Below are 57671 nucleotides of genomic sequence, written 5' to 3'. Positions count from 1 at the left end.
GCTAAGTGTAAACTTCATTGACATCCAATACCTCTGGTTCAATTTTTCAGAAACAAGTGCAGTCGAAATGTCAAAATTGGTTCATTCTGGCACTTATCTATTGATTATCAGTGTGATAATTTCTATCAGCGTTCTTGTTTTCTTCTTCAAAGGCCAACTTAATTTCCACAAAAGAAACAAGCTTTTGGTCTCGTTTGCCATTGCTTGGATAGCCCAAAACGCCATACTTATTGGCTCGGTATTTATCAGAAACTACAAATATGTAGAAATGTATGGGCTTACTCACAAAAGAATTGGTGTATGCGTATTTATTACCTTAACCCTAATAGGCTTATTTACAATTACTTGGAAAATTATCAAAAAACTAAATATCAATTTCCTGTTTATTTCAAATTCATGGGCTTTTATGCTGACGTTCTTGATTCTAAGTTTTGTCGATTTTGATAAAATCATTGCTGAAAACAACCTCAAAAGGCCCAATTGTGATATGGAATATGTAAAAAGCCTTTCAATTCATGCGATTCCTACCATTCAGAAATACCGCCCAGAGCTGAAAAAGGAAGATCTGAATTCTTACAAATGGTATAAAAAAGAGAGTAAGAATTACACCTGGCTTTCTTGGAACTTGATGGATTACAAACTTCAAAATATCAAATAAAATGACCCTGAACTCAAAATATTTAGTTTTAGCATTAGCACTTCTAGCCATCGAAATCGTCATTGCTGTTTTCGCACGCGACCAATTCATTCGGCCGTTTTTCGGAGATTTCTTGGCAGTCATATTCGTTTATTCTGGACTGAGAATCGTATTTGACAATACTTTCATAATAGCCTTAATTAGCTTATTTATAGCGTATTTTATCGAAACATTACAGTATTTTAAGTTCTTGGAAATTACTGGTTGGGCAAAATACAAAGTACTAGCAGTAGTGCTAGGTAGCTCATTTTCATGGCTCGACATTCTCGCTTACACTTTGGGTTTTGTTTTCATTTTGCTAGTAGAAAACTTCGAAATCATCAAACTATTTCTAAAACTTCAATTGGAAACTTCAAGAAAATAAACCTAATGGAAACTTTCGTAAAAACTGATTCTATAGTCCGGCAAATTTGGAGCGATGCTGATTGCATTCTATTTATTTTTGGTGCCAGTGCTGGCGAATTTGCCAAAAGCAAGTCCGTAGATTGGTTATTTTTTACCGGAAAGCTTCCAAACGATCCCATTGGTAGACTATTTTCTACAGTAGTTTATGCACAAAAAATCATTTTTGAAAAAAAAAGCAGTGCGGAAAAGACTTTGAAAAACATGAAAATTATCCACAAAAACGTAGAAAATGATAGGGGTTTTAGCATCCCAAACTGGGCGTATCAAGATGTACTTTTTATGCTGGTAGCCCACACGATATCTGCTTATGAATTGCTCCATCGAACGCTTTCGGATGACGAAAAAAACGAGATTTACGACGTTTTCAGCAGAGTAGGTTTACAAATGGGAATTGAAAACTTGCCTGAGAATTTTGTTGAGTGGCAAGTTCAAAGACAAGCACATCTTCACCAAAATTATGCCAATTCCAAGCTCACAATGGAGCTTTTTGATGCCTACAGAAAGCATTTGGGTAGTTTGAGGTTTTCAATTCTACTGGCTGTTCAAGATATGCTTTTGCCCAAAGAATTGAAAAAAGCAAATAATGAATATGAGATTCTTGATCTTTCCACACTCACCAAACTTTACAAACATACCAAAAACCTTTGGCCAGTTAGCCAACTGAAGTTTTATCTTCTTCCTATGCAATACCGAAAAATGCTTAGAGGTTTACACAGAAAATAAATACCCATTTACGCTGTACCTTAGCCCTGACTCCCTGCACAAGATTTCTGATGTTTTAAAATCTCAAAATAGCTTACATTTGAAAAGAAAAATATTGTGAGCTCAATGCTTCGGAGAAAATATATTTTCAAAAAAGTGTAAGTTTTAGTCCAAAAAATCTACTAATTGTAAAAAATGAATGGAATGGAAAAAGAATTTACTGGACTTATCGATCAACATAAAGGAATAATTTATAAAGTTTGCCACCTCTATTGTCATGAAAGCGAAGACAGAAAAGACCTTTTCCAAGAAATTGTGATACAACTTTGGAAAGCCTACCCCAATTTCAGAAATGAATCAAAGCTCTCTACTTGGATTTACAAAATAGCTCTGAACACCGCCCTCACGAGTTTAAGAAAAGAAGGCAAAAACAAACCGAACAAGTCGATTTCTGAGGCTGACTTTGAAATACCAGCTATGGAAAGCATTGAAAACGAACATGTAAATATTCTTTATCAAGCGATTCAGCAATTGACAGAAATCGAAAAAGCAATCATTATGTTGTATCTAGACGAAAAGAATTATGACGAAATAACGGACATCGTTGGCACTAGTAAAACCAATGTGGGGGTGAAACTCAATAGAATCAAACAGAAATTAGGTAAAATCATTAAAACCAATTGATAATCATGGAATTAGAAGAACTAAAAACAGCTTGGGGAATATATGACAAAAAAATAATGTCAGCTCAAACCATCACCCAAAAATTGATAGAAAGTATGATAAAGCAAAGGTCGGTTTCGAGAGTAGAGCGATTGAAAAAACAGTATTTTGGTTTCTTTGTATTGCTAATCATCGAGGCTGGAGTTATGTTGGGCATCCTTTTCGGCAATCCGTTTGATTTCAAATATCAGATTCAATTTCTTCCATTTCTACTGCTTTTGATGGGGATCATTGTGGCTTTCATTAATTTAACACAGTATTATAAAATAATAAATACCCCGCTCATTAATAAAAATATTGGCACATTTCTGAGAGGCCTTCTAGATTTTTATGACAAAAATAAAACCTACGAAAAATGGTTTGGTATCATTCTTTTTTCTATCGGCTTTTTGATTCCTCTATCTTTTTTACCTCCGAAAATAGAAAAACATGGCCTTCAAAAAGGTTTGCTAGACACCGCAATACCCATGGCAATTTCTTTGGCTTTGTACTTTTTAGCTTTCAAAATGGGAGCTTTCAAAAAACGCCACAAAGAAAATTTCAAGAGTGATTTGGAGGAATATAATGAACTAAAAGGGATGAGCAATGAGTTGAGCGAAAGTGGAACTTGAGACAACATTCATTAAAAAAAAAGACTATACTTCGCCAAATCATATAAAATCATACACAGCCTGGCGAATTATAGAAAATACAACTAACTTATATTGAATAGTTTAAATATTTTTAGCTCAAATTTAATAACCATAAAGCGAGCCTGATTTTTTCATAACCCATGTTGCCTTCAAAGTGTTCGAAGATAGTTTTTATGCCATCACCTTTTTTGAATCCAATTTCTTCAATGGCGTCTTTGATGGCGTTTAAATCCCAAGCATCAATCAATACCGATAAATCTATCTCATTACCATCTTCTTTCATTTTTATGAGATGAGAAATCACTGTAGATTGGGCAATGGCACGTTGCTGGGCGATTTCTTCTACCGAATAGCCATCTTGATACAATTGATAAGAAACTGCTTGGGTCAAGCCTTTGCCCATTCTTGCGGCTGATTCTTTGTTTTGGTTTACAAACTCAAATATTTCCTTGATAAATGCCTCACCGAAACGCTTGAATTTTTCTTGCCCCACTCCCGAAACTTCTAGAAATTGTGCTTTGGTAATCGGCTTTTTGGCCGCCATATCTACCAATGTGGCATCCGAAAAGACGATATATGCAGGCGAACCGATAGCATCTGCAATTTGCTTGCGGAGTGTTCTGAGTTTTTCAAATAACTCCCCCTTGATTTGTTCTGATTTACTTGCCGTACTTTTCAATTGTTCTGCCTCCGCGGCTTGCCTCTCAGACGGTGAAACGTATTCTGAAATCTCAACCTTTCTTTGACCTTTCAATATTTGACGGCTCACCTCATTCAACTTGAAAGTATGGCCTTCGTCGTAAGCAATATCAAAAGCACCATAGTTCAACAATTGCAAGATATAATCCACCCAAATTTCAGATTTGAGCTCTTTCCCCACGCCAAATGTAGGCAACTGATCATATCCTTTACCAATCACACTTTGATTTTTACTACCGCGAAGTATATCTACCAGCATCGTGAGAGCAATTTTCTCATTTGTTCTGAAAATGGCCGAAAGTGCTTTTTGAGCCAAAACCGTTGCATCAAATTTCTTCCGAGGATTTTTACAAACATCACAGTTTCCGCAGTCCTTTCCTATATCTTCGTTAAAATAACTAATCAAAATCCGCCTACGACAAATATTAGCTTCAGCATATTGTTTCATCCTATCCAATTTGGCCAACATCAGTTCTTTCTGGTTTTCAGGCAGTTCTGAACTTTTTATCATATCTGTCCGAGTGATAATATCTGCAAAACTGTAAAAAAGAGAAGTTTGAGCTGGCGTGCCATCACGGCCAGCTCGACCAATTTCTTGATAAAAACTCTCTACATTGCTGGGCATATTATAATGTATAACCCATCGTACATTTGATTTGTCGATACCCATACCAAAAGCTATAGTAGCCACAATGATGGGCGTTTCATCATTGATAAAATTCTCCTGAATCTTTGAGCGTTTGTCGGCGGCTATTCCGGCATGGTAAGCCTCTGCTTTAAATCCCAGTTTGTTTAAGCTTTCGGCAACAGTTTCGGTGGATCTACGACTCAGACAATAAATTATCCCAGACTGATTAGGTATTTTGTTTAGAAACGACTGAATTTGTTGCAAACGTTTTCTACCTGGTAATACTTCCAAACTTATATTTGGCCTATCAAAACTACTGATAAACGTGTGTTCTTCAGGAATTTGGAGCTGTTTACAAATATCTCTACGGGTAACTTTGTCGGCTGTGGCAGTCAGAGCTATGACAGGAATATCTGGAAACTGATCTTTTAAAATAGAAAGTTGGCGATACTCTGGACGGAAATCATGCCCCCAAGAAGATATACAATGTGATTCATCAATTGCAAAAAGAGAAATATTAAGATTCTTGAAATTCTCCACCATATTACCTGCAAAAAGCTTTTCCGGAGCAATATAAAGCAACTTTAATTCGCCCAATTTTGCTGCCCAAAAAACAGCATCTTGCTCATCATTCGAAATGCTCGAATTCAAGAATGAGGCCTTTATTCCATTACCCCTTAAAGCCTCCACTTGATCTTTCATCAGGGCAATTAATGGTGAAATAACCACAGTGAGGCCATCATTTATCAAAGCTGGAATCTGAAAACAAACAGACTTCCCTCCACCTGTTGGCATCAATACCAAGGCATCTTTTTTGTCTAACACATGGTCAATGATTTCGGCCTGAAGCGGCCTGAAGCTATCATATCCAAAATACTTTTTGAGGGCTGTGGTTTTAGTCATAATTAAAATCAGGTAAAAATTAAAGCTAGCAAATTAGGCTTATTTTTTTGTAAAATGAACCTGAGAAAGAAATTAGTACGTTTTGCTAAAAAAATTAGTGATTTAAGATAATTGACCACACTATGTATGTTTTTACTTCATTACAATTATGCTACAAATAGATTTCAACAACTAATCCTTCTGATAAATACAAAAAAAGAATGTGCCCAAAAAACAAATCAATCTATTAATTATCAATACCTTACAGAACTTCAATAATGCTAAATCCAAACTTAATATTGGCGTAACATTCTCTTAACATTGGGATTCTACTTTTGTGGCGTAATCATAATTACCAAGAAATTAGAAATTCAAAATACCAATGAGCAAATTTAAAATTACTACATTATTACTATTTGTTTCTGCCGCACTTTTTGCACAGTCAGGCATACTTAAAGGAAATGTAAAAGAGAAAACTACAAACGAAGGAGCCATAGGAGCTACAGTAAAAATCGCCAACACCACATTCGCAGCCATGACAGACATTGAAGGAAACTTTGTTTTCTCGAAATTAGCCGCAGGAAACTACAAAATCGTCATCACCAGTATCGGTTTTGCACCAAGAGAAATTGACAACGTAAGAATTGAATCAGACAAAACTACATTGATAAATGCGATTTTGGAAGACGACAGCAAAATGCTGGAAGGCGTTGTGATAAAAGCCCAAAGAATGACGGGCACTGAAGTTTCGGTGATTTCGGAAATCAAACAAATTCAAAATATTGCGGTTGGGGTTTCTTCTCAGCAAATCGTGAAAACACAAGACAGAGATGCCTCTCAAGTGGTTAGACGTGTACCTGGCGTATCTATTTTTGACGATAGATTCATCGTAATCAGAGGATTAAACGAGAGATACAACACAGTTCTTTTGAACGACATCATCACACCTTCTACTGAGGTTGACGTAAAATCTTTCTCTTTCGACTTGATTCCAAGTGCTGCTATCGACAGAATGATGGTTTATAAATCTCCTTCAGCTGAATTGCCAGGAGATATTGCGGGTGGAGCTATAAAAATTTATACCAAAACTGTTCCTGACGGAAACAACATCTCTGCTGGTTTCACCATTGGTTACCGTTCAAACGCCACAGGACAAACTACTACAGATTACACAGGAAGCAATCTTGATGCCCTTGGATTTGGTGCAGCTTACAGAAGTCTCCCTAGTGGATTCCCAAGCACCAAAAACGTTATAAACTTTGCGTCTAACGAGCAAATGATTCAAAACTTTAGAGACCTAAATCCATACTACAGTGCTTCAAGCAAAACCATCAATCCTGATTTCAGAGCAAATATCAATTTCAGTAGAAGATTTTTCTTTGGAAATAAAGAATTGACCAACATTTCGTACGTCAATTATTCGAACACAAACACCAACCAAAGCGTAGTTCAGAACAGATTTTTGTTTGACGGAAGCAAATCAAACGAGTTTTTTGACCAATCATACGCCAACAACGTAAGGTTAGGTGCGATGACCAACTGGGCCTTGATTTTGAGCCCAAAAAACAAAATAGAATTTAGAAATCTATTCAACCAAATGGCTTCTAAAGAGACGGTTACACGTACAGGTAATCTTTTGGAAAACAACTTGGAAATCTTCAACCAGTCGTTTAGATACGAACAAAAAAGTATTTTCTCAAGCCAATTGAATGGCACGCATGAACTTTCAGAAAAAGCAAAATTGAAGTGGATTGGAGCTTTGGGATACACCATTAGAAAAGAGCCTGATTTTAGAAGATTTACTTCGTCGAGAGAGATGGGATCTGCCAGCCCTTTCAAAATGAACTTACAGCAGTTTGAGTCTCCAACTTTACAACAAGCCGCTCGTTTTTACTCTAACATGGACGAGTATGTGATTACCGGTTCTGTAAACTATGACGTGGTTTTGGGTAAAAAGACTGACAACGAAGCCATGAACAAAGTTTTGAAAACAGGAGTTTATACCGAATACAAGGACAGATATTTCAAGGCACGTTGGTTTGGTGTGGTTAACCCTAACCGTGTAACGAATGAGTTGCTTTCACTTGAGCCAAATAGCTTCTTTGACAACGAAAACCTAAGATCTTCAAGAGTGTATTACTCAGAAGGAACTAACTTCGACGATAAATACACTGCTCAAAACTTCTTAACTGCTGGCTTCGCAAGTTTGTATTTACCTATCAATGAGAAATTTAACGCCACATTTGGTATCAGAGAGGAATACAACAAACAAATGCTACAAAGCCGCGAGCGTGGTGGTGGTGCTAAAGTTGACGTAGACAATCCGATCTTCAGTTTCTTGCCTTCGGTAAATGCTACTTATAATTTCAATGCCAAAAACGTATTGAGATTTGGATACGGAACAACAGTAAACCGTCCAGAATTTAGAGAGTTGGCACCATTTACTTACTATGACTTCGTGTTTGACGTAGCCCGTAGAGGAAACAAAGACATCAAAGTAGCTACTATCCAAAACTTCGACATCCGCTATGAATTTTACCCAAGTACAGGCGAGTTGATTACGATCGGAGCTTTTTATAAGAAATTCAAAAACCCAATAGAAGCAGCGGTATTTTATAACGGAAGTACAGTAGCCTTCACGGTGGCCAACTCTGAGTCGGCTTATTCTCAAGGTGTTGAGCTCGAAGTTCGTAAAAACATCACAAAAAATTTGATGGGAGTTTTCAATAGCTCTTTGATTTATTCAAATGTAACCGCGGGTGGACTTTCAGACTACAACAGATACTTACAAGGTCAGTCGCCTTACTTAATAAACGCTGGTTTATTCTACAGCGAGCCTAAAAGTGGTGTACAAGCAAACGTAATGTATAACGTAATAGGCCAAAGAATATATGTAATCGGCGACAACGTATTGAGCTCAAATGTATTTGAAATGCCTAGAAACGTAATAGACCTGAACGTTTCGAAATCATTCAAAAACATCGAGATCAAAGCTGGCGTGCAAGACCTTTTGAACCAATCGTTCAAACTAATTCAAGATACCAATAGAGATAATAAAATAACGAACGCAGACGGCATTTTCCAGCAGTACAAAAGAGGTTCTAACTACTTCTTGACACTAAATTATAAACTTTAATTATTTTATATTTTTTCAAAACCAAAGAAAATCATGAAGGTGAATTTTAAAACTTTATTACTCTCAGCAATGGTATTGGGCATATCAATAAGCTCATGCGAAAGAACTGACGACACTGACGACACAGAAGTGATTCCGGTTGGAGAAAACATTACCGTGAAAGGTTCACTTACCGCCAACACAATCTGGAATGCCAAAAACAAATACCTTATAGAAGGCTTTGTTTATGTAGAATCAGGTGCTACTTTGACTATCGAGCCAGGCACAATCATCAAAGGCGACAAAGCTACAAAAGCTACTTTGATAGTAAAACCAGGTGGCAAAATCATAGCAGAAGGAACTGCTGCTAAGCCGATTGTATTTACTTCAAACCAAGCCAAAGGTTCAAGAAACTATGGTGACTGGGGTGGAATTATCCTTCTTGGAAAAGACAAAGTGAACAAAACTCCAGCTACTATTGAAGGTGAAAATATCTCAACTTTCGGTGGAGATGCCTCTGCGGATAACTCTGGAATTTTGAAATATGTAAGAATAGAATTCGGAGGAATAGCCTTCGAAACAGATAAAGAAATCAACGGCCTTACAATGGGTGGCGTTGGTAGCGGAACTGTTATAGACTACGTACAAGTATCTATGAACGGAGACGACGGTTTTGAGTGGTTTGGTGGAAGCGTAAACGCAAAACACTTGATTTCATACAAAAACCTAGACGACGACTTTGATACAGACTGGGGATATTCAGGTAAAGTACAGTACGGTTTGAGCTTCAGAGACCCAAAAGTAGCTGACCAATGTTCATGCTCTGACTCAAACGGTTTCGAGTCTGACAACGACGCTTCAGGATCGGCAGCTACGCCACAAACCTCAGCTATGTTTGCCAACATGTCGATCATCATGGGCGAAGGTACGCCAGATGCAAAGTTCCGTTCGGGCTACAGAATCAGAAGAAACTCGGCCATTTCTATCTACAATTCATTGGTAGCGGGTGCGTTTCCAAAAGGTGGACTTGAGCTTGGCGATGCGGCTACTCAGAAAAACTTCGTAGATGGCAAAAACGAATTCAAAGGTTTGATTTTTGCCGGAATGGGCACAAAAGGATTGGTATTGGGCGATGCAACCAAATTGAACGACGCCGCAAGAAAGAATCAGTTTGGTTTGGAAACTTCCGCTTTGGGACTTCTAACTGGTTACAATTCATTGACAGGAAAACCAGCTTTGTTGCCAATTTCAGCTTCAATTTTATTGACCTCTGGCGTAACACTTCCAGCAGGATTTGAAGCCAACACCTACGTAGGAGCATTTGGAACAACAGACTGGACAGCAGGCTGGACCAACTTCGATCCTCAAAACGCAGATTATTGATTTATATTAGAATATCGGTTATTGGTTACTGGTTACTGACAATTGGTCACTGAGCACAATGAAATTCAGAATATAATCTGAACGAAATTGCGACCGAAGGTCTCGAAGTGCCGCTCAGTGTCCGCTATCAAAGAAGAAATAAAGACTTTGAATACAAGTTTCAAACTTGATTCATATTGGTAAATGCCGCAAAGACCCCAGTTCTGCTGGGGTTCTTTGTTTTTATAGACGAATACTTTTTATTTCTCTTAAATTTATCGAAATTTGCACTCCGAAAAACGAAAGAGGTATTTCTTTATTCCTTCATTGGTCCCATAGTTCAACGGATAGAAGCGACGGTCGCCCCCGAGAGTTTCCTAAACATTAGATGTGGGTTTTTAGATAGAATAATAGTTTGATAAAAATACTGGTCCCATAGTTCAACGGATAGAATAGATGTTTCCTAAACATTAGATATGGGTTCGATTCCCTTTGGGACCACAAGCCTTCAGATTTCTGGAGGCTTTTTTTGCAAAAAACAAAATATATAAACCGCCATCCAAAGAATATTCTCATCGAATGGACCAACTACAGCTTTCACCGACAGAAAAGCCATTCTAACTTCAATATTTGGGGGTGTTTTAAAACTTATTCAGCTTGAACACAAGGAGAGCCAAGGGACTAAATGAAGTATTCGCAGTACCATGAAGTTTTTTAGCAAACAAGAAATTAGTACTTTCTAAAAACAGCCTTCAAAAGAGTCCAAACTGGCATTCGTGGTTGTAATTGACAGCATTAATCACTAAAGAGATAGGGTCATCTAACACAATGACGCAAAGAACCTCTCTTTTGCCGCTTTTATGCCTTCTTTTTTTAGTAATTAAATGTTAGGTTTGTAATATAAACCATTTAAAACCAAAATTATGGCACTGATCAATCCTTACATTAATTTCAACGGTAATGCCGAAGAAGCATTCAATTTTTACAAATCGGCATTTGGAGGCGAATTCGCCAATGTTATGCGTTTCAAGGACATGGCAAGCCCTGATTTTCCTGTAGCCGAAACCGAAGCCAATAAAATTATGCACATTGCTTTACCTATTGGCCAAAACGTATTGATGGGTAATGATGTGCCTGAATTTATGGGAAAAACCAATGAAAACGAAAACAGGTCTAAAATATCAATAAGTGCAGAAAGCAAAGAGGAAGCAGACAAATTATTTAGTGGCCTATCAGAAGGTGGACAAATAGAAATGCCCATGGCAGACAGCCCATGGGGTTCATATTTTGGTATGTTTCGTGACAAGTATGGTATTGAATGGATGGTAGATTTTGACCCGAATTACAAAGGCAAAATTTAGCCAAAGAAAAATTCACCCATTCAAAAGACATACCCTTGAGTCCGTTCGGGGTGTCTTGTTAAATCCATTCAGAGTCTCCCGATAGGCTTAAGCTTACGGAGACTCTGCTAGAACAAAAAAAGAAAATTCACACCCACATAATCACAAAAGGCTTTGCAAAAAAACTAAGACTTTTGGATAAACTATTGCTGATACAAATAAGTTGGAAAAGAAGAATTTTAAGAATATATTTCGTGACTACAAAAATTACTAATCGAACCACAAAGATTCTCATGAAAATATTCACGAAACTACCCAACCCTCACAAACAATTCACTACAAGTATTTTATCTAAAAAATTAATTAAAATATAAAAAAGATATTTACGAAACTTCATGAATGAGTTTCGGTAATATACTTGTTGGCAGCAACTCTAAAAAACCACATCGAATTACCAAAATGGGAAAAACAAAACAAGATAGAATAAACACAGTTTATGGAGGAGGCGGACAGGTCGTAATTCTTGGTGCTGGTGCGAGTATTGCATCAACTCGAAGAAATTCAGAAATCGGTGGTAAACTACTTCCATCTATGGACAATTTTATTGAACTTCTCGGACTAAATGAAATAGTAGAATCTTTACCAAACCACATTCAAGCTAAAAATTTCGAAACATTATATAGCAACTTGCACAACGACAACCCAAATTCTGGTGAAATTTTAGAAATAGAGAAACGTGTATTTGACTATTTTAGTCAAATGGAATTACCAAATGAGCCAACAATTTATGACTATTTAGTTTTATCATTACGACCAAGAGATTTGATTGCCACTTTTAATTGGGATCCATTTTTATATCAAGCATATAATCGAAATTGCAAAATTGCAGATATGCCACATATATCTTTTCTTCATGGCAATGTGGCCATTGGATACAGTAGTGTAGATAAAAGATGTGGAGCGTCAGGAATGACTTCCAAAGAAACATTGAATTATTATCCACCTACTAAATTATTATACCCAGTTCACAAAAAAAATTACAACGATGATGAGTTCACTCAAACTGAATGGGAAAGGGTGAAATATTGGCTAAATCATGACAGTACAAAAATTGTAACAATATTTGGATATGGTGCTCCTGCAACGGATATTGAAGCAGTTAAGCTTCTTAATGAAGCTTGGGGTACCTCAAATCAGAGAGCAATGGAACAATTTGAAATAATTGATATTCGACCAGAACAAGAGGTACGAAAACAATGGGATAACTTTATACATTCGCATCATTACGATTATTCAACAGATTATTTCAATTCATCGTTAGCTCGTAATCCAAGAAGAACATTTGAAAGTTACCATCAACATATTTTACCAATGACACCTGACGAAATGTTTAGTGCCTCAAATCCCGTACCTTCAACTTTTAAGACAATGGATGAACTTTGGGACTGGCACAAAGACCTTGTCGATGCCGAAAATGAATGGAAACAGAAAAATCCAGACTTTGATGCAGATTTTAAATGAATATAAACTTGGCTGGCCTAAAAAAGAGCTGCTGCCAACATAGTATTTGCAATATGGCTGGCGGACGGAAGTAAATGAGCATTTGTAATACTATTGGTCATCAGTTAGGGCTGACAGTTTTTCAATGAAACATTTGAAATTTAACCTCAGCTTTTTGTAAATTTAATGAGCATTTGTTACAGGCTGACGAGTTCCAAAAACCAGCCACATCGCAAATACTTGTACGTCAAAATCAATCTAAAAAGAAACAAAAAGTGAGTAATAATACAATTGCCGAACTAACTTATACTGACCCTGAAATGTCAAACCGAACCAAAGATTTAATTCATAAAAATCTTAGCAGTATAGAATTAATAGAATTAGCGTTTTTACTTAGAGAATATATAGCTATTCCCATTTGTATTCCGTTTGCAATTAAGCAATTGCAAAAACAAGGCTTAAAATTGGCTTTGATGTTTAAAGATGATAATTCCGCCGCCCAAAGGGAATTAGTTCGGGAGCTTATTTTACTTAGCAGAGGATGTTGGGACGCCAATCCAATTTATTTTTATAGCTTTTACAATATTATAAAAGAACAAATAAGTTATTTGAATTTGCCAAAAGTTATAATTGAAGATTTTTTAGCTTATCAACCCTCCTCATTAGAATGGAATAGTGAAAAAATCAACAAATATTATTCTTATATGAACGATACTTATATTGGGGTAAAATGTGGTTACTCAATGATAGTTTCATTAAAACGAGCATTGCTGAACGGAAATGCAATAAGGTATAGTGATGGTAAAAATGAATTTGAAATTAACAATTTAGAAGATTTTAATACAATCATTTTAAATAATCTAAATTGTAGTGACGAACTTAAGGGCCTTTTAAATAAAGAAAAACCAATAATAGACTGATGTCAGCACGGTATTTACAAAATGGCTGACAGCCGGATGCAATTGAGCATTGGTCCATTCAGAGTCTCCCGATAGGGGACTCTGAAGTAAACTCAAATACCAAAGCCATTTCTATATGCCACCCAGTAGAGTCCCTTACGGAGACTCTGCCAGAACAAAAAAAAGATATAATCAACCCATAAAAAATACGTTTATTAGTGCAAAGTAGGTTCTCACAAACTTTACCTAACTAGATTTCAAACAACATTATTCATTATCATGAAAAAGACACTTTTTGCCACCTTATTAGGTTTAAACATAACAATAAGCTACGGACAAAATTTGCCTAAAGAGTATTTTATGCTTATCAAAAAAGCGGACTCCCTTTACAATGCCAGAGATTATAAAAATTCTGCATATAAATATTCAGAGGCATTTAGAACAAATAATTGGAAAGGATTGACAAATGATAGATATAAGGCCGCTTGTTCGTGGGCAATGATCTCTGTTGCCGATAGTGTATTTTTTCAACTGACCAAAATTGTAAGTGAGGAAAATTATGCCAATTATGGGCATATAATTACAGATCCAGACCTAAACTCATTACATAACGATAATCGATGGAAGCCTTTACTTGAAAAAATAAAGCAAAACAAAGACAAATCAGAAGCAAATTTGAATAGGCCCTTGGTTGCGATACTTGACAGTATTTATATTGAAGATCAAAAATCAAGGCAACAAATTGATGCAATCGGAAAAAAGTATGGTTGGGATTCAAAAGAAATGCAGGACCATTGGAAATTAATAAATGAAAAAGATTCTAAAAATTTAATAAAAGTCAAATCGATTCTTGATAAACATGGTTGGCTCGGACCCGATTCTGTAGGTAAACAAGGCAATTCAACGATTTTTCTGGTAATCCAACATGCTGACCTAGGCACCCAAGAAAAATATCTCCCAATGATGAGGGAAGCTGTAAAAAATGGAAAAGCACAAATAAGTAATTTGGCACTTCTTGAAGATAGAGTAGCACTAGGTCAGGGGAAACGTCAAATATATGGGAGTCAAATTGGGCAAAATCGCGAGACACAAACTTATTTTGTATTACCATTAGCAGACCCCGATAATGTTGACAAGAGAAGAGCCGAAGTCGGATTAGAGCCATTATCAGAATACCTAAATCGATGGCAAATGAAATGGAACCCCGTGCTATACAAAAAGGATCTTGAAAAAAATGAAGGAAAGATAAAGTGAAAATATATTTCGCTAATTAGCAACTTGTAAAGTCAAAATCTCCCTTTAAACTCAAGCATACAGTAACTCTACAATAAACAAGTCCTAATCCAACACTTACCTATCATTTACAATATTTTACATTTGATTTACTACATTCTCAAAGTCATACAATACTTTAGAGCAAGAAAATGCCTCCAGGACCTTGCAATGAAGTCCTTTGAGGCAATTCAAAAAAGAAAATTAAAAAAGAGAAATTCTTGGCATTGATTGGACATACAAAACCATGAAAAAAATAATTATTCTGTTATTGAGTCTATCTTCGTGTACAAGTGTGCCACGCTCATTACAAAAGGAGTTACAAATCTATACAATCGAAAAAGGAATTGGTGATAAGGTAAAAGCAACCGACCAAGTAGAAATTTTTGAAACTGTAACCTTAAAAAGCGGTAAGCCTGTCTATGAACATCAACCACCGAAGGCAGCTTTGAGGATAAATTTGGGCAAAAACCAGCTTATAAAAGGCCTTGAATATGGGCTCATAGGCAGAAAAGAAGGCGAAAAATTTAGTATGATAATACCTGTACACCTTAGCCAAAGGAAAGGTTATCCAGATGGAACACCAAGAGATTCTACTTTGTACTATACGGTTAAAGTTCATAAAATTATAAAATGAAGTAGCTAGTATTACTTATGAAAAGTTTGTGTGCATCTATTTAGGAAAAGACACTGTAAAAGAAGAAAAAAGATATCATTATTTAAACATTCAACAATTATGAAAAAGCTCATTTTCATCCCAATTTTAGCACTAGTAGTGGTAAGTGGACTGTTATTCGCAAATCGTAAGATTAAAAATGAAACTTCTAAAAAATCAATCTCAGAGCCTCCTGGCGTTTCACCCTCTGCAGCTGAAAGGAATGCATCCAGAAAAAAATGGGAAGCTACCCCAGACGGCATAATGTTCAAAAAATGGGAGGCCTCTCCTGCCGGCAAAAAAGTATATGCCAGCGAGGAAAAAATAAGAAAGTCTCTTCGCGAATTTACCAACATGGAGGCCGTTATTACTTCGCTTTCTCTTCCTGCGGGTTCTAGGGTAGGTTTCGGGGTAATGGTGAGAATCAGTAATGACGATTATATTCTTAGTTTTGGGATAGAAAACAAAGATGAATTTAAGCAATTGAAAAGCCTGAAAGTAGGCGATAAAATAATGATAAAAAGTCATAGCGTGTCGCACGCACCCAAGTATGAGTATCCCATAATAGCGGGTGACTATGTAGAACAAGACAGCAAAAAAATTTACAAACGTGCCCCTCGCAAAGGCGGTTGCTAAGGCATGAAATAAGGTTAACAGCCCTTATTCCTATTTTTATTGTAGATATATTTCTAAGAAATACTTCAAGCAAGATTTCAAACAACCGTAAGAAAATCAATCTCTTAGAATTTATTTCCGATGGCAGAGGTTTTTAGAAAGGACTATTTGATTTGGACAATGGATGCAAAAACCGAAGCTACAAGACAAAAAAGGATGGTGCAATCTTTGGAATGGATTGCCGAGGGAAAAGGCAGGTTTTGGCAGTACTCCAAAAAATAACAGGTCACATGCAGCTAAAAAAGGAAACTAAGTGGCACTTTATACTAGGAAAAAGATATTTACCTGCTAATTTTAGTATAAGCATTGTTTTTTAAGCTTTTCATTTTACATAGAATGAAAAGCAGGTTTGAAAGAATCATTCCTCCAATTAATAAAAACAGTAAAAACAAACCATTCGAATCATTATGACGAATGTTTATTTTTATAATGCCAGAATAAATGAGAATTAATAAGATAGAAAGGAAGCTCCAAAACATCTGAAGCAATATTAGTCTTTTACCTACTAGCCTTACCACCAAATTGTGCTTATTGAATGCGTAAAATAATAAGGCCACTAAAATATTAAGACCAGGTAAAAACATTCCTATTCCTACAGCAAGATAGAAAAGTTTAATTGACCTGACAGGTTTAACGCCTAATTTGGAATGGTTACTCTGATTTATAGCTGCCTGAATTTCTTGAAAGTCAATATCTAAGAACTTGGCCAAAATTTTAAGATCGGATTCGTCTGGAACCAACTCTTCAAATTCTATTTTCGAAATATCTTTAAGGGAAATACCAGTATTAAAAGCAAGAAATTCCTTTGAGTAATGCAACGATTCTCTCGAAATCTTAATTATTTTGCCAAAAGTCATCATGGTCATATTACAAAATGATCCTATCCAAATCTACAAAAAAAATGAAGACTTGTCAATAAGGCTGCAAAACTAAATGAACACAGCGTGCATTTTGAGAAGCAATGCAATTTTATTCTGCAAATGGCGAATAAGTAATAGATTTTCTTTAAATCATAATATTCTTTAAATAAACGAGTTACAACATTTCAATTTATTCAATTTATAATTTGAAATAGAAAATGGCTAATCTACCGTAAAATAAAAATCTTAATGGGAAGCCAAAAAGGTAATGTTATGTACACCTTTTTGTAAATGTATTGTGGATAAAAAAATCCAAACTATGTCCTTTTATGATTTCAACAGGGAATCAACCCAAGAATTTGCTTTTCTTAGAAAGAACAGGGCTGGAATAATTAAAAGTGCCGAACTCTATGTCTAATACGTTTCTTTTGATGGTCTTCACCGTCTTTATTCTTTTGGCCTTTTTGGGTGGCCTGTTTGAAAAACTCATGAAAGGTATTAGACTAAAAAAAATCAAAATTAAAAACCTTTGGTTTCTTGTTCTGAATAGGTTTTTGAAGATATAAATTACCTGTGCTTTAACTGCATCAAGTATAATTGAATTATTGATGGATAGTTGTTTGGCTCTGACTTCGTTACCTGACTTCATAATAATATTAAACAGATGTAAATTAAAAAAGTATAAATTGATTTAAATCAATTGCAAAGCTAAAACACAAAAGTTGATTTCTAAAATCTTACTATGACCTAAATTGATGTAAATCAATTAGTTACAAAATAGATAAGTATTTTCTTATCAATATATTAATTTAAAATTGATACCACAAAATAATTTTTATTTAAAGTTATATTTTTTTATTCAACGGTAACAAAATTAAAGTAGCAAATCCTTGTTTTTAGACAGACTTTATCGCTTTTATGTAAAAAGATACTTAATTGCCTGATTTTAAATATTCTGCAGATCGTTGAATAGGAGGAAATATTTAAAAATAGAAAATATAATTATTGGAAGATTAAGCATTTTGGGAAGGACGATTTTTCGGAAACTCTAAACCCATTTATCTTTTACGCTCATCAATATAACTATTTAGCATCGACTTACTGATGTAAAATCCTCCATGTATTTTGCTCAATTCTCGGTCTCAACCCAAATGTGGCCAACTCAATAACTCGAGCATTTATGCAAATTATAATCTTCTGTAGTAAATTCAGAAATTTATACTTCATAACCCAGCACTTATTAAGCCTGAGAACCCGATTAGGTGTTGTGGTAAAAGAGGCCCAAACATGTTTCGTCATGATTATGCCTTTTAAAGACTTACAAAATCCTGAATTTCCAATTCAGAAAAACAAGGCAAATAAAATAATGCATATTGCTCTGCCCATTGGTAAAACGTTTTAATGGGCTATGACATTCGCAAAATTCTAGAACCAACCAACGAAAATAGAAGTAAAATTTCAATTAGTACGGAAAGCAAAGAAGAAGCAGGCAAACTATTTAACAGCCTTTCAGTGGGCTGACAAGTTGAAATATCTATAACCGACAGGCCTTGGGCTTCCTATTTTGAAATGTTTAGAGACAAGTATAGGATTGATTGGATGGTGGATTTTGACCCAAAATATATAAGACAAATATAAATGGTGCCTGGTCTATTTCACCACAAGAATTCTTAACTGAGATTCCTCTGAAACGAAAATATAAAACTTGTCTCAATTTAGGCATCACCTGAATTTCTCTCCCAAAAAACTTAATATTGACTTAACAATAGTTTTTCATAATATTGCTTCTAAAATCGAAATTAAATTTACAAATATATGAAAGCAGAAAAACAAGCTCTCAAAAAACAAATTGAAGAAGCCATTAATGCAATAATTAAAGGAGACTCTAACAAAAAAATAGAGAAAGCTACTAAAAAATCAGCTGAAAAACTGGCTGAGATGATTATAGAGGACAGAAAAAAGACGAAAAAGAAAGCTGAAAAGGCAGCAAAAAAGGCGGAAAAAGAAGCCAAAAAAGCAGCAAAGAAACCTTCAAAAAAGGCAGTCAAAAAATCAAGCAAAAAAGTGGTAGCTTCAAAAAAAGAAGTAGTAGCTAAGGCTGAAACTGTTGCTCCGAAAGTAGAGATTCTGAAGAAAACTCCTGCCAAGGTTACACCAAAAGCAACGACTAAAACTGCTGCAAAACCAGCCGTAAAGCCAGTAGTTGTGAAAGCCGTTAAACCCGAAGTGATAAAAAAAGCACCGAAAATAGAGACTCCAGCTCAATAATATTGCATTAAACTTACTCAAAGCCGAGGACTAGCTCTTCGGCTTTTTTTGTTCCAAAATTTTTCCTGCATTTTGCATTACCTTTGTGGGTAAATATTTGCAAAAATGAGCATCACTACCGACGAAAGGATAACACACCTAGAAGACTTCAAAACCAAAGATTGGCTTATTCTTGACGAATGGGAAGACCGTGATTTAAAATGGCCAGGCGTCGATGTGGTGGAACAAATGAGGCTAGAAATTCAGGATTTTACCAATTTCTTGATTATTCACCTCAAAAAGCAAGGCATCGATTTACAAGCCGAAACACAGAAATACTATACAGATTGGGACACCGAATATTTTGAAAATGAAGAAGTTGAATTCATTGTAGAAATATCCCAAATAGCTATGAAAATAGCTGGAATTAATGTGGATGAAATAATCATTTAACTTTACAAAATATACATAAAATCACGCAACTGCTGCATGACATCATCAGACTTTAAAAGGTTTGTTTTGCCTGACTTTAATAGATAAATCTTATCTGAAACATCAATTACATGGCGGTATTGATGGTCTGAAATTATGATTCCCTTTTCGCTTTTATACACAGCTAAAGACTTTTTCAATTCCTCAATCTGTATCGGTGTTAAATACGTAAAAGGCTCATCCAGAATAACAAATGGACTAGGTGAGTTCAAAAAAACATATATTTCTGCTAATCTCCTTTGCCCACCTGACAACTCCCCAAACTTGGTTTCCATTCCAATACCCTGATTTTCTAAATAATGCATAGTTTTTTTTGCATCAGCTTCGTAGAATTTAATGGCCATCTTCAATTTCATATTTTCCGGAAAAATATAAGTTTGAGGAAGATATTTCAAAAGCTTGCTCTTGAACAAAGAAGGATAATATTTCTTATCTACTCTAACAGAAGCATATTGAGAACCAATAGAACCAATAATAATCTTAAAAAGGCAGGACTTTCCTGAGCCGTTTCTACCCAAAAAACTTGATAATTGCCCCACCTCAAAAGCAGCATAAACATCACTTAAAACCACATTTTCCCCAAAACGAAGATTTACGCTGTCAACTTCTAATTTCATCTTAAAATATTATAAATAACCACGGAAAAAGGAAAAATAAGCACATCAACTACAAATGTAAAAATCCACAAGGTCAGTTTATCTAAACCCAGATTGTTGTAAAAAAGAAAGAAGTTTTTACTTTTTTGAAAACTAAAAAGTAGAAAAATAAGGCCGTTAATGGCCAATTTTGAAAACAAAATAGCAGGGAAATAAAAGCGAAAAATAACATGAGAATCGAAGCTGATAAAACTCCAAAATAGCAATGAAACAAAGATGGTAAACATCCAAATGTTCCTACTGAAATGGAATAAAATTTGTAATTTAAGAAGGAGTGAATTCAAACTTAGGGTCTTTTAATCCCCCAAGTTGTTTAATTATGTTTTAAGAATAAAATTAAAAGCTGATATTTAACTTTATTTAACTGTTCAAAACCAGACACTTACGAATTTTACCAACCTGAATCATTTAACCCTCAAATACTTAGACTTACTTTTGAACTCCAACAAATCCACCGAAAGGTCAGCCATAACATCATCTACGGTCTTGCCCATGGATTGAAAATAACTCCATTGTGCCTCTACCAACTTTTTGATCATCTCTAAATATAATTCACGGTCAACTACCATCTCAAAGGCATCATTATTATTAAATGACACTTTGTATTTTATGACCGTTAGATCTGAGGCAAATTCAGAAGACTTAAACTCCAAAAAACCTGACTTGAATTGATAAGTGCCTTTATTATTCAAGTAGAAAGCATCCAAATCTACCATATCGATATCTGTACTTCTATCGTCAATTTTGATTTCATAGGTTCCGTCTTTCGCAAAACTCATCACCAAGTTTTTTGATGCCAACTCAGAGTTAGCCAATTCTGGTTCCTTTTCACGAATATGTAGCAAAGCCTCAGACGAAATCAATTTCCAGTCGCCCAATATTTGTTGGTCAGGGCTAAGTTCTGCTTGCTCACAAGCGGAAAAAACTAAGGCTGTAAAAAGTATAAGGAGTGGTTTAACAAATTTCATTTAGTATGGTTATTAGAACACCAAAAGTAACCATCCATTTATAGGCATAGCCCAACAAATGAATGCTTGAGGTATTGTAGTTTATTTTCCTGTTCAAATTTAAGTTTTCAAAACAACAAAAAAAATCTGATAATCTCCTCAAAAAAAGCCAACTATTTTCTGATTAAAGGGGATTTAATACAATTTTAAAGCCTGACTATTAGTTTATTACTGTTTTTTAAAGTTTGTCTTTTCAAAAATATATGAAAAGCTTTATTTGGCACTTTCAAAAAAAATACATAAATAGTGGTATTCAACCATAAAAATACCTCAAAATGTTAAGAAAGATTATCCTTGGCTTAGTTTCGGTTTTTGTTGCACTTAATCTAACTTTTGCTCAACCCACCGAAAAATTCATCAAAGTTATTGTAGCTGCCGACCATACTGACTGGACCTATAAAGTTGGTGAAAAAGCAAAGTTTACTGTTTCGGTTTTACAAAACGGCAATCCCATAAAAAATGCCAAAATTCGCTACGAAATCGGACCAGAAAAAATGGAACCCACTAAAAAAGAAACCATTACGCTGAGCACTGGAACACAAACTTTAGAAGCTGGCACCATGACTGCTGCCGGTTTTCTCCGTTGTGTAGCCATAGCCGAAATCGACGGAAAAGAATACAGAAATCTAGCCACAGCAGGTTTTAGTCCTTTAGAAATTCAGCCAACTGTAGCCAATCCAGCCGATTTTGATACGTTTTGGAGCGAGGCCAAAACGGAATTAGCCAAAATCCCTCTTGATTCCAAAATGACCTTATTGCCAGAGCGTTGCACCGAAAAAGTAAATGTGTATCAGGTTAATATTCAAAACTTTGCAGTAGGTACGAGATTGTACGGAATCCTTTGTGTACCCAAAAAAGAAGGAAAATACCCCGCACTGCTCCAAGTACCTGGAGCTGGGGTAAGGCCTTATGCAGGTGACATTGCCAATGCCGAAAAGGGTATCATCACGCTGCAAATCGGTATTCATGGCATACCCGTAAACCTAGACCCGCAAGTTTATGCAGATTTAGGCAGAGGGATTCTGAATGGCTATCCCAATTATAACCTCGACGACAAAAACCGTTTTTTCTATAAAAGAGTGTACATGGGTTGTGTAAGAGCCAATGATTTCTTGGTGAGTTTGCCTCAATTCGATGGCAAAAACCTGGCCGTAACGGGCGGCAGCCAAGGAGGTGCATTGTCTATTGTCACTGCAGCATTAGACAGTCGCGTGAAGTGGCTCGGAGCATTTTACCCAGCCATTTCTGATGTCACTGGCTATCTAAACGGCAGAGCAGGAGGTTGGCCGCACTATTTCGACAAAAATAGCCGAGCCATTAACGAAAAAAAGGAGAAAATAGAAACAGTTGCTTATTACGATGTTGTAAATTTTGCCCGAAGACTCACGCAACCCGGCATATACTCATGGGGCTATAACGACGAAACCTGCCCTCCTACCTCCATGTATGCCTCCTATAATGTCATCAAAGCCCCAAAAGAACTTTTTCTAGCCCTAGAAACTGGTCACTGGACTTATCCAGAGCAACAGGAAAAAGTAACTAATTGGTTAGTTGGGAAGCTGAAGGAGTAGACTTATATGGGCATGCCCCCAGCTGAGCCAAGCCACTAGCCAAAAGCATCCCAACAACAGCTGGGGTCGGGTCATCATTATTCGCTTTTTTGTGCACCGCCTATCGGCAGACCCACAAAAGGAGCTCAAACAGGCCGTTCTGTTCATAATGTCGGGTGGTGGTGAAATAAGATTTCAGGTCTGATTATTGTTATAAAAAAATTGAAAAGCAAATTTTAAAGCATTTTGCATAAATAATATTCACAAAAGAGATGGTTCATAAATCAGCAGCCTATTTGATAAATTTAATACTAATATCATTGCTTTTGTATACAACAAAAGTAAATGACAACGATAAATCACCAATAATATTCATGTTGGGCTATGGATTACTTTTTATTATTAATGCCTTAGTTTTTTTGTTTTTATTTCTCTTCAAATCTCAAAATAAAAAAATCTATTCTACAATTTTAATGGGCATGATTTTGTTATTAATTCCATTAATATTAATTCTCTCCGAATTATGAAAATTGCAATTGCAGAAATTTTGTTAAGCATATTTTTATTTACTTTTATTGGTATAGGTTATGATAGAGAATTTGGCGAACCTACATTTTTCATTAAATACAAGCCTAATTTCAAATTAATATATTCAAGTCAAATTGGAGAATCAGACTTAACACTTGATGATTTGTCAAAGGAGAATAGACAAAAGGAACAGACGTATGTTAACTTTTATGAAAATTCTCCAATTAGTGATGAATTTCAAAATGCTATCATTTTAATAATTCCACTCCTATTTTCCCTATTTTCTTCTGGTTTAATTTCATTGTTATTTCAGAAAAAGTCAACATTTAAATCAATAGGTATTTGCTTTTTTCTCAATTTAATTATTTTCTATATTTTGGGTATTTTCTATTGGAATTCTGGTTGGAATTTTTCTCATATGCTGCTTGTGCTGGGACTAATAAGTTATTTCATTTCCTATTTCATTTTGAAGAAACCTACCAAATTAGATAGAGTAAATTAAGATTCTAAAATATTTAATTAAACCCAGTTGAGCCAAACCGCCAACCAAAGGCATCCACACAGCAGCTTGGGTCGGGCATTCATGAAGAAATGACTATATTCGTTTAATTCTTATCCAGAAAACTGGACATGTATACTTTTCTGCAAATTCTTCCCCCAACTAAAAGAAGAAACCTCTCTCCCACCCATTTCCTCCCTAAAAAACCATAAATTTCAAGCTAAATATCATTACTGATTTAGAAAATAAAAAAGTCCACAAATGAAGTAAAATGAACTTATGCTTAAAAAGGCGTTAGAGGTGGAAAAGAATAAAAAAAGATAGTTTGATCATTAGGTATTCCAAATCAAAGTTGTTTCAGTACTAATAACTTCGCTTTCTTTATGAAGCTAAATCTTTTCATTTTAGAATTACTCTCCCTACTCAAAATCCTCATAAACTTTTGAAGAATCTACTGTGGCGGAGTTGATGATTTCTAGTTCTTTGGGCGTGAGATTCCTCCATTTTCCTATGGGCAAATCGAGGTGTATGTGCATGATTCTTACTCTTTTGAGCTTGGTTACAGAGTAACCCAAGTATTCGCACATCCGTCTGATTTGACGATTTAAGCCTTGGGTGAGGATAATTTTGAAGGTGTACAAATCCACTTTTTCTACTTTACATGGCTTCGTTACGGTGTCAAGAATCGGTACGCCTTTGCTCATCTTAAAGACAAAATCACGGCTGATGGGTTTGTTTACGGTTACCACATATTCTTTTTCGTGATTATTTCTGGCTCGGAGTATTTTGTTTACTATATCGCCGTCGCTGGTGAGCAAAATCAGCCCTTCAGAAGGTTTATCTAATCTACCTATTGGAAAAATACGCTTTGGATGGTTGATGAAATCTATGATATTGTCTTTTTCGGCTTTGATATCTGTGGTACAAACTATGCCTACCGGTTTATTAAAAGCCAAATAAACGTGCTCTTCTTTGGGTTCTGAAATTAGTTTTCCATCCACTCTTATCTCATCGCCTTCCTGGATTCTCGTACCCATTTCGGGCACTTTTCCATTGATGGTTACTCTTCTTTCCTCAATAAGTGTGTCGGCAGCTCTTCTCGAACAAAAACCTACTTCGCTCAAGTATTTGTTGATTCTTGTGCCTTTGGGTTCGTCTATGTTTTGATTCTGATTTGGCATATGTTTACTGCTGTATCACAAAGGGACACAAAGATTCCACAAAGTTCCACAAAGGTTTTGGAAAGGTAATGAACAATAAGAAAGTTTTTTATTTAAGCTCCCTCATCCCAAAGATTTTCAACTGTGTAATCTGAGCCAGGTAAGCACCAGAAATCGCCTTTTATATAACGATAATTCATGTTTACAGCAGCCATTTGAGTCAATTCAGCTTCTGAAAGTTCGATGTCCGCAGCTTCCAGATTTTCTTTTAGTCTATTGGCATTTACAGACTTCGGTATGGTGCATGTGCCTCTACGCACTGCCCATGCAAGCATGGTTTGAGCCACCGAACAACCTTTGCTTTCTGCAATATTCCTGATGATTTCGTTGTCAAAAAGTTTTGGTTCACCCGCAACAATTCTATTGGCAGGTCTATCCGAGGACCCAAGCGGAGCGTATCCCGTTAGTAAAATACCTTCAGCATCACAAAAGGTTTTTAGTGCATTTTGTTGTAGAAAAGGGTGCATTTCTACCTGATTATTTTCTGGTTTTACTCCTGTTGCTTCAGTAAGTTCTTTTATTTTTTTGATGCTAAAATTACTTGTGCCAATATGTATAGCCATGTCCATTTCCTGAACAGCTATCATTCCCTCCCAAGTTTCTGTTAATGGTGTAACTTTAAGACTTACCATTTCATCTGCCTTGGTTGGAAAAGTAACATCGTCTCTCAATGCGATTGGCCAATGAATCAAATATAAATCCAGATAATCGAGTTGGAGATTTTTTAAGGTTAATTCAAGAGCTGGTTGCACCTGTTCTTTTCGGTGGCGGTTGTTCCAAAGTTTTGAAGTTATCCAAAGTTCCTCTCGTTTTACTTCTCCAGCTGCCATGGCATCAGTAAAAGCTTGGCCTATTTCTGGTTCGTTGCCATACAAATGTGCACAATCAAAATGCCTGTAACCAATCACAATAGCCTCTCTAACAGCCTTATATACTTCCCCTGGGGCAGATTTCCAAGTTCCCAACCCTAAACTTGGCATTAGGTCGCCATTGCTATATTTTAAATATTTCATTGTTATATGTTTCACCCCAAAGCCACAAAGAAAAATCTATTCTTCGTGAAATAAAAACTCAGGTGCTTATTTCTTTTTTAAGTAAATCGTAACTGGGGCGGCATTCTCAATAAAAATGGTATCTGAAATATATCCATCTTTCGAAAATTCAAGATTAAATTCTGGACATTTTCCATTAGCCCTGCCAACTTCCATTTTACTAAATCCACCATCAGACTTTGTCTTTTCTCCATCCTCAAGACTTATGAGATTCCTAACCAACACACCCTCCAATGGTTTTTTTTGTAAATCATCCAAAACAACTCCATTAGCAGTAACCATACAATCACATGCCGTCATAATTGTTAAGGAAATCAAAAACAGAACTATTTTTTTCATGAATTAAACTTTATCTGGAACAATAAATGGAGCTCTGTATTTCCGAGTCAACATTTCATTGGCTTTTTTATCGCCTAGAAACTTCTCTGCAATTGGATCAAACTTCAAAGTCCGGCCCAATTTATATGAAATATTGCCCAAATGTGCCAGACTTGCCGCCAAATGTGCAGTTTCTACTGGCCCATTCAGCATCTTTTTGTCCTGAGCTCTTACCGCATCCACGAAGTTTTTGTAGTGATCCCCTCCCTCCTTCCGAGCTGGGCCTGGAGCACGTTCTTTACCCAAGAATGTCTTATAATCGTTGTAGCCGTTGATGACCATATAGCCTTTATCACCGTAAAAAATATTGCCAATTTCTACGCCATCTTCTTTGTTGGTCATCCATGGACGTACCTCAAACTGCAAGATTTTATTTTCTTTGGTGTATTGATAAGAGGAGGTCAAATATTCGGGCGTTTCTTTACAATCGTTCCAAAGGTACTTGCCACCTGATGAAGTGATAGTATCTGGCAAACCTACATCCAAGCCCCACATAGCCAAGTCGGTTTCGTGTATGCCTTGATTGCCGATGTCGCCATTGCCATAATCCCAAAACCAGTGCCAGTTATAATGCACATAGTTTTTGCTAAAAGCTTTTTCCTGAGCTGGCCCTTGCCACATATTCCAATCCAAACCTTCAGGAACAGCCGAATTTCCTAAATTTCCGATATCTGGTCGCCATTTGTAAACAATTCCCTTGGCCATGTAAACTTTGCCAATCAAACCATCTCTGAGGTGTTTAATGGCTTCTTGGATAGCCACAGAACTTCTCAACTGGACCCCGTGCTGCACAATTTTGTTATATTTGGTAGCAGCCTCCACCAATTTTCTTCCTTCAAAAACATTGTGACAAGCTGGTTTTTCAACATACACATCCTTTCCAGCCTGACAAGCCCAAATAGTGGCCAAAGCATGCCAGTGATTTGGTGTAGCTATGCTGACAGCATCAATATCTTTATCCTCATAAACCTTTCGGAGGTCTTTTACTTGCTTTACAGACTTGTTATATTTTTTCTCAAAATCACTTGCTCCGGCTCCCAAAACTACAGTATCCACGTCACAAAGTGTCGTGACTTGCACATTGTCTAAGTTCATAAGACCTTTGATATGGTCTTTCCCACGGCCATTTATCCCTATTACAGCAACCCGCAGTCGGTCGTTAGCACCGAATACAGTATTTGGAATAAAAGTAGGAATGGCATAAGCCGCCACACTCGCAGGCAAAGCAGTTTTAAGAAGGTCTCTTCTAGTAAATTTTTTCATTAATAGTTGAATATTTTGTAAGCTAAATTTACGCTTAATATTTTGTATATCAAACACGTAGAGCGATTTTTCAAATCTCAGATTAACAAACCGCACGATTTGAAAAATCGTGTTACGAACATTACAAACGAGCCACTGTCAAACCTCCATCTACCACAAAAACCTGTCCCGTAGAATACAAAAAATTACCTTGAGCTATGGCAGTAACAGTTTTACCCACATCTTCGGGTAATCCCCAACGTTTGGTGAGGCAAAGTCCATTTTCTATCAAATCATCATATTTCTGACTTACTTTTTCGGTCATATCTGTTTTGATAATGCCCGGACGAACCTCAAAAACAGGAATATCAAACTCTGCTAATCGAACTGCAAAAAGCTGTGTCGCCATACTTACGCCAGCTTTCGAAATGCAATATTCTCCTCTATTGACAGAAGCCACTGTAGCCGAAATAGAGGAAACATTGATGATAGTCCCTTCAAAATCCACATTTTCAGCTTTCAAACCCACCATCCAATTGGCCACCGACTGTGTAAGGAAATATGGGCCTTTAAGGTTTGTAGAAATAAGATAATCAAAACTCTCTTCTGTAGCTTCGAGTAAATCTTTTCGCTCTTTGGGTGCAACTCCAGCATTGTTTATCAGCACATTGAGTTTCCCGAAATGCTTTTTTATTTTTTCCAAAATACTGTCTCTGTCCTCTTTTTTTGAAATATCTCCTTGGCAATAAATGACATCGACACCTAACTTTTTGAGATTTTCAATTACTTCTAACACATCAGATTCGTTTCGCATGCCATTAATGGCCAAGTCAAATCCTGCTTCTGCCATTTTTTGGGCTATGCCAAGACCAATGCCTCGCGAACCTCCTGTTATTAGGACTACTTTTTTCATAATTTCTCCTTAATCTCTTTCAAAGTAACCGACTCTGGAAGCGTTTTATACAAAGGATCCAAAGGATAACAACCTGAAACTAGCCCATTTCTTGGTGCAGTGGTGCAGTCTGAAAATGTTCTACACAAAAGTTTTCTTTCGGTCGGACGATTGTTGATCATATCATCAGGCATCGTTGGGTATGAAAGTACCATCCTGCCGAATCCTACTGAATCCACCATTTTGTTTTGCAACGCAAAGTGAGCTACATTCGGCAGCCATTCTTGCAAATAAGAGTACCCTGAGCCTACTATCACCAAATTTGGAAAATCCTTTTTCAAATCTGCTACCACATTTAGCATTCTGGCAACCCCGATAAGTGGCTCTTCAGGTGCTTGATAGCCATCAGAAGGAGGAAAAAGAGCCGGACGGGTAACGTGTGGATTGTAATATGGACTCGAAACAGTAATACAAACCAACTGAATATCAAGCTCTTCTAGCAACTTTAAGAACTTACGAGGTTCTTCCAGGTCTATTTCTAAACCTGTTTCATCGCAACCAAAAGCATACTTATATTTTTCGTTTTCTTTCAAATCGGGTATCCCAATACCATCCAAACCTTTTTTGAAAGGGGCAAAATCTATAGCACTTAGTCTAACACCAATTTCTAGACCTGGGGCTTCTTTTCGGATTCCAGATACTATATTTTTCAGAAAATTAGTCCGATTCTCAAAACTTCCACCATATTTCCCGTTTCTGTCTACTGCACTCAAAAACTCATGACCCAAATAACCATGACAATGTTTGATATCCACAAAATGATAGCCAGCCTTTTGAGCCAAAACCGCCGCTTTCACGAAATCCTCCACCAAGGCATCCACTTCCTCGTCTGTCATGGGAAGGTTATCATCGGTCACATGGAATTTGGCGTCTAATTTTGGATGATTATAAGCTATTTTAGACTCAAACTTGGTATTGTCATTGGGTTTACAAAAACGGCCTGAATGCGTCAATTGCAAGCCTACCAAAAGGTCTTCTGCCGTACCGAATTTCTCGGAATGTCTATCCAAAACCATTTGAAACATTTCTTCCAAATCTCCAATATTTGCCTCATTGATAGTCAATTGTCTTGGATTTGCCCTACCCTCGTGTGTAACAGCCACAGCCTCACATCCCCAGAGCAATTTTGCTCCAGAAATGGCGAAATTCTCCCATCGTTTTTTTGTAAAATGCGTTGGTTTGCCATCTGCGGTGCCATCCCAGCCTTCCATGGGTAAAATTGAAAGGCTATTTCCGATGGTTCTTCCAGATTTCAGATGAATGGCTTTGTTAAAAGGCGAAGTCTCTTTTGGAAGCAGTTCTTCATCAAATTTTAAATCTACTTGATTGTCTTCGAGATATTTAGCAAAATCTGCAGCTGTTTTTAATTGTGCTACTCGACTGTATTTTGGTTTAAATTTTCCGGTCATTTTATGGGTTAAATATTACTTAGGCAAACAGTTAAAAAAGGTATAATAAGGCTCATTATTTATGTGTTTTTGCAAATAAAGAGCCACTTCTCTGAAATGATAATCGCCCCACATGCATGATTCTCCGTAAGGTATTTTGCTTCCTTCTGGCACAAAATCCCAGCCGTTGGGTTGGTGATAAATGGTGTGCAAAAGCAATCCTTGGTGGTTTTCATCGGTACTCAAATAGGGTTCTTCCAAAAGCGAATTCATGACCGTCAATCCTGTTTGCCAGTATTTTTCTCCGGTTTTTGCATCACCATTTTCTTTTAGATATTTACCAAATCGCAACAAACCTTGGGCCGCAATGGCTGCTGCTGAGCTATCCACAGGCTCATGGTCGTTAAAAGGATTGGCTTTTTCGTTGAGATAATCGCCCATTTTGTGCAAATTTGGAGCTCCAGTGTCCCAATATGGAATTCCACAAATTGGCGTATTTTCGATATAAAAGTCACAAGTAGCTTTGGCTGCTTTTAGCATAAAATTTTTGATGTAAGATCGCCCTCCGACAGACTCTAATTCCATTCCATCCAATATTTCGAGACATTCCAACTGCTCCGCAAATCCACACATAGCCCAAGCAAGTCCACGTGTCCAAGTACTGAAACCTGTGTAGCCTTGCTGTGAATTGGGACAACGATAATTTCCGTCTTTTACATTGAAAACACACTCGTGAGCAGTTCGACCCCATGCATCATAAATATCTCTACCTTCGCCATAAAAAACCGAAAAGTTTGCTGTGGCCTCTATATGCTTGATGGCTCGCTCCAAAAGGCTGATTTTGGCATCCCCTTCACCCTGAAAAACATGGCCCAATTGGTGGCTAATCATCAAAGCTCTGCATGAACGAATGGTGTCCACAAACAAGGAATGTGCCCCATTGAACGAATGTATAAATCCACCGTCGTCTTTGATGTCTGTCCATCTGCTGGCCTGCACAGCACCCGAAATCTTCAAGGCCAATTCGTAGAAATTTTGTTCCCAATCATTCTGGGCAATTTTGCCTTCTCGCATCAATCGGAGCAAATTGCCATAAGTACTCACATTGTTGAAGCCATGATCATGCACACCAACATGACTGATATGCGGAGCCATTTTCTCTAGCGTTTTCTTTCTTCCAATTTCTAGAAAATCGGCCTCGTCTGTAGCATCAAACTGCAAAATGGCCGAACCGTACTGAAATCCTTGCGTCCATTCTGTCCAACCCCTGGTGGTATATTTGCCATTTTTGGTAAAAACAGGAGAACCATCATTATCGTCATACTCGGTTTGGATGGAGCGGATTTTTTCACCAGAAAGTTTCCAAAATGTATTTAATTTGGATTGTAAATCTTGTGTTTTGAGAGAATAGTTTATGTTTATCATCACTAAAAAATATCGAAAACTCAGTATCCGACACGCATTTATTAAAGGTTGAAAATCAATTGTATTGTGATTGTCAACATTCTTAGCTGAATAATTCGGCGAATCACAATACAGAGAGTAAATTTAGAAATCTTGCGGGATTATTGAATTAAAATCATTTTAAATTTTGTTCTACTAATAACCAACATACCAAAAAAAGCAAAAATAGTATGAAAAACATCCTCATAGCGATTGTTGTTCTCGGCATAATAGCCTTTTTATATTTCAGAAGTAACCCAAAAGTTGACTTTAAACAAGATACCGCCGATGGAATTCACTTTCAAAAAGGCAACTGGCAGCAAGCCCTAGATTTGGCAAAAAAAGAAAACAAAGTCGTTTTCTTAGACATATATGCCACTTGGTGCGGCCCCTGCAAACAACTCAAAAAATACACTTTCACAGAAAAATCAGCAGGCGATTTTTTTAATGCCAACTTTGTGAATATGGCGTTAGACGGTGAGCAGCCAGAAGGAGCAACTTTAGCTCAGAAATTTGAAATTGAGGCTTATCCTACCCTAATGTTTGTTACACCCGAGGGCGAACTTATCACCAAATCGCCAGGATTTCGTACGGCTCCAGACTTGATTAATTTGGGTCAAAAGATATTGGATAGCAGGAAATAAGTTACTTTTTCTTCGCCTTCCGCTGACTGTCAATATACTCGTTGTCCTCTATTCTAATTTTGACGATTTCTTGAATAAGACTTTTGGGCAAAACGGCATCAAACTTAAATCTAATAGTGCCTGTAGTGTAATCCATGCCATGGAGCCGACTTTCGAAATGGCTCAATACAACATTGCTCATAACATAGAAAGCCACATGTAATTTGGTAGCCCCAACCGCCACAAGTCCACCAAGATATTTGTAGGTTGGAATACCATAACTTATTCCCTCTTCAGCTTGCGGAACGACTTCCTTTATAATAGCCATCAATTCCAAAAGTTTCGGTTTTGATTCATCAGGAATATTTTGAAGATATTCAGAAAAAGATTTTAAGGAGGTGTTCATTCTCATCGGTAAGAGAAGGTTTTTTATTGTTCTTTCTTAGAAATATGATACCAATTTATAAAAAAATGCGACTCAAAATATTGAATCGCTTTTATTTAGACGCCTATTTTTCAATTATTCTACTCTGCAACTCTCAAAACAAACGCATTAAGTGGTGTTCCTGAACTTGTAAGATAACTTATATTTGAGTTTTCGAACTGATAGGCTCCAAAATCTCACTTGGCTTGCAGCTAAATACTAAAATAGATACAAAAGATAAAATCAATAATTGTTTCATTTCAAAATCTTTATTTGTCAGTTGGAGATTTAACGTCTATTTTGGCTTGAATGAGCGACTTTAGTGTTTCCATATCTTTTTGCATGGCGTTCATTTCGGCTTTTAAGTTGTTGCTTTGGTTTGAGAGCTCTTTTACGGCATTTATCAAAGGAATGACCAATTCTGTGTAAGATAAATTCAAGGTTTTGGTGGTGTCATTGTCTTGTATCAATCCGCTAAATTCTACTCCTTGGTCTTTTAGTACTTCCTGTACATCTTGTGCTATCAGTCCATCACGGCGGCGTTTATTGCTATCAGCTTTGTAGGTGTACGAAGCCGTTCTTAGAGCATTGATAAAGCTAAGCCCAAGATTATTGTTATAAACTATATTTTCCTTTAATCTTCTGTCAGAATAATTCACCCAAGATGCATATCCACCAATTTGAGAAACCGAAGCATTTCCTATAACAACTTTATTGGAGGCATTTACTTTTGCTGTTGCACCAAGAGCCATTGAATTATTAACAAATTCTCCAGAAGGAATATCAATTACTCCAGACGAAATGCCTAAAAAAGTATTATTTTCTCCATTTATTAAGCTATTTCCAGAAGCAATTCCAGTAGCGGTATTATTTGAACCTAAAATAAGTTCGGATAGAGAATGATCTCCCGTAGCTGTGTTTCCGTTGTAATTCACTGCAGAGCCAACATTTAGCTTGTGTAGTGAATTATTCCCTATTGCAGTGTTTGAGTTTGTATTTGATGCGTAGTATAAAGTATTATGCCCCAAAGTAACATTACCTCTACCATAAGCTGCATTATAAAATGAGTAATTACCAATGATTATATTTCCAATATCAAAACCTGAGGCTCCGAGTTCAACTTGGAGATTTTGTGAGGAGTAACTACCAATTGAAATCATATTGGTTTGTCTTGTATAAGACAGATTTTCATGATTTATTGCATTCAAAGCGTTTGTCCCAATTGCAATGTTATCGGTAGTAGATTTAGCGTTAGCTAAAGTATTGGTTCCAATGGCAACATTTCTACTTCCGTTAATATTAGAACTTAATGAACCCCAACCTAAACCAGTGTTACTAATCCCAGATGTATTTTTAGTTAAAACCCCTTCTCCTATTGCAGTGTTACCATACCCCGTATTATTCATTAGAGTTGCTCCTCCAACCGCCACATTGGCATATCCAGTAGTAGCATTATACATTGATTTTTCACCAATAGCTACACTATAACCAACACTTTGCGATTTTGCCATTGCTTTGTTACCTATTGCCACAACGCCATCGCCACCAGTAGCGTTTGATTTAAAAGCACTGTCTCCAAGTGCGATAAATTTAAAGTTTTTTGAAGGGTCATAAGTTCGGTTATCTATAATTCCTTTTGGAAAAATAGTTAAACTTCCGTCAGTAGGTGAAACAACATTTACTTGTGCGGACAAATTGGTTTTGGCTAAAAAAATCGTGAGAATTACGAGTAGTTTTTTCATTGCTGTAATGGGAGAATTTTGTTTTTGATAATGGAATCTAAATCGCGGTAAATTTAGTAAATCAAAAATTCAAATCTCATGCAAAAACGAAAAAACTGATTTTAAGGCAACAAATCTTCCAAAGTGAACTAAATAAGATTTGAAGTAAATTAAAAAGTTTAGGAATTGAGACACAAAACCCAATCCAAAAAAAATCGCGACCCAAAAGATATGAGTCGCAATTCCTACACTAATCCCAGTTATTTAATTTTTTCAGGGTGAAAACTCCACACCATCCCAATTAAATTCCACTTATATAGACGCACTTTATTGGCTTTTCGATGCTTCATTTTTAAATATTTTTTTGGTAATAAACACTTATCTACCAAATACGCCACCTCATACCCAGAAAATCAGAATTTGTAAGCGTTTTTGTTTTTTTATTTCAAAAAATAAATACATTTACTATTCAAATTTTATCACCAAACGAAACCCTTATGATGGATAGAAGGAAATTTATGCAGCTTTCTGGGCTCGGTATGGGTGCCTTGGTAGGTGCTGGTATTCCGATTATTGGAAACGCCACCACGCCAGAGCATCTCCTCGAAACACCCGCTGACGCTGCCCAAAAGAAACTAATGTCGGATATTGCCCTCAATGCCGCCCGCAGCAAAGGTGCTACCTACACCGATGTGCGTATTGGTCGTTATTTGCAGCAGTTTTTGTTTACCCGCGAAACCAAGGTTCAAAATATCGTAAACGCAGAGTCTTACGGTGTGGGCATCAGAGTGATAGCCAATGGCACTTGGGGGTTTTCGGCCACCAGCGATGTGAGCAAAGAAGGCATAGCCAAATGTGCCGAAACAGCCGTGGCTATAGCCAAAGCTAATGCCAAAATACAGACGGAGCCTGTAATTCTAGCCCCACAAAAAGGTGTAGGCGAAGTAAGTTGGAAAACGCCCATCGTAAAAAATGCCTTCGAGATACCTATTCAAGAAAAAATAGATTTGTTGATGAAAGTAAACGGCGAGGCCATGAAAAATGGTGCTGGCTTCGTTACTTCCAACCTATTTTTTGTAAACGAACAAAAATACTTCGCCTCGTCTGATGGTTCATATATCGACCAAGATATTCACAGAATATGGCCTACATTTACAGTAACTGCAGTAGACAAAGCCGCAGGGAAATTCAAAACCCGCGATGCTATAAGTTCCCCAATGGGCATGGGTTACGAGTACCTCGATGGTTTGGCTTCTGAAAAAATACCTGGGCCAATTGGCTTGGTAGGCTACAGAAACTCTTACGACATGGTGGAAGACGCCATAATGGCTGCCAAGCAAGCCAAAGAAAAAATAACAGCGAAGTCGGTACCCGCCGGCAAATATGACTTGGTACTCGATCCAAACCACTTGGGTCTTACTATCCACGAATCTGTTGGTCATCCGCTAGAACTTGACCGAGTGTTGGGCTACGAAGCCAACTACGCTGGCACAAGTTTCGCTACGTTAGACAAATGGAAAACTGGAAACTTCAACTATGGAAGCAAAAACGTGACCATAGTTGCTGACAAAACACAGCCAAATGCTCTTGGAACGGTAGGATACGACGACGAAGGCGTACCATCTAAACAATGGAATTTGATAAAAGACGGTGTATTGGTAAACTACCAAGCTATCAGAGACCAAGTGAATATTTTGGGTGAAAAAGAATCGCACGGATGTTGCTATGCCGACAACTGGGATTCTGTTCAGTTCCAACGTATGCCAAATGTTTCTTTGCTTCCTGGAAAAGACAAATTGAGCGTTTTGGATATGATAAAAGGCGTAGAAAAAGGAATTTATATCGTCGGACGAGGCTCTTATTCTATTGACCAGCAACGCTATAACTTCCAGTTTGGCGGGCAGCTTTTCTACGAAATCAAAAACGGAGAAATTGCAGGAATGCTCGACGACGTGGCGTATCAATCTAACACCCAAGAGTTTTGGAACTCGTGTGTGCAGGTATGCGACAAAGACGATTATCGTACTTTCGGGTCGTTTTTTGACGGCAAAGGACAACCTTCGCAAGTATCGGCGGTGTCGCATGGTAGTTCGACTACTCGTTTCAATGGTATAAATGTAATTAACACGGGCAGAAAGATTTAATTTGATGTGCGGTCAGACGAAAGTCGGACCTGAAATCTCAATCTTTTTCAAAAAATAGATTTAAACAAAATGAAAATATTAACTAAAGAAGAAGCCAAGAAAATCATTGATAAGGTGTTGGCGTATTCCAAAGCCGACGAAATGAGTGTAAACCTTAGCGGCACTCGTACGGGCAATATTCGATATGCCAGAAACACGGTATCTACCAGCGGTGAATCCGAAAACCAATCCTTATCGGTAACCTCAGTTTATGGCAAAAAATCAGGTACTGCCACTATCAACGAATTTGACGACGCCTCTCTTGAAAAAACGGTGAGGAGAGCAGAGGAAATTGCCAGATTGGCACCCGAGAACTCCGAATATATGCCCATGCTCGGCCCTCAAACTTACTTAAATACAAATACTTTTTCGGAAAATACGGCCAAAATCGATCCAAATCTAAGAGCTAAAGCGGCTTTAGACAGCATTTTGCCCTGTAGGGAAAACAAACTTACGGCAGCTGGTTATATGGAGGACTCCGCCGGTTTCACGGCCATGGGTAACTCTAAAGGCCTTTTTGTCTATAACAAGGCTACTCAGGTGGACTTCACCATTACCGTTAGAACTGACGATGGTTTGGGTTCGGGCTATGGTATCCAAGACTTCAACGATGTGTCCTTGTTGAACACCAAAAAAGTAACCGAAATAGCTATGCAAAAAGCCAAAGCTTCGGCTTCGGCACAAGCTTTGGAACCCGGAAAATACACAGTAATATTAGAACCCGCAGCAGCTGTAGATTTGCTACAAAACATGATGCGAAGCATGGACGCCCGCAATGCAGATGAAGGCCGGAGTTTTTTGAGTAAAAAAGGAGGCGAAACCAAACTGGGTGAGAAACTTTTTGACGAAAGAGTAAACATCTACTCTGACCCAATGAATGCCGAAAATCCTGGTTCGCCTTTCTCGCAAGATGGCCGTCCGCAGGAAAAAATATATTGGATAGAAAACGGTATAGTTAAAAACATGACCTATTCGCGTTTTTGGGCAGATAAAAAAGGAGTAAAAGCCACTCCACCACCCAATTCGTTTATAATGGCTGGTGGAGATAAGTCGCTTGCCGACCTGATAAAAGGCACAGATAAAGGAATTTTGGTTACCCGACTGTGGTATATCAGAGCTGTTGACCCTCAAACATTGCTCTACACAGGCCTTACCAGAGACGGAACTTTCTATATCGAAAACGGAAAAATCAAGTTCCCAGTAAAAAACTTCCGTTTCAACGAAAGCCCGGTTATTATGCTCAATAACTTAGAGGAAATGGGAAAACCAGTTAGAATTGCGGGAAATTTGGTACCGCCACTCAAAATCAGAGACTTTACATTCTCAAGTTTGAGCGACGCGGTTTAAAAGCATATTTTCTTTATAAATGAGGTGTAATCACAAATTACATCTCATTTTTTATTTTAAGGTATCCATTAATTGGCACTTTTGAAGTAATCCTAATATATTTGTAGTTTGGTTTAAGAAATTCTTAAATGTCTGCGGAAACGAACATTTGAGGCTCTGGCCGCATTACCTTTAGATATTTTCCTCAGAAAATCACTATTTACAAAACAAAAGACTTCTTATATGACAAATAATATTTGGCGGTATCTCTCTATCATCCTCCCTATATTATTGTTCGGTGCTTTGGCTAGCTTATTCTTAGAAAGGCCTGGTTTACAAACAGATGAAATACTTTTCGCCAATCTCTCTTTAGGCGAAATCAACCACACCACCTACATAGCACGCAAAATTGGCGGCATCACTTTTTTCGTTATTTCTTACATTGGAGCCTTAAAATCTTGGATTTTCATTCCTATTTTTAAATTTTTTGGATTCAATTACTTCAGCGTCAGAATTCCAATGATACTGCTGAGTATGATAAGCCTTTTGCTGGTATACAAGGCGGTCAATATCTCTTTCAAAAAGCCACTTTTAGCTTGGTTCATTTTGATGGCACTGGTTACGGAATCCACCTTTATAACGATGGTTAGGACTGATGTAGGTCCCATTGCTATTGAGTATTTTTGCAAGATTTTAAGCATTTTACTTATTTTCAAATACTTACAAAGCAAAAAACAATCAAATCTATATTTTTTACCTCTTGTATTGGCATTAGGTATTTTCAACAAAATAAACTTTATCTGGTTTTCTAATGCACTCCTTTTTAGCAGCCTAATCCTTGTTTTTTTACTGGAAACCAAAAAAGAAAAACTGACTTTCGCTAAATTCCTCGGCCTTACTTTTTTGTTCGAATTTATATTGTTCATTGGTTTCAACAAGCTGAACCCAGGCATGGTTAGTTCTTCGAACATAGGCATTGACTTGGAGTTTATCAAAACCAAAATTCAGCTGTTTTACTATTTTGGCAAAGGTATTTTTGACGGAACCGGTTTTTATAGAATTCAATATTTGATCTCAGAAGAAACCTTTGGTTACAACTCTCTTTCAAAGGGTATTTACCAGACTTTCTTCTATCTATTTGAGGTGTGCCTCACGGTATTTATTATTTATACTTTGCTGGTTATCAGAAAAATATGGAAAAAACAAAACGATAATGGAGACATCTACTACCTGTTTTTTGTATGTATAATTCTTTGCATCAGTGCTCAAATATTTGTGGTCGAAAATGCCCGAAACCTGTGGCATTTCTATACCTTATTTCCGTTTTTTACCATTTGTGTATTTTATGGCGTTTACAATTTGTTGGGCACAAAAATTAGTTGGTTATTTTTCGTAGTAGTCATAATCTACAATCTTAATAACTTTTCGACTTACGTTTACGCATTGACAAACAAAACTCCCAATCCCTTTTGGAGCAATAAAATAAACGAACTCGCTGAATATGTAAAACCTGTCAAGGGTGAATTTGTGGAGCTAGACTGGGGCATCAGTACGCAGTTGCTCTGTATTACCAAACAGGATAAGTTCAAGCGTGGTTTTTTAACCCAAAAAGGAGAACTTATGGCTTATTTGGATAATCCCGAGGAAGTTTTCTATCGTGATTATCTAGAAAACAAAGAACTCCAAAATCTCTATTTCATAAGTTTTCAAAGCAAATTGGCTGACCCAAAAATGAATATTATCTTTGACAAAATGATTGACAAAAAAGGTTACCAAAAAGTTTTAGTTAAAAACTTCTACGAAAACGACAAAACTTTGATTTACAGCATATTTAGACTAAAAAAAGGATGATTTCAGAAAACCAAAAGACCTTATCAATTTTAATACCTGTTTTCAATGAGGAAAGAACGGTACACTTCATACTTGAAAAAGTAGTGGAGGTAAATCTGATTGGTGGCTACAAAAAAGAAATCGTTCTGGTAAACGACGCATCACGAGACAACACGGAAGGTAAAATTCAGGAATTCATCAACAAGTATCCTAACGAAACCATCAGTTACTACAAACACGAGATAAACCAAGGTAAAGGAGCAGCCATACATACCGGTATAAAAAATGCCAAAGGCGACTTGATAATAGTACAAGATGCCGACCTAGAGTATGACCCCAACGAATTCAATATTTTGCTTAAGCCTATCATTGATGGTTTTGCGGATGTAGTTTATGGTTCGAGGTTTATTGGAGGTAAACCACACCGTATTTTGTTCTTTTTCCACTCTATCGGCAATAAACTTCTTACGTTTTTGTCCAATGCCTCCACCAATCTGAACCTAACAGATATGGAGACTTGCTATAAGCTTTTCGATGCGAAAATCCTCAAAAGTCTTTCTCTTAGAGAAAAGCGTTTCGGATTTGAACCTGAGGTAACTGCCAAAATATCGAGAATAAAAGGTATTAGAATCTACGAAGTAGGTATTTCATATTATGGCAGAACCTACGAAGAAGGTAAAAAAATCAACTGGAAAGACGGTTTCAGAGCCCTTTACTGCATTCTGAAGTATGGCTTCTTTAAAGGAGCTTAAGAATTTTCGAGATATCGAGAATTTTAGTCTTCATTCGCATCGTTTGAGATTCAACAGTATTTAGAAATCTTTCTATTTACTGCGAATAATATTTCGTTTTATCCTTAATTGAAAGGTTCAAGTATTTACAGAGACCTATTCCGTTAAAAATCCTTAAAATCATCTCCTCTCAACGTCCTATTTTATCCGCTTATACAATTGCAACTATTCGGCCATTGTTTTCATCTTTGATTTGATATATATTTACCTCATATTCATTTTCTAATCTAAAAGCTATTTACTTTGAAAAGACGAGATTTCCTTCAATTATCGGGTCTGGGAATCGGTGCGGCCATGCTGCCCAATATTCCTGTTATGGGAAACAATGTTTCCTACGAAGCCCTGCTCAATGGCTCCATGGATGTAGCCGTAAAAAAACGTCTAGCCGACGCAGCCCTAAATGCTGCTAAATCAAAAGGAGCCACTTATACCGATATTCGTATTGGTAGATACCTCAACCAGTTTGTGGTTACCAGAGAAGACAAGGTGCAAAACATCGTCAACACGGAGTCTTACGGAGTTGGGGTTCGTGTAATAGCCGACGGCTGCTGGGGTTTTGCAGCAGTGGTAGATGCTAAATCAGAAGCTGACACCGCTCGTGCAGCCGAAGAAGCTGTTGCTATAGCAAAGGCCAATGCCAAGCTGATGAAAGAGCCAGTTAGCTTAGCTCCTCAAAAGGGCTTTGGCGAGGTCAGCTGGAAGACGCCAATTGTTAAAAATGCTTTTGAGGTGCCTATTCAGGAAAAAGTTGATTTACTTCTTGGCGTAAACGATGCCGCCATCAAAAACGGAGCAAACTATGTCAACTCGATTCTGTTCTTAGTAAACGAACAAAAATACTTCGCATCGTCTGACGGTAGCTATGTTGACCAAGACGTGCACCGTACTTGGCCGATTTTCAATGTAACGTGTATCGATCCGAAATCAGGTAAATTTGAAACTCGCAATGCCCTCAGTGCTCCAATGGGCATGGGTTATGAATACCTGCAAACCAATCCAAAAGATAAAATAACAGGTGTAACAACTAGATACAACAGAGGCTATGATATGCTGGAAGATGCCGGAGCTGCTGCTCAGCAAGCCAAAGCAAAACTGTCGGCCAAGTCTGTTGAGGCCGGCAAATATGACTTGGTTCTTGACCCATCGCACCTTTGGCTAACCATTCACGAGTCAGTAGGACACCCTCTTGAATTAGACAGAGTATTGGGTTATGAAGCCAACTTTGCTGGAACATCATTTGCAACGTTAGACAAGTGGCAATCGAAAAACTTCAACTATGGCAGCAAAGAAGTTACACTTTTTGCAGATAAAACGCAGGTTGGTTCATTAGGAGCAGTTGGTTGGGACGATGAGGGTGTTAAAACCAAAAAATGGGATTTGGTAAAAGACGGTACTTTGGTAAACTATCAAGCTATTCGTGACCAAGCTCATATAATTGGTGAAAAAGAATCCCACGGATGTTGTTATGCCGACAGTTGGTCGTCAGTACAGTTTCAGCGTATGGCCAATGTTTCTTTGGCACCAGGTAAAACACCACTTTCAGTGGAAGAAATGATAAAAGACGTAAAAAAAGGAATTTATATCATAGGCGATGGGTCGTTTTCAATAGACCAGCAACGCTATAACTTCCAGTTTGGCGGTCAGTTGTACTACGAAATCAAAGACGGCAAAATTGGTGAAATGCTGAAAGACGTGGCTTATCAATCTAATACCCAGGAGTTCTGGAACTCATGTAGTAAGATCTGTGATGATAGAGATTATCGTTTGGGAGGTTCATTTTTTGATGGAAAAGGCCAACCGTCTCAATCGAGTGCCGTGTCGCACGGTAGTTCAACTGCAAGATTTGACGGCGTAAATGTAATTAACACAGGAAGGAAGATTTAAAGCCGCACCCCTGCCCTCCCCAGTGGGAAGGGAGAATCAGGTAAATTAGCTAAGTCAAGCCCTAAGTCAAATCGAAACATTTCCTTTTTACCAAAAAAAGAACAAAACAAATGAACATAATATTAACAGAAGAAGAAGCTAAGACCCTGCTCAAAAAGATATTGAGTTATTCGAAAGCCGACGAATGTATCGTAAACATCATTGGTGAGCAAAGAGGCAACATCCGTTATGCGAGAAACGAAGTCTCTACGGCAGGTGGCCTTACAAACAAAAATATTGCCGTAACCTCAGCTTTTGGAAACAAAGTGGGCTCTGCCACCATAGATGAGTTCGACGACGCTTCGCTAGAAAAGGTCGTAAGAAGAGCCGAAGAATTAGCAAAATTAGCACCCGAAAATCCAGAATACGAAGGCCTTGTAGACCCACAGACCTACATGAAAGCCAACGGATATTTTGAGTCAACAGCCAGCATTAATCCAGACAAAAGAGCCACCAAAGTAGCTCAAAGTTTGGAATTGTGCCGAAATGAGAAACTTGTAGGTGCCGGATTCTTGGAAGACCAACACGGCTACACGGCCATCATGAACTCGAAAGGCATGTTTGCTTATTATGCCTCAACCAACGTTAACTTTTCACTAACCGTAAGAACCGAAGACGGTAAAGGCTCGGGTTATGTAGCAAAAGGCTACAGTGATTTTAATAAATTGGATACCGCCGCAGCAACACGAGTAGCCATTCAAAAGGCTAAAGCTTCGGCTAGTGCACAAGCCATAGAACCAGGCAAATACACTGTTATTCTTGAACCTACAGCGGCTGCGGTATTATTGGAGAATATCTTCTTTGGTATGGATGCACGCAGTGCAGACGAAGGCCGTTCGTTTTTCAGTAAACCTGGTGGCAAAACAAAACTCGGCGAAAAAATAGTGGACGAAGCCGTTACTTTTTACTCCGACCCCACTCATCCTGAGCTTCCGGCCTCTCCATGGTCTGGCGATGGTCAAGCTCAACAAAAACTCAAATGGATTGACAAAGGTGTCGTTAAAAACTTGGCCTACTCTATTTATTGGGCCAAGCAAAAAGGTGTAAAACCAGTGCCCTTTCCTAACAACATGATTATGGAAGGAGGAAAAGCAAGCCTAGAAGAAATGATAAAAAGTACCAAAAGAGGTATATTGGTTACGAAACTTTGGTATATCAGACCAGTGGACCCACAAACACTCTTATTGACAGGTCTTACTCGGGACGGAACTTTTTACATTGAAGACGGAAAAATAAAACATCCAATCAAAAATTTGAGGTTTAACGAAAGCCCAATCATCATGCTCAATAACTTAGAAACACTGGGTGTTTCTGAAAGAGTGGTGAGTACGGAATCAAACCAAAACTACATGATTCCTCCGATGAAAATCAGAGAGTTTACTTTCTCTAGCTTGAGTGATGCGGTTTAAGAAACGATAAATGTAGCTTTCATTAAAGGCGAGACTCGTTGGAGTCTTGCCTTTTTTTGTTTCCAATAAACTAACCTAATGACCCAATTAATAGTAATTCAGTCATTATGTTGACCCAATTAACATTAATTTGGTCAATTTATAATTATTTATTGAAAAACGTTGCTACTTTTGTACAAAGAGTAGTGATATGGAAATTATACGAAAAATCGAAAGTCGCATCATCAGTTTCTTAGAACCAGGCAAAGTAAACATACTTTATGGAGCAAGAAGAGTTGGCAAAACCTACCTGCTTAAGAAAATAGCAAATGAGCAGAATGTGAGTTACTTATGGCTAAACGGTGAACTTCCAGAGGTTCAAGAAATTTTAGAAACAAAAAACCTTAACAACTACAGAAATCTTTTTGAGGGGTTTCAGCTCGTTATTATTGACGAAGCACAGGCGATACCACAAATCGGCCAAATTCTAAAAATAATTGTTGATGAATTACCGCATTTAAAAATCATTGCCAGCGGTTCTTCTGCTTTCGACCTCACCAACAAACTCGGTGAACCTTTGGTTGGAAGAGCATTTTGGCATGAAATGTATCCGGTTGCTCAGCTAGAAATCTCCATGCAAGAAAACATCTTGGAAACCATGAAAAACAAAGATGAAAGGCTGATTTTTGGCAGTTATCCTGAGGTAATTAACCTTGTGGGCTTTGAAAGAAAAGAAGAATATCTCAAAGACCTTGTCAACGCTTATTTACTGAAAGATATTCTTAGCCTAGAAGGTATTCGGAATGCCTCCAAAATATATGATTTGTTAAAACTCATTGCTTTTCAATTGGGTAAAGAGGTATCATTGAATGAACTGGGCACCCAACTGGGCATGAGCAAAAACACAATAGAAAAATATCTTGACCTATTAGAGAAAGTATTTGTTTTAAAAAAAATAACGGGATTCAGCAAAAATCTTAGAAAAGAAATAACCAAAACATCAAGGTGGTATTTTTGGGATAATGGAATCCGAAATGCAATTATAAATGATTTCAAAGCCATAAATTTGAGAAATGATACAGGGGAGCTTTGGGAAAACTACCTCATAGCAGAAAGGCTAAAAAAGAATGAATACGTAAGAGTTAACAAAGAAATGTATTTTTGGAGAACATATGATCAGCAAGAAATAGATTGTTTGGAAACCAAAGATGGAGAAATAGCTGCATTCGAGTTTAAGTTTGGAACTAAGGTTGGCAAAATCCCAGGTGCATTCGCCACTGCTTATCCCGATGCAAGTTTTCAAACCATAAACAAAGAAAACTATCTGAGCTTTATAGTTTAGAAGAGTTTTTTTTACATATCTTGACCCAATTAATAGTAATTCAGTCATTATATTGACCCAATTAATATTAATTTGGTCAATAAATAACGAAAAAGCATAATCCTAAAAGTCAAAATCTCCGAAAAAGTAGTTTTTCTTTGAAGTGCGAACCAATTATTCGTAAATTTCATCTCCAAAGAACCAGAGAGCTATAAACTAATAAAAAACTAAATAAATGCACCGCCATTTTATAATAACATCATTAGCTTTTTTGCTGATTGGATTTATGTCTTGCAGCAAAAAAACCATAGATATCAATCCCACCAACAACCCCAAAGATTCTACCTCTAATGTAACTCCTTCAAAGTTTTTAAAAGAAAACAATTGGATATATACCCAAATGAAGAAATACTATCTTTGGGAAGAAACCATGCCAACAGAGGCCAAAACTGACAAGTATTTAGAACCCGTAAAATATTACAAATCACTCATAAATGATAACCAAGACTGGTTTTCGTATATGAAAAGCAACAAAGACGATGTGCTGAATTTCTGGCTAGGCACTCCCTACGGCTACGGATTCAGGTTTAGACCTTACAAACCAGATCCTACAAAAGAAAATATTTATTTGGCAGTTTCATTGGTTTCTCAACAAAGCCCTGCCGAAAAAGCCGGTCTTTACCGAGGCGATATCATTCAAAAAATAGATGGAAACAACATCACAGAAGGCAATCTTTCGGGTTTACTAGAAAAACTAAACATAAATATCACTTGGCAAACCACTTCGAATGAACTAAAAACGGCGGCCATTGCAAAATCGAGCTACCGAGTAAAGCCCATTTATGATACACGAGTGATAGAAATAGAAAAGAAGAAAATTGGCTATTTCGCGTTTACTCAGTTTTTGCACGAAATAGACAATGACCTCCGAGCAGTATTCAATAATTTTAAAGCCCAAAAAATAGACGAACTAATTCTAGATTTAAGATTTAATCCTGGTGGGTTTACTCCGAACGCGGAAGTTGTGGGTTCTCTGATTGTTAAAAACCTAAATCCCAACGAGAAAATGTTTGGGGGACATGCCAACAAAGCACAAACTCTTGAAGCTCAAAGCAAACCCGACGGCAACAAAGACGGCAGAAATTGGACAAACGAGTCCGCAAATCTAAACACATTGAATCGCATTTATATCATCACCTCAAAATCAACTTCATCGTCGTCCGAATTGGTCATCAACTGTCTCAAAACCAAAATGGAGGTGATATTGATTGGAGAAAATACTTTGGGAAAAAATGTAATATCAACCATAATTACAGACGAAACGGGTAAATTTCCTTTTGTAATAATGCCCGCCTATTCAACCCTCGAAAATTCCAAAGGAGAATCATACTATGGCCGAAAAGAAGGATTTATCCCTGACTTCCTAATTCATGACGACATTCTGCCTTATTATCCAATCGGTAATCAGAACGAAACCTTGCTTAAAAAAACTTTGGAAATAATTCAGGGTAATTTATTAACAAATATTAAGGTTGATTCCGAACACTTCAAGGTGAACTTTCTAGACAAAAACCACCATTACGACAGCCACACCCCTTTCATATCTAACTAAAATAGCACTATTACTGAAATATTGAGTTTTGTTTTTTCCATAAAAAAAGCAACAAAAAACAGAATTTGTCGTCATTTAGACTCCGTTGGTCAAGTTTTTGGCGAAAAACTGAGCCTTTTTGCATAAATTGTGTAGTTTTTTAATTCATCTGAAAAAGCAAACTTGAAACCTTTCGTATTTACTCGTATTCAATATAACTCCGGCGACTGGGATACCGATCAGCGTATGCCCAGCAACCTGTTGAATTCGCTGGTTGAATATACCACCATACCGATTGACGAAAAGGAAAGAACCATTTTCTTAACCGACAAAAACCTTTTCAGAAGCCCTATTTGTTACCTGAGTGGTCATAAATTGGTGGAATTTTCAAGCCTTGAAAGGGATAACCTGCACAGATACATTCAAAACGGCGGTTTTCTGTTCGTAGATGATTGCAATCACGACATAGACGGACTTTTTGCCAAATCGTTCGAGCAAGAAATCGGTAGAGTTTTTGGACAAAAAGCATTGCAAAAAATACCCAATACGCATCAAATCTATAAGTCATTTTTTGAGTTCGAAGGTCCACCTACCACCAGTTTTGAACTCAATGGCTGGGGTGATGACCTCGTACATGACTACCTGAAAGCCGTTACCGTGAATGGGAGAATTGGAATTTTATATTCAAACAAAGACTACGGCTGCGAATGGGACTACGACTTTAGAAACAAACGCTGGCTGGCCGAAGACAACACCAAATTTGGTGTGAATATCATTAATTATGCATTAACACATTAGAATAAATTGGAAACCAAAGAACAATACAAATCGCTGGTAGAGAAACTGCCCCTTCTGAAAAAAGAAATAGCAAAAGTCATAGTTGGCCAAAATGAGGTGATTGAGGAAATTTTGATCGCATTTTTGGCGGGCGGACATTGTTTACTCGAAGGTGTGCCGGGACTCGCCAAAACATTGATGGTGAAGACCATATCTGAAGCTTTAGAAATGGAATTCAAAAGAATCCAATTCACGCCAGACCTTATGCCAGGAGATATTATTGGTACCGAGATATTAGAAGAAGACCATGATACAGGTAAAAAATTCTTCAAATTCAACAAAGGACCTTTGTTTGCCAACATAGTTTTAGCGGATGAAATAAACCGTACCCCACCCAAGACTCAAGCCGCCCTTTTGGAGGCGATGCAAGAATACAAAGTGACTTATGGAGGTGTAAATTACGATTTGGACAAGCCTTTTTTAATCATCGCCACCCAAAATCCTATAGAGCAATCTGGTACCTATCCATTGCCAGAAGCCCAGTTGGATAGGTTTTTACTGTTTATAAAACTCTATTATCCATCTGAAAACGAGGAACTTGAAGTATTAAAATCGACGACTGCTGAGCGTAAAAACAAAATAGAAAGCGTATTTACTGGTCAGGACATCATAGCTCTCCAAAAACTTACTCGCCAAGTACACATTGACGACAACCTAATTGTAGAAGTAAATAATTTGGTCAGAAATTCACGCCCACAGAACAGTAATTCCGAGTTTGTCAAAAAATGGTGCGAATGGGGGGCTGGTCCCCGTGCAGGTCAAGCCCTGATACTTTGTGCCAAAGCTCGGGCGGTTATAAAAGGCAGGTTCTCGGTAATTCCTGAGGATATTCACACGCTCGCATTTCCTGTTTTACGCCACAGAATATCGCTTAATTTTAGAGCAGAAGCAGAAGGAATCAGCACCGATGATGTGGTCAAAAATCTAATAAAATCTTAAAGAAATCGATTTTACCCAATATCTATGTCGCTTGCCCAAGACCTCATAAAAGTCAATAACCTACAGCTCGCCGCCAAATTGGTGAGTGACCTGGTCGTACTTGGGCTGCACAATAGCAAAAGGTCAGGCACTGGGGCTGAGTTTGAGCAATACCGACATTATAGACCAGGCGACGACCCCAAAAGTATAGATTGGAAACTGTTTGCACGTACAGAGAAACACCAAGTAAGAGAATCAGCAACTGAAAGTACGCTCACCATAAATTTTATCATAGACCTTTCAGGTTCTATGAACTACACCGAAAATAGTGTCTCAAGATTATATTTCGCCAAAATTCTGCTGGCATCTTTTGCCTATTTGGGATTTAAGCAGAACGATGAAATGAATCTTTTTGCATTAAAAAATGGCAAACTCGAACTGCTGGCGAGTCAAGGAAAACAGAGTTTTCAAAAAATATTATACGGCCTAGAGAACGCCAAGGCGGTAGGAAACTGGAGCTTTGAAAAAGTAAATTTCCCTGAGTTTCAGTCCAAAAATAAGGAATTACTCATTTTTGCTTCAGACTTTTTTCAAACCGACAACGAATTCTACGAACTGATAAATCGTTGGTCTAGGCCTGGAAAGCAGATTCTACTCTATCAAATATTGGGCGAAAAGGAAGTTAACTTTGATTGGGAGGGGGTTATAAAATTTCGGGATTTAGAAACTGGAAAAGATAAAGAACTTAGTCCCAATGAAACCAGAAACGCTTACTTGAAATCATTCAACGCATATCTTGACGAACTCGAAAGTGAGCTAAAAATTGAAAATGTAAATTTCTTTAGATGTCAACTCAATGATCCTGTAGCAGAAGTTCTCAAAAATTCACTAAAAATGCTAAAATGGAGCTAATAAACCCAAATATACTTTGGGGATTGGCAGCCATCGCCGCCCCGATTTTGATACATTTCTGGAATCAAAAACAGGCAAGAAATGTAGATTGGGCAGCAATGAAATGGTTGGTAGAAAGCCAAAAACTAAAGGCTAAGGGATTCAGATTTGAAGATCTTTTGTTACTCATTTTAAGGATTTTAGCATTTGTCATTTTGGTTTTGATAATAGCCAAACCTCTAATAGATTTTTGGCAAAAAAACGATACTACCCAATTGGAGAAAATCCATATTCTGGCAAAAAATAAAGCGACAGTAAATGAATTTAAATTCGAAATAAATGAAGCATTCAATAAAAAAGAATCCGTTTATTTCATTGATAATTTAGAACAAAAACTTAGTGAAATAGACACTGACTTTGAAGAAAAAGATATACAATTGACTGATTTACAAAGTATTTCAAAAGCAAAGGATTTAAATCTATCGAAAAGTAAAATTATCCTTTACGTACCAAATGATATAGACTTCAAAGAAAACCCCAATGTGTTTTCACCGAAATTCTCTGAAATCAATTTCTCCAACAAAACCCAAAAAGATGGAGCTAAAGTATTAGCTACTAATGAATATATTTATTTAAATGAGGAGCACAAACTTATAAGGAGCTCCACAAAACCTTCTAAAAAAATTCTTGAAAAAGCAGAGATTAAAGTAGCTATAGAAACAAGCAATCCTTTAGAAAACAAAAGCATTAATGCGGCTTTTGAAGCCATCAAAGAAGTTTATGGATTTCCTTTTATTTATGACAAAAACAATCCTGAGCTTGCCATCGGAAATGGAGCCACTAAATACAAAAATGCCGATTTAATAATCTTGACAAACGGATTACAAAGTAATGCCAAAAATGTGATTACACTCGATGAAAACCCAAACTCGGGAAATGTATTTCGGGCGGAATTACCCACCCAAATACTTGAAGTTCTTCTAGAACACTACCAAATGGTTTCACCGAATAATCATTTGAGCAAGCAGCAATTAAAAGACATTTTCAAAGAAAAAACCATTATAAACCACAAAGATAAAACACTCATTGACAAATACTTGTGCATGCTATTCCTAGGAGTAGTGCTGATAGAACGTTGGATTTCGCTTAAAAATAACAAATGAATAGACTCAATAACATAGTTTCAAAAGTATCCCTTAGAATGTTGCTGATAGACATCCTAAAGTGCATTTTTGTGGCTATTGCATTGTATTTTTTGACGTTCTATTTGGTGGGTAAATCTGGAATTTCATTATCTATTTCCATCATTGGATTCTTCATTTCGAGCGTATTCTTTAAGGCTTGGAAAAAGAAAAACGAGCTGGCCAAAAATTTCATACATAAGCACAATCCACAGCTTGAACACAGTTTGGCTCTGATTGAAAAACCGAAACTGAATATTGCTGAAGAAATGCAAATAGAGAGAATTTTGGAAACCAAAATCCAAGTCCCTTTGAAGCTGGATAAAGCTTTTTGGGTATTATTTCTCTTTGCTATTTTAAGCTCGGCCTTCTCATTTATCCCTAAAAAAATAAAAGACTCTACCCAATCAATAGAAAAAATACTTGACTCAGAAATAAAAACTTCTGGGCCAAAACAGGCACAATACAAAGGCTCGACATTACAGATAAATCCTCCCCAATATACAGGTTTGCCGAAAAAGGTATCCGAAAATTTAAACGCCGAAGTCATTACGGGTTCAAGGTTAGTTTGGACAGTAAAGTTTGAGAATGCCGAAAACATTACCGTAACTATAGAAAATGCAAAAGGAAAAAGTATAGTTTTCAAACGAAATGGAGGCATCTTTACACATTCTGACCAAATTTTACACAGTGGCTTTTATTCCATTAAGGCATACAAAAAAGACTCATTAATCTACCAATCAGCATTTTACAGAATCGAGGCTCTTCCTGATAATCCACCTAAAATAGAACCTACGTCAAAAGAACTCTACAAATTTCATCAGCTAAAAGACCCGAAAAATATACAAATTCAGGCAAAAATATCGGACGATTTTAAGGTCAGCCAAGCCTTTATCGTAGCCACTGTGGCTCGTGGTTCTGGCGAAAACGTAAAATTCAGAGAAGTAAAATGGCCAGTGGGAAGCACCAATTTTCATGAAGCCAATATCTCAAAAAATATAGACTTGAAAGCTCTAAACTTCAGTCCAGGAGACGAACTTTACTATTACTGGGCGGCATTTGACAACAAAACACCCGAGCCAAACTTCACAAAATCAGACACTTACTTTGTGGTCTTTAAAGATACCGCCTCCAAGGACGAGTCAGATTTAGCCACAATGGCCATGAATATTTTGCCGGAGTATTTTAGAAGCCAAAGGCAAATAATCATCGATACCGAGAAACTAATCAAAAAACGCAACAAGATTAAACCAGCAGTATTTAATTCTGAATCTAACGAAATCGGCTATGACCAAAAAGTACTCAGATTAAGATACGGCCAATATTTGGGAGAGGAATTTGAAAATAGCATCGGAGCTGCCCCGCATGAAGAGGAAGATGGAGATTTTATGAAGGGTTTTGTGCATGCCCATGACTCCGAAGAACAGGAAGACAACCACGAGCACGAACAACATGGACAGGAGCATACACACGCTATTGAAAATCCGAACTCCAATCAGGATCCATTAGCTGCCCTAATGGCCGAATATGTGCATTCGCATGACGACGCCGAGACGAACACTTTCTATGAACAATCAACAAGAAGTTTACTCAAAATGGCCTTAGAACAAATGTGGCAGTCGGAACTTCACTTGAGACTTTACGAACCAGAGAAAGCATTACCATTTGAAAATAAGGCACTTGCCTATTTAAAAGAGGCACAACAAAAAGCCCGGGTATATGTAAAGAAAACTGGATTTGACCCACCTCCCATCAAAGAAAAAGAAAAACGACTTACGGGCGAGTTGACAAAATTCAATGCAAAACAAACCATTAGTAAAGAATTTTTTGAGGCAGAAACTCGTCTCCTGGCCGCCTCTATTATTGATATTCTTGAAAAAGAAAAAATTGACAACACCGATAAGCAAAAAATGCTTCGTCTCGGCCAAGCTTTGTCTGAACTTCCCAATATCAAAAGTCTTATTATAAGAGACATACAAGCCATCATAAACACCAAGATGGTGACAAAGCAGCAAAAAGAGAATTTAAAAACGAGCCTATTGGCCGTTTTAAATTTCGAAAACCAAAAAAACAAAGATGGAAAGACCACTACGAATAACAAAGCACTGGAGATGGCTTTTAGAAAACATTTGAAATAAATTGACCGAAAAAACGCAAAATATTGTCCTCATTGCATTGCTAATAATACTGTTAGCCCTACAATTATATTGGATATTTCGTCATAAAAACCAAAAAAGGAAATACACCAAACTCATTATCAATGTTTTGCTTTGGTTGTCATTCGTATTGTTGATATTTCCACCTAAAACTAAAAACAATAGAAATCTAGATAAATTAGGCATAAGCGATAGCCAAATTTCAGACCAATTTCTAGAAAAAATCAAAGATAGCCTAGCATTAGAAACGGTAATTTCTCCAACTAAATACGAAAAAGAATTTCAAGAGAAGAATCTACAAATCAATTTGTTAGGCCAGAAATTCACTGCAGAGTTTTTAACGCAATTGTCAGGCAAAAACGTCCAGTTTTATCCTGAATTCAAGAAAAACGAAATCCAAAACCTCAGCTGGCGGGCTGTACTTTTCCAAAATGAAACCCAGGAAATTAACGGACTGATAGATTTAGAAGAACCGAGCACACTTAAGTTAAAATTTGGAACACAAACACTTGACAGTGTGAAACTTGAAAAAGGTGTTCAAACTTTCTCGCTCTCATTTCCATCGTTTTCGGTTGGCAAAACAAACGTCAATCTGGATTTGAATGGTGAGATGATTCGTGAAATAAAATACTATTCTCGGCCAACACCAAAGCTTAAAATCCTAGTTTTAGCCGAGAACCCGGATTTTGAAACCAAAATGCTTTCGGAATGGCTCGGAAAAAATGGACACACGGTAGATGTCGAAACAGCAGTGAGCAAAAATACCCAGAGTAAAACCAATATAAATCAAACCAAAACAAACGCCTATAACTTAGTTTTTGCCACTCCAGCAAGACTAGGCAATCCAACCTGCTCCAAAACTTTAAAAGCCGGAGGCGGCGTTTTTCTATACAACTTGAACGAAAAAGATATATCAGTGGTCAATAAATCCTTCGGAGAGGGTTTTGCATTACAAAGAATTAGTACTGAAAGTGAATCAAAACTGCCTAACGACTTGATAGCTTTACCATTTGTTTTTAAAGAGAGTAAAAGTCAACAGAAACTCAGCAAATGGCCGATTGCTATTTCTCAAAAACGAGTGGGTGTAAGTTTGATTTCGGAAACTTACCCTTTACTCTTATCTGGCGATAGTATTACTTATCGCAATATTTGGGGAAGTGTACTACAATTTTTACAGCCAGTTCGGAAAAACAACATTGAGATAAAAGCTCCCATCCTTCAAAATCAATTTACGACCTTAAGATTCAATAATTTCGAAAAAGCTCAGGACATTTTCAAAACAAAAAGCGATACCATTTATACCAAAACATCTCCAATAAACGAATATACAAGTATCGGCAAATATGTATTTAGAAAAGCCAACTGGCAAACCATCAATGACAGTTTAGAAGTATTTGTAAATGAAGTTTCTACTGCTGACCAATACTTTGTGCAAACAAAAAACATCCTGAATTCCTACAACACGATTCAAAATGGCGAACAATCTGAACGCAATGACGAGTCTGAAATCCTACCTGATTGGTTGCGTTTACTCATCTGTTTGGCCATGTTTATTGTGGTTTGGATAGAAGCAAAATGGTAAAAGAAATTATAAAACCACATTAATTCTTGGCTTTGCCACCAAATATTGTCATCTTAGTATTTCAAAAATACCCAACCTTAAATGATTCTTCTCATAGTCCTGATTGCAATAGCATTCATTGTACTTTCTTCCACCGTTTTCAAAATTCACCCTTTGGCTGGATTACTTATTGCAGCACTTTTTGTGGGTATTTCGGCTGGGCTGCCCATCGACAAGCTAGCAGAAACCATCGGCAAGGGATTTGGCGATTTAATGACCAAAATAGGTCTAATGGTGATTTTGGGCTGTGTAATTGGTGCTATTTTGGATAAATCTGGTGCGGCCGTAAAAGTAGCCGATTTGATTATTGACTCTTTTGGAAAAAAATATCCGACCTTCGCAATGTCGGTCATTGGAGCCTTGGTGGGTATTCCAGTTTTTTGCGATTCAGGTTTTATCATTCTGTCCAAACTCAACAAAATAGTCGCTCAAAAATCTAAAGTTCCGCTCGGCACCATTGCCATTGGGCTTTCTGGAGGACTTTTTGCCACGCATACACTGGTCCCTCCTACTCCCGGACCCTTATCGGCGGCGGGAAGTTTAAACATTTCAGATTCTATAGGCTTGGTGATTATCGTTGGACTCGTGGTATCTATTCCTAGTTTATTTCTATCTACTTGGTTTGCCAACAAATTCGCCAAAGAACTGGTTTTAATTACTGATGATGAAGAGATTACCGAAACACCAGAATACAAAAAACTACCACCCGCCTGGCTGGCCTTCATGCCCATTTTATTGCCCATTATTCTTATTTCACTAGCCTCGTTCGCAAAAATTTTGGAGTTTCCTGAGCAAATTACCACATGGCTGAGTTTTATAGGTAGTCCGCTGATATCATTTTTACTCGCCATATTTCTTTCCTATTTTCTTTTTCCCGAAAAACCAGCAGAAAGGCTTTTGGAATGTTTCAAAAGTGGCATAAACCATTGCGGAACTACTTTAGTTTTGGTGGGTGCTGGTGGAGCCTTTGGGGCAGTTTTAAAGGAAACGTCTCTCAAACAAATGATGACAGATTGGCTCATGAATAATCAAAGTTCAGGCTTAGTATTCTTGCTTTTTGCGTTTTTAATAGCTGCCTTTTTCAAAACAGCACAAGGCTCAACCACTTCAGCCATGGTATTGACCTCAAGCCTTTTAGCACCTATTTTGATTTCTGTCGGTTTCGTAAAACCCTTCGAACTTACTTTATTATTAATGGCCATCGGAAGCGGTGCCATGGTAGTTTCACATGCCAACGACGCTTGGTTTTGGGTAGTTTCCCAGTTTACGGGAATCAGCCAAAAAGACGCATTCAAAACACATACTTTACTGACTGGCTTGCAAGGAGTTGCGAGTTTTGTTATGGTATGTATTTTGTATTTAATCTTTAACTAATACTACATTAATATCAACCAATATTTAGCATGAAAATTCTAAAAACAACAGTCAAAATCCTCCTGCTTCTTGTTTCGGCAATGACCAATTCCTATTCCCAAACCAACCCACTCTTTACGCAAGAAACGGCTGAAAAACTGGCTTCGTTGCCACTTCACTGCATAACTCAAGAGTTTCCGAATAAAACGGGGCACAGTTCAGACGGAGCAGCCGACCACAAAATGCTGCCTTCTGATTTACATCCCAGTTTTTATGGTTGCCTTGACTGGCACTCCAGTGTACATGGCCATTGGATGTTGATAAAACTCCTTAAAACCTTTCCAGAAATAAAAGATAAAGCCAAGATTATCAAAACCTTAGAAAACAGTTTTAAACCTGAAAAAATAAAGACTGAAGCTGAGTATTTCACAAAATACAAAACCACCAAAACCTTTGAAAGAACCTACGGCTGGGCATGGTTACTCAAACTCGACCAAGAATTATTGACTTGGAACGACCCAATGGCTAAAAAATGGCACCAAAACCTACAGCCGCTCACCAAAGAAATTGTTAGAATTTGGACGGAGTTTTTACCCAAACAAACCTACCCCAACCGTACAGGCGTACACCCAAATACCGCTTTTGGGCTTTGCTTTGCTCTGGATTGGGCAATCGCCACCAAAAACGAAACTTTCGAAATGGCTGTAATATCTAAAGCAAATGAGTTTTATTACGAACAAAAAAATGCTCCCGCGTATCTTGAGCCAGACGGATCGGATTTTCTTTCGCCAAACTTAGAAATCGCCGATTTGATGAGAAGAATAATGCCTCCACGGGAATTTGAAGGTTGGTTTAAATCTTTTTTGGAACCAAAATCTATTGAAAATATCCTCAAAATGCCAGTGGTATCAGATAGAACTGATTTCCAAATTGTGCATCTAGATGGCTTGAGCCTGAGTAGAGCGTGGTGCATGAAGGGTATCGCAAAATCTTTGGCCAGAACCAATCCACTTAAAGCTAGGTTTGAGAAAAAATCCCAAGAATTTCTAGAAAAGACTTTACCAAACGTCACCTCTGGCAATTATGGCGGAGACCATTGGCTGGCTTCCTTTGCGGTTTATGCCATTTTTGATTGAAACTGCTTTTATAATAATCAAAATGAAATACAATTTGGCTTGTTCATTTTAATTGCATCCAAAGCTTTCAAGAATAGAATAAGTATCTCAAATTATACAGAAAAGTTAATACATAAAAAAAGCACCTCGATAGGTAGTCATGGTCGGAAGAAATTCCGGCCATTTTTATGTTTTAAAGTGTATATTAGGATTTCCACCAGATAAGATTACGATTTCTCTTATCAGCAAGTTTCTGACCTCCATTTTAAACCTTCTTTTTGCGGTTTTATAACTAAGGTTGTTGGCATACTTATATACAAGTATCAGCATTGCTGCTATTAAAGTCATGTAAAGCATTACTTTTATTCCATTTTCATTTAGTGAAACTAGATGACTTACATTAAGCTCTTGTTTTATAAAGCGAAAAAACACTTCTATGTCCCAACGTTTTTTATAAATATCGGTAATTTCCTTTGCCGTCAAGTCGAAGTTATTGGTGATAAATGCCATTTTATACTCTCGATTGTTTTTACTTTCGGTCATAATTAACCGTAAAGGAGTCTGTACAATTTCCTCTCTATAATGAAGATTTCCTTTTTTATTTTGTATAGGTTTTCCTGTATAAAGGTAGACCTTACTATCTTTTAATAAGGTTAATGACCCTAAGTCACAATCGGTATTCGAGTTTATTAATGACGAAAGCTCTTCGTATTTGCGATTTTCTTTGGCTCTGGCTACGAACTCAATTTTCTTAGAAGAAAACTCGCTCATAGTTTGT

General features: G+C 37.2%; 51 protein-coding genes and 1 tRNA gene (1 of these 52 running past the window's edge). 37 read left to right on the top strand and 15 right to left on the bottom strand.

Annotation, left to right across the window (positions count from 1 at the left end):
- From EGI26_RS12755 to EGI26_RS12735, 5 genes are all read left to right on the top strand, one after another.
- Positions 1-658, top strand: the end of a protein-coding gene (locus EGI26_RS12755; RefSeq protein ID WP_255078834.1) for a DUF4173 domain-containing protein. Its footprint begins 740 nt before the window's first position; only the last 658 of its 1398 coding nucleotides appear in the window; its start codon lies beyond the left edge, outside the window; its stop codon occupies positions 656-658.
- A 1-nt stretch (position 659) separates the two neighbouring features.
- On the top strand, positions 660-1061 hold the full coding sequence (locus EGI26_RS12750) for a DUF2809 domain-containing protein (RefSeq protein ID WP_255078833.1): 402 nt from the start codon (positions 660-662) through the stop codon (positions 1059-1061).
- Between the two features lie 5 nt (positions 1062-1066).
- Positions 1067-1825, top strand: a complete 759-nt coding sequence (locus EGI26_RS12745; protein ID WP_255078832.1) for an oxygenase MpaB family protein — start codon at positions 1067-1069, stop codon at positions 1823-1825.
- 183 nt (positions 1826-2008) lie between these two features.
- Positions 2009-2488 (top strand): RNA polymerase sigma factor, encoded by a 480-nt coding sequence (locus tag EGI26_RS12740; protein WP_255078831.1) that lies wholly within the window; start codon positions 2009-2011, stop codon positions 2486-2488.
- A 5-nt stretch (positions 2489-2493) separates the two neighbouring features.
- Positions 2494-3138: a hypothetical protein gene (locus EGI26_RS12735; RefSeq protein WP_255078830.1), complete on the top strand. Its 645-nt coding sequence runs from the start codon at positions 2494-2496 to the stop codon at positions 3136-3138.
- Positions 3139-3250: 112 nt separating this feature from the next.
- On the opposite strand, the gene recQ is transcribed toward EGI26_RS12735, so the two are convergent.
- Positions 3251-5389 (bottom strand): DNA helicase RecQ, encoded by a 2139-nt coding sequence (gene recQ / locus EGI26_RS12730; protein ID WP_255078829.1) that lies wholly within the window; start codon positions 5387-5389, stop codon positions 3251-3253.
- Between the two features lie 361 nt (positions 5390-5750).
- Here recQ and EGI26_RS12725 point away from each other — a divergent pair, with 361 nt between their 5' ends.
- The 10 genes from EGI26_RS12725 to EGI26_RS12680 all read left to right on the top strand — a co-directional run bounded on the left by EGI26_RS12725 (position 5751) and on the right by EGI26_RS12680 (position 16408).
- Entirely contained in the window at positions 5751-8504 is a 2754-nt protein-coding gene (locus EGI26_RS12725; protein WP_255078828.1) for a TonB-dependent receptor, read from the top strand.
- Between the two features lie 33 nt (positions 8505-8537).
- Complete coding sequence (locus EGI26_RS12720) at positions 8538-9866, top strand: T9SS C-terminal target domain-containing protein (RefSeq protein WP_255078825.1); 1329 nt, start codon at positions 8538-8540, stop codon at positions 9864-9866.
- Positions 9867-10274: 408 nt separating this feature from the next.
- Positions 10275-10346, top strand: a tRNA-Arg gene (locus EGI26_RS12715).
- A gap of 422 nt (positions 10347-10768) precedes the next feature.
- Complete coding sequence (locus EGI26_RS12710; RefSeq protein ID WP_255078824.1) at positions 10769-11206, top strand: VOC family protein; 438 nt, start codon at positions 10769-10771, stop codon at positions 11204-11206.
- A gap of 438 nt (positions 11207-11644) precedes the next feature.
- A complete protein-coding gene (locus EGI26_RS12705; protein WP_255078823.1) occupies positions 11645-12706 on the top strand; it encodes a hypothetical protein in 1062 nt (353 codons plus the stop codon).
- A gap of 173 nt (positions 12707-12879) precedes the next feature.
- Positions 12880-13605, top strand: a complete 726-nt coding sequence (locus tag EGI26_RS12700) for a hypothetical protein (protein WP_255078821.1) — start codon at positions 12880-12882, stop codon at positions 13603-13605.
- A gap of 258 nt (positions 13606-13863) precedes the next feature.
- Positions 13864-14838, top strand: a complete 975-nt coding sequence (locus tag EGI26_RS12695; RefSeq protein ID WP_255078820.1) for a DUF6624 domain-containing protein — start codon at positions 13864-13866, stop codon at positions 14836-14838.
- A 265-nt stretch (positions 14839-15103) separates the two neighbouring features.
- On the top strand, positions 15104-15493 hold the full coding sequence (locus EGI26_RS12690; protein WP_255078818.1) for an FKBP-type peptidyl-prolyl cis-trans isomerase: 390 nt from the start codon (positions 15104-15106) through the stop codon (positions 15491-15493).
- A 99-nt stretch (positions 15494-15592) separates the two neighbouring features.
- Positions 15593-16147, top strand: a complete 555-nt coding sequence (locus tag EGI26_RS12685; protein ID WP_255078817.1) for a hypothetical protein — start codon at positions 15593-15595, stop codon at positions 16145-16147.
- 120 nt (positions 16148-16267) lie between these two features.
- Positions 16268-16408, top strand: coding sequence for a YdeI/OmpD-associated family protein (locus tag EGI26_RS12680; RefSeq protein ID WP_255078816.1), 141 nt, complete (start codon positions 16268-16270; stop codon positions 16406-16408).
- 59 nt (positions 16409-16467) lie between these two features.
- Here the strand turns inward: EGI26_RS12680 and EGI26_RS12675 are convergent, their stop codons facing one another.
- On the bottom strand, positions 16468-17046 hold the full coding sequence (locus tag EGI26_RS12675) for a helix-turn-helix domain-containing protein (RefSeq protein ID WP_255078815.1): 579 nt from the start codon (positions 17044-17046) through the stop codon (positions 16468-16470).
- A 346-nt stretch (positions 17047-17392) separates the two neighbouring features.
- Positions 17393-17695, bottom strand: a complete 303-nt coding sequence (locus tag EGI26_RS12670) for a hypothetical protein (protein ID WP_255078814.1) — start codon at positions 17693-17695, stop codon at positions 17393-17395.
- Positions 17696-18226: 531 nt separating this feature from the next.
- On the opposite strand from EGI26_RS12670, the gene EGI26_RS12665 reads away from it, so the two are divergent.
- From EGI26_RS12665 to EGI26_RS12655, 3 genes are all read left to right on the top strand, one after another.
- On the top strand, positions 18227-18448 hold the full coding sequence (locus tag EGI26_RS12665) for a hypothetical protein (protein ID WP_255078813.1): 222 nt from the start codon (positions 18227-18229) through the stop codon (positions 18446-18448).
- A 413-nt stretch (positions 18449-18861) separates the two neighbouring features.
- Positions 18862-19314 (top strand): hypothetical protein, encoded by a 453-nt coding sequence (locus tag EGI26_RS12660; RefSeq protein WP_255078812.1) that lies wholly within the window; start codon positions 18862-18864, stop codon positions 19312-19314.
- Positions 19315-19419: 105 nt separating this feature from the next.
- Entirely contained in the window at positions 19420-19746 is a 327-nt protein-coding gene (locus EGI26_RS12655; protein WP_255078811.1) for a hypothetical protein, read from the top strand.
- Positions 19747-19748: 2 nt separating this feature from the next.
- Here EGI26_RS12655 and EGI26_RS12650 read toward each other — a convergent pair whose 3' ends face one another.
- Together EGI26_RS12650 and EGI26_RS12645 are read right to left on the bottom strand one after the other, a co-directional pair.
- Positions 19749-20402 (bottom strand): ABC transporter ATP-binding protein, encoded by a 654-nt coding sequence (locus tag EGI26_RS12650; RefSeq protein WP_255078810.1) that lies wholly within the window; start codon positions 20400-20402, stop codon positions 19749-19751.
- A 443-nt stretch (positions 20403-20845) separates the two neighbouring features.
- Positions 20846-21409 (bottom strand): hypothetical protein, encoded by a 564-nt coding sequence (locus EGI26_RS12645; protein ID WP_255078809.1) that lies wholly within the window; start codon positions 21407-21409, stop codon positions 20846-20848.
- A 314-nt stretch (positions 21410-21723) separates the two neighbouring features.
- Here EGI26_RS12645 and EGI26_RS12640 point away from each other — a divergent pair, with 314 nt between their 5' ends.
- Together EGI26_RS12640 and EGI26_RS12635 are read left to right on the top strand one after the other, a co-directional pair.
- On the top strand, positions 21724-23019 hold the full coding sequence (locus EGI26_RS12640) for an acetylxylan esterase (RefSeq protein WP_255078808.1): 1296 nt from the start codon (positions 21724-21726) through the stop codon (positions 23017-23019).
- Between the two features lie 502 nt (positions 23020-23521).
- A complete protein-coding gene (locus EGI26_RS12635) occupies positions 23522-24028 on the top strand; it encodes a hypothetical protein (RefSeq protein WP_255078807.1) in 507 nt (168 codons plus the stop codon).
- A 416-nt stretch (positions 24029-24444) separates the two neighbouring features.
- Here the strand turns inward: EGI26_RS12635 and rluF are convergent, their stop codons facing one another.
- The 7 genes from rluF to EGI26_RS12600 all read right to left on the bottom strand — a co-directional run bounded on the left by rluF (position 24445) and on the right by EGI26_RS12600 (position 31682).
- Positions 24445-25206, bottom strand: coding sequence for a 23S rRNA pseudouridine(2604) synthase RluF (rluF, locus tag EGI26_RS12630; protein ID WP_255078806.1), 762 nt, complete (start codon positions 25204-25206; stop codon positions 24445-24447).
- 92 nt (positions 25207-25298) lie between these two features.
- Positions 25299-26258 (bottom strand): aldo/keto reductase, encoded by a 960-nt coding sequence (locus tag EGI26_RS12625; RefSeq protein ID WP_255078804.1) that lies wholly within the window; start codon positions 26256-26258, stop codon positions 25299-25301.
- A gap of 66 nt (positions 26259-26324) precedes the next feature.
- Positions 26325-26636 (bottom strand): hypothetical protein, encoded by a 312-nt coding sequence (locus tag EGI26_RS12620; protein ID WP_255078803.1) that lies wholly within the window; start codon positions 26634-26636, stop codon positions 26325-26327.
- Positions 26637-26639: 3 nt separating this feature from the next.
- On the bottom strand, positions 26640-27938 hold the full coding sequence (locus tag EGI26_RS12615) for a Gfo/Idh/MocA family protein (protein ID WP_255078802.1): 1299 nt from the start codon (positions 27936-27938) through the stop codon (positions 26640-26642).
- Between the two features lie 121 nt (positions 27939-28059).
- The gene (locus EGI26_RS12610) at positions 28060-28830 is read right to left on the bottom strand and encodes a 3-ketoacyl-ACP reductase (RefSeq protein ID WP_255078800.1); all 771 of its coding nucleotides are present in this window, start codon (positions 28828-28830) and stop codon (positions 28060-28062) included.
- Positions 28827-30278, bottom strand: coding sequence for an NADH:flavin oxidoreductase (locus EGI26_RS12605; RefSeq protein ID WP_255078799.1), 1452 nt, complete (start codon positions 30276-30278; stop codon positions 28827-28829). Before EGI26_RS12605 ends, EGI26_RS12610 begins: the two co-directional genes overlap by 4 nt.
- A 15-nt stretch (positions 30279-30293) precedes the next feature.
- On the bottom strand, positions 30294-31682 hold the full coding sequence (locus EGI26_RS12600; RefSeq protein WP_255078797.1) for a glycoside hydrolase family 88 protein: 1389 nt from the start codon (positions 31680-31682) through the stop codon (positions 30294-30296).
- A gap of 209 nt (positions 31683-31891) precedes the next feature.
- Between EGI26_RS12600 and EGI26_RS12595 the strand changes: the two genes are divergently transcribed.
- The gene (locus EGI26_RS12595) at positions 31892-32344 is read left to right on the top strand and encodes a thioredoxin family protein (RefSeq protein ID WP_255078796.1); all 453 of its coding nucleotides are present in this window, start codon (positions 31892-31894) and stop codon (positions 32342-32344) included.
- A gap of 1 nt (position 32345) precedes the next feature.
- Here EGI26_RS12595 and EGI26_RS12590 read toward each other — a convergent pair whose 3' ends face one another.
- Together EGI26_RS12590 and EGI26_RS12585 are read right to left on the bottom strand one after the other, a co-directional pair.
- Entirely contained in the window at positions 32346-32735 is a 390-nt protein-coding gene (locus EGI26_RS12590; protein ID WP_255078794.1) for an iron chaperone, read from the bottom strand.
- Positions 32736-33016: 281 nt separating this feature from the next.
- Positions 33017-34489 (bottom strand): tail fiber domain-containing protein, encoded by a 1473-nt coding sequence (locus EGI26_RS12585; RefSeq protein WP_255078793.1) that lies wholly within the window; start codon positions 34487-34489, stop codon positions 33017-33019.
- A gap of 479 nt (positions 34490-34968) precedes the next feature.
- Between EGI26_RS12585 and EGI26_RS12580 the strand changes: the two genes are divergently transcribed.
- The 16 genes from EGI26_RS12580 (at position 34969) to EGI26_RS12505 (ending at position 56914) form a co-directional block, all read left to right on the top strand.
- Positions 34969-36612, top strand: a complete 1644-nt coding sequence (locus EGI26_RS12580; protein ID WP_255078791.1) for a TldD/PmbA family protein — start codon at positions 34969-34971, stop codon at positions 36610-36612.
- A 69-nt stretch (positions 36613-36681) separates the two neighbouring features.
- On the top strand, positions 36682-37998 hold the full coding sequence (locus EGI26_RS12575) for a TldD/PmbA family protein (RefSeq protein WP_255078790.1): 1317 nt from the start codon (positions 36682-36684) through the stop codon (positions 37996-37998).
- A gap of 222 nt (positions 37999-38220) precedes the next feature.
- Complete coding sequence (locus EGI26_RS12570) at positions 38221-39828, top strand: glycosyltransferase family 39 protein (RefSeq protein ID WP_255078789.1); 1608 nt, start codon at positions 38221-38223, stop codon at positions 39826-39828.
- Positions 39825-40559, top strand: coding sequence for a glycosyltransferase family 2 protein (locus tag EGI26_RS12565; protein WP_255078787.1), 735 nt, complete (start codon positions 39825-39827; stop codon positions 40557-40559). Before EGI26_RS12570 ends, EGI26_RS12565 begins: the two co-directional genes overlap by 4 nt.
- A gap of 282 nt (positions 40560-40841) precedes the next feature.
- Positions 40842-42482, top strand: coding sequence for a TldD/PmbA family protein (locus EGI26_RS12560; RefSeq protein ID WP_255078785.1), 1641 nt, complete (start codon positions 40842-40844; stop codon positions 42480-42482).
- Between the two features lie 110 nt (positions 42483-42592).
- On the top strand, positions 42593-43930 hold the full coding sequence (locus EGI26_RS12555) for a TldD/PmbA family protein (RefSeq protein ID WP_255078784.1): 1338 nt from the start codon (positions 42593-42595) through the stop codon (positions 43928-43930).
- A 190-nt stretch (positions 43931-44120) separates the two neighbouring features.
- Positions 44121-45251, top strand: a complete 1131-nt coding sequence (locus tag EGI26_RS12550; protein ID WP_255078782.1) for an ATP-binding protein — start codon at positions 44121-44123, stop codon at positions 45249-45251.
- 214 nt (positions 45252-45465) lie between these two features.
- Positions 45466-46842 carry a S41 family peptidase gene (locus tag EGI26_RS12545; protein WP_255078780.1) on the top strand — a complete coding sequence of 459 codons (1377 nt, stop codon included), beginning with the start codon at positions 45466-45468 and terminating at the stop codon, positions 46840-46842.
- A gap of 162 nt (positions 46843-47004) precedes the next feature.
- The gene (locus EGI26_RS12540) at positions 47005-47619 is read left to right on the top strand and encodes a DUF4159 domain-containing protein (RefSeq protein WP_255036313.1); all 615 of its coding nucleotides are present in this window, start codon (positions 47005-47007) and stop codon (positions 47617-47619) included.
- A gap of 6 nt (positions 47620-47625) precedes the next feature.
- A complete protein-coding gene (locus tag EGI26_RS12535; protein ID WP_255078779.1) occupies positions 47626-48597 on the top strand; it encodes a MoxR family ATPase in 972 nt (323 codons plus the stop codon).
- Positions 48598-48621: 24 nt separating this feature from the next.
- Positions 48622-49488 (top strand): DUF58 domain-containing protein, encoded by an 867-nt coding sequence (locus tag EGI26_RS12530; RefSeq protein WP_255078778.1) that lies wholly within the window; start codon positions 48622-48624, stop codon positions 49486-49488.
- Entirely contained in the window at positions 49479-50630 is a 1152-nt protein-coding gene (locus tag EGI26_RS12525) for a BatA domain-containing protein (protein WP_255078777.1), read from the top strand. Before EGI26_RS12530 ends, EGI26_RS12525 begins: the two co-directional genes overlap by 10 nt.
- On the top strand, positions 50627-52786 hold the full coding sequence (locus tag EGI26_RS12520; RefSeq protein ID WP_255078776.1) for a hypothetical protein: 2160 nt from the start codon (positions 50627-50629) through the stop codon (positions 52784-52786). The genes EGI26_RS12525 and EGI26_RS12520 overlap by 4 nt, the downstream gene beginning before the upstream one ends.
- 1 nt (position 52787) lies before the next feature.
- A complete protein-coding gene (locus EGI26_RS12515) occupies positions 52788-54386 on the top strand; it encodes a hypothetical protein (protein WP_255078775.1) in 1599 nt (532 codons plus the stop codon).
- Between the two features lie 81 nt (positions 54387-54467).
- Positions 54468-55799: a GntP family permease gene (locus EGI26_RS12510; protein WP_255078774.1), complete on the top strand. Its 1332-nt coding sequence runs from the start codon at positions 54468-54470 to the stop codon at positions 55797-55799.
- Between the two features lie 29 nt (positions 55800-55828).
- Positions 55829-56914 (top strand): DUF2891 domain-containing protein, encoded by a 1086-nt coding sequence (locus EGI26_RS12505; protein ID WP_255078773.1) that lies wholly within the window; start codon positions 55829-55831, stop codon positions 56912-56914.
- Between the two features lie 165 nt (positions 56915-57079).
- On the opposite strand, the gene EGI26_RS12500 is transcribed toward EGI26_RS12505, so the two are convergent.
- A partial coding sequence (locus tag EGI26_RS12500) for a transposase (protein ID WP_255078772.1) occupies positions 57080-57671 on the bottom strand: 592 nt, incomplete at its 5' end.

It is taken from the genome of Lacihabitans sp. CCS-44 (assembly GCF_024343735.1).
In the GTDB taxonomy this organism is placed as follows: Bacteria; Bacteroidota; Bacteroidia; order Cytophagales; family Spirosomataceae; genus Leadbetterella.
Note: the sequence above shows the minus strand (reverse complement) of the source record. Positions and strands in the feature narration are given on the sequence as shown.

Excerpts from the sequence above, each read along its gene's own strand:
- EGI26_RS12750 (WP_255078833.1), top strand. The coding sequence starts at position 660 with ATGACCCTGAACTCAAAATATTTAGTTTTAGCATTAGCACTTCTAGCC.
- EGI26_RS12745 (WP_255078832.1), top strand. The coding sequence starts at position 1,067 with ATGGAAACTTTCGTAAAAACTGATTCTATAGTCCGGCAAATTTGGAGC.
- EGI26_RS12740 (WP_255078831.1), top strand. The coding sequence starts at position 2,009 with ATGGAAAAAGAATTTACTGGACTTATCGATCAACATAAAGGAATAATT.
- EGI26_RS12735 (WP_255078830.1), top strand. The coding sequence starts at position 2,494 with ATGGAATTAGAAGAACTAAAAACAGCTTGGGGAATATATGACAAAAAA.
- recQ (WP_255078829.1), bottom strand. The coding sequence starts at position 5,389 with ATGACTAAAACCACAGCCCTCAAAAAGTATTTTGGATATGATAGCTTC.
- EGI26_RS12725 (WP_255078828.1), top strand. The coding sequence starts at position 5,751 with ATGAGCAAATTTAAAATTACTACATTATTACTATTTGTTTCTGCCGCA.
- EGI26_RS12720 (WP_255078825.1), top strand. The coding sequence starts at position 8,538 with ATGAAGGTGAATTTTAAAACTTTATTACTCTCAGCAATGGTATTGGGC.
- EGI26_RS12710 (WP_255078824.1), top strand. The coding sequence starts at position 10,769 with ATGGCACTGATCAATCCTTACATTAATTTCAACGGTAATGCCGAAGAA.
- EGI26_RS12705 (WP_255078823.1), top strand. The coding sequence starts at position 11,645 with ATGGGAAAAACAAAACAAGATAGAATAAACACAGTTTATGGAGGAGGC.
- EGI26_RS12695 (WP_255078820.1), top strand. The coding sequence starts at position 13,864 with ATGAAAAAGACACTTTTTGCCACCTTATTAGGTTTAAACATAACAATA.
- EGI26_RS12690 (WP_255078818.1), top strand. The coding sequence starts at position 15,104 with ATGAAAAAAATAATTATTCTGTTATTGAGTCTATCTTCGTGTACAAGT.
- EGI26_RS12685 (WP_255078817.1), top strand. The coding sequence starts at position 15,593 with ATGAAAAAGCTCATTTTCATCCCAATTTTAGCACTAGTAGTGGTAAGT.
- EGI26_RS12680 (WP_255078816.1), top strand. The coding sequence starts at position 16,268 with ATGGCAGAGGTTTTTAGAAAGGACTATTTGATTTGGACAATGGATGCA.
- EGI26_RS12675 (WP_255078815.1), bottom strand. The coding sequence starts at position 17,046 with ATGATGACTTTTGGCAAAATAATTAAGATTTCGAGAGAATCGTTGCAT.
- EGI26_RS12670 (WP_255078814.1), bottom strand. The coding sequence starts at position 17,695 with ATGAAGTCAGGTAACGAAGTCAGAGCCAAACAACTATCCATCAATAAT.
- EGI26_RS12665 (WP_255078813.1), top strand. The coding sequence starts at position 18,227 with ATGCAAATTATAATCTTCTGTAGTAAATTCAGAAATTTATACTTCATA.
- EGI26_RS12660 (WP_255078812.1), top strand. The coding sequence starts at position 18,862 with ATGAAAGCAGAAAAACAAGCTCTCAAAAAACAAATTGAAGAAGCCATT.
- EGI26_RS12655 (WP_255078811.1), top strand. The coding sequence starts at position 19,420 with ATGAGCATCACTACCGACGAAAGGATAACACACCTAGAAGACTTCAAA.
- EGI26_RS12650 (WP_255078810.1), bottom strand. The coding sequence starts at position 20,402 with ATGAAATTAGAAGTTGACAGCGTAAATCTTCGTTTTGGGGAAAATGTG.
- EGI26_RS12645 (WP_255078809.1), bottom strand. The coding sequence starts at position 21,409 with ATGAAATTTGTTAAACCACTCCTTATACTTTTTACAGCCTTAGTTTTT.
- EGI26_RS12640 (WP_255078808.1), top strand. The coding sequence starts at position 21,724 with ATGTTAAGAAAGATTATCCTTGGCTTAGTTTCGGTTTTTGTTGCACTT.
- EGI26_RS12635 (WP_255078807.1), top strand. The coding sequence starts at position 23,522 with ATGAAAATTGCAATTGCAGAAATTTTGTTAAGCATATTTTTATTTACT.
- rluF (WP_255078806.1), bottom strand. The coding sequence starts at position 25,206 with ATGCCAAATCAGAATCAAAACATAGACGAACCCAAAGGCACAAGAATC.
- EGI26_RS12625 (WP_255078804.1), bottom strand. The coding sequence starts at position 26,258 with ATGAAATATTTAAAATATAGCAATGGCGACCTAATGCCAAGTTTAGGG.
- EGI26_RS12620 (WP_255078803.1), bottom strand. The coding sequence starts at position 26,636 with ATGAAAAAAATAGTTCTGTTTTTGATTTCCTTAACAATTATGACGGCA.
- EGI26_RS12615 (WP_255078802.1), bottom strand. The coding sequence starts at position 27,938 with ATGAAAAAATTTACTAGAAGAGACCTTCTTAAAACTGCTTTGCCTGCG.
- EGI26_RS12610 (WP_255078800.1), bottom strand. The coding sequence starts at position 28,830 with ATGAAAAAAGTAGTCCTAATAACAGGAGGTTCGCGAGGCATTGGTCTT.
- EGI26_RS12605 (WP_255078799.1), bottom strand. The coding sequence starts at position 30,278 with ATGACCGGAAAATTTAAACCAAAATACAGTCGAGTAGCACAATTAAAA.
- EGI26_RS12600 (WP_255078797.1), bottom strand. The coding sequence starts at position 31,682 with ATGATAAACATAAACTATTCTCTCAAAACACAAGATTTACAATCCAAA.
- EGI26_RS12595 (WP_255078796.1), top strand. The coding sequence starts at position 31,892 with ATGAAAAACATCCTCATAGCGATTGTTGTTCTCGGCATAATAGCCTTT.
- EGI26_RS12590 (WP_255078794.1), bottom strand. The coding sequence starts at position 32,735 with ATGAGAATGAACACCTCCTTAAAATCTTTTTCTGAATATCTTCAAAAT.
- EGI26_RS12585 (WP_255078793.1), bottom strand. The coding sequence starts at position 34,489 with ATGAAAAAACTACTCGTAATTCTCACGATTTTTTTAGCCAAAACCAAT.
- EGI26_RS12580 (WP_255078791.1), top strand. The coding sequence starts at position 34,969 with ATGGATAGAAGGAAATTTATGCAGCTTTCTGGGCTCGGTATGGGTGCC.
- EGI26_RS12575 (WP_255078790.1), top strand. The coding sequence starts at position 36,682 with ATGAAAATATTAACTAAAGAAGAAGCCAAGAAAATCATTGATAAGGTG.
- EGI26_RS12570 (WP_255078789.1), top strand. The coding sequence starts at position 38,221 with ATGACAAATAATATTTGGCGGTATCTCTCTATCATCCTCCCTATATTA.
- EGI26_RS12565 (WP_255078787.1), top strand. The coding sequence starts at position 39,825 with ATGATTTCAGAAAACCAAAAGACCTTATCAATTTTAATACCTGTTTTC.
- EGI26_RS12555 (WP_255078784.1), top strand. The coding sequence starts at position 42,593 with ATGAACATAATATTAACAGAAGAAGAAGCTAAGACCCTGCTCAAAAAG.
- EGI26_RS12550 (WP_255078782.1), top strand. The coding sequence starts at position 44,121 with ATGGAAATTATACGAAAAATCGAAAGTCGCATCATCAGTTTCTTAGAA.
- EGI26_RS12545 (WP_255078780.1), top strand. The coding sequence starts at position 45,466 with ATGCACCGCCATTTTATAATAACATCATTAGCTTTTTTGCTGATTGGA.
- EGI26_RS12530 (WP_255078778.1), top strand. The coding sequence starts at position 48,622 with ATGTCGCTTGCCCAAGACCTCATAAAAGTCAATAACCTACAGCTCGCC.
- EGI26_RS12525 (WP_255078777.1), top strand. The coding sequence starts at position 49,479 with ATGGAGCTAATAAACCCAAATATACTTTGGGGATTGGCAGCCATCGCC.
- EGI26_RS12520 (WP_255078776.1), top strand. The coding sequence starts at position 50,627 with ATGAATAGACTCAATAACATAGTTTCAAAAGTATCCCTTAGAATGTTG.
- EGI26_RS12510 (WP_255078774.1), top strand. The coding sequence starts at position 54,468 with ATGATTCTTCTCATAGTCCTGATTGCAATAGCATTCATTGTACTTTCT.
- EGI26_RS12505 (WP_255078773.1), top strand. The coding sequence starts at position 55,829 with ATGAAAATTCTAAAAACAACAGTCAAAATCCTCCTGCTTCTTGTTTCG.